Here is a 57671-nt window from a genome sequence, read left to right as displayed (position 1 = left end):
TTTTGATTGGTAATAGAGAAGTTAAAAATTACCGGAGCCATATCATCAGGCGTAATATATTTAACGCCTTGTGCTGTAGTGGCATACGTTGTGGCGCCCTGCTGCGTGCCTGGACCATTGAGCTGGAGCTGGGGAGTGGGATAAATATAGGTGATATCCAGTGGTGTGCCTGTATTTTGAGGCTGCTGATCGGAGCCGTATTGAATACTAATAGGCAGCTTGTAGTTAATAGGGGTATCCGCTTTCCAATTTACTGATACTGGAATAGCAACACCGGAAGTTGCGTCATACTGTGGCCAAGTAATAGTAAATGTCCAATTACCTTGGGCATTTTGTATGGGTGTAGAAATGGTGTGTGGTCCGCCCCATTGATCAGAGAAGTTTGGAATATTTGGAGCGCTTACTGAATCCGCTGGCATAGTAACGGTAATCGAGTAGTGTGTTGGGCTTTTTTGTCCCTCGGAATTGACCCGAATATAGTACTTAAAACCGCCTGACACGGACTGCTCATTGACCTGCTTATTAGCGTCTAATGACAGTCGAGCGCCGACGTGATAGTCAGGGTCATCGGTTACTGCGAATGCGGCGTGTGCACTAGTTAGTGACACCAACATTATCATGGCGAAGGATAAGATACACGCGATGCCAGCATGCCAACCCCATGATAGAGTATGTGCTTTGTTTGAATTGCTATCTCGCCTATGCCTGTACTTCATTTCCGCCAACCCTAGTACACCTTATTGGTGCCCCTAATATGCCCTGTATGCGTGCTGTTTACTTGCTTATTATATAGAACTTGCTGCGCTATATAGAACTTGCTGCGCTATATAGTGACCGCTGTTTATTGCTTTTCCTGTTACTACCCTCTACTCGCCCCCAACTCAGTAGAGTGTACTCATTGAGCTGACAGTATCCTGAAAAAGTGCCATAATTTCGCTGAAAGTTAAGTAGTAATTTCTTATAGAATGCTTGGCTTTTGTCATGACACTCATGCATAATAGATAAGTTGTGTCTGGAGGATTGTCCAGTGCCATGTAATGTGGCACTTATGCAGTCTGCTAGCACAGCACAGCATATACGTTGCGGGAGGATACTGCTTCTGAATCATACTGACAATTTGGCAGTATATGAGGTAGTGACCGTTTGAACCGCTTCACAAGAAAGAAGAACCATACAATGGCTCCTAAGAAAAAAGTCTCAGCACTGATTAAGCTGCAGATTGAAGCTGGTAAAGCAAATCCAGCTCCTCCACTGGGCCCAGCACTTGGCTCCCATGGCGTAAACATCATGGACTTCTGCAAGGCATATAATGCCAAGACGCAGGACAAGATGGGTCAGGTTATCCCAGTTGAAATTACTGTTTACGAAGATCGTTCCTTCGACTTTATCCTGAAGACCCCACCAGCCGCAGCACTCTTGAAGCAGGCTGCTGGCGTTGCTAAGGGTACTGAGAACCCACTGACTCACAAGGTAGGTTCTGTAACCAAGGCACAGGTCCGTGAAATTGCAGAAACCAAGATGGCTGATTTGTCTGCTCGTGATATCGAAGCCGGCATGAAGATCATCGAAGGTACCGCACGCTCAATGGGCATTACGGTAACGGACTGAGAGGGGATAACTCATGGTAAAGCGTTCTAAGAAGTATCGCGAAGCTGCTGAGCAGATCGATCGCGACAACCTGTACTCTGCCAGCGAGGCTATTGCCCTGATCAAGAGCATGCCTGCATACAAGTTCGATCAGACTGTTGAAGCTGTATACCGCCTCAATGTCGATCCACGCAAGGCTGATCAGCTCGTCCGTGGCACCGTAAACTTGCCAAACGGCACCGGTAAGACCGCTAAGGTTCTTGTGTTCGCACGTGGTCCAAAGGCTACTGAAGCACAAGAAGCTGGCGCAGATATCGTTGGCGATGACGAACTCATCGAAAAGGTAGCTGGTGGCTTCCTTGATTTCGATGCTGTTGTAGCAACCCCAGATATGATGGGTAAGGTCGGTCGTCTTGGTCGTGTACTCGGTCCTCGTGGCTTGATGCCAAATCCAAAGACTGGTACTGTGACTATGGATGTTACCAAGGCTGTTAGCGATATCAAGGGCGGTAAGATTGAGTTCCGCGTGGATAAGCACGGCAACTTGAGCTTCCTCATTGGTAAGTTGAGCTTCGATCAGGCAAAGTTGGAAGAGAACTTCCAGGCTGTTGCTGATGAAATCAAGCGTTTGAAGCCAGCAACAGTAAAGGGTCGTTATATTACGAAGGCAACTTTGACTTCCACAATGAACCCTGGCGTTCCTCTGGACACTACGTTGCTTGCTTAAGTAATACGTTTTCTAGTTCGAGGTTTTGCCTAGGCTAGTGTACTGAAGGGTCTGCGGTTGGATATAGTTCCAGTCGCAGACCCTTAACTGTATTTATGCTATATTTATGAGTGGTGAGGAGGTGCGGGATGCATGGGGGTCGTAATGTACAACATGATAGAGATCTAGCAAAGTTGATGATTGCTACCTGTGTTTTTACCCTTTTTATAGGGGTTATTGCATTAGTAATTTGGGCATTAGCCGATATGACACTTATGCTGAGAATTGCTATACCAGCGCTGTTGATTGGGATTATTGTGTTAATTGCTCAATATTTTGAGAAACGACATAATTCTTAACATTGTTTGGAAGTACAACGTTTGTAGTACTTAAAGTGTTGCACTTATTAATAATCTAGGCGCTAATCATATTCTAGAAGTGCATGGCTATTGTTAATAGTCAGGGGAATATCTGCGAGCAGTAGCTGGTCTCGTTCATACATTTTCAAGCAAGAAAACTGCTTCTCCCGACCAGTAACTAGTCTGCCTGATACATTCTGAGCTTTATTGTGCAATATAGGTACAGCAAAATTGATAGGTAAGCGTTGGGACAAAGAGCGATTGGTTCAGGGGGAACGGTTTGCTGTGGATTTCTTTCAGTTTCCATATGACTTGAAACATCTGATATTTCAAACTAGCCGGATTACGCAACTAAACCATACGCACACGAATAGGTACTATTCCAAACCAGCAACTATTAAAAGCATGACACCTCTATTGCGTACTGTTCGAAACATCTGATATTCCAAACCAGCGGGATTGAGTAGTACACGTTAGCCTCATTGCAACATTACACGCTAATAGTATGTTTGGAGTAGAGCTCTCTATAAACTGATACAGTATTACGCGCTAATAGCAGGCCAGAGCTGCTCCGTAATGCGTTGAGCCCATGCAGTCGGCATCGATAAGGTAACCATTGATTGTGCAGAAGACTGAGCAGAAGTTTGTGCAGTCTTCCGTGTACGACTTTGCATGCCGGGTTGCTTAAAAGCGTGTGAAGAAGCATGTTCAGAAGGCGGCACTATAGGTTCCTGAGCAACCTTTGTACTGGATTGAGTATCTTCATGAGCAATAGTCGGTGCATACTCTGGATTAAAAGGATCTGTGAGCATCGGCAGCACGGCATCCTCATCACAAGGCTCTTTACTTGTTAATTCGTAATCAAGTATTCCCTCAGCAAGCGCATGATGAGCTACCAGAGAACCAATAATCATTGTGGTAAGCATTTCGATATCAAGATCGGGTCTGAATACACCTTGCCTAATGCCTAAACGAAAATATTCGCTAATACGCTGCAATACCGGCAATACACCATGGTGCAAAACATTGCGGAAAAAATCATTCCTGCTGGAGATAACCATACCCACAGTGCGCACACCAATGCCATACACAAAAGCCTGCTCCATACGTGTAAATACTTCCATCATGCTCTGCTTTGACGGAGTAGGCAATGTGTTCAAGCTAGGGAGATTAAAGGCTTCAAGACGGCTTACTGAATCCAACATATCGTCAGTATTTGTATAGCGGCGATAAATCGTTGTTTTTGCAACACCGCTCGAACGCGCTACCTCTTCAATAGTGACAGCCCCAAGCCCCTGTGTGGTTGCAATATGGAGTACTGCACGAAGAATCTTAAAATCAGTTTCTTGACGTCTACGCGAACGCTGTATGGTACTCATTATGCAATCACCTTAGCCTTATCAATATTGGCTAAATACCAACGATTATAGATAGCAAGAGGCTTGCCAAAAATCAAAGCAAATGCCGCTAACGGAGGGATAAAGAGCAAGAGCCTGCCCATTTCAATCCAGAAGTCATTGGCATAGAACCCTGCAATAGCAGCACGCGCCATTTGTACTGAATGGGTAACTGGCAAGTATTGCGTAAGAGTGCTCATAAAGGCAGGTAGAATATCGAGCGGATACGCGCCGCCAGTTGCAGAAATCTGCACCACGAGGAAAATAACGCCGATAGCCTTACCAATATTGCCGAAGCAGTATACAAAGGTGTAAATCATAAAGGAATACACCAGTGCGCTTACCCAGCCAGTGAGCATAAAAGCCCAAGGATGCACGGTTTCTATGCGCATGAAAAGTAGGCTACCACCACAGGAGAAGGTAGCCTGTAGAAGAGCAAGAGTAGCGACTGTCAACCAACGGCCGATAAAGAGTTGCCAGCCATGCACATATTTACGTGGTTTAGCTCGGTTCTTGGATTGTGGTACAGGCTGCTGCTTAGCAGATCGCTGTGCAGATTGTTGCTGAATACGTTGTTCTGACTGCGGAACAACCATAGTTTCTACTATTGCAGTCTCAGCAGCTTTATCAGCCACTGCAGTCTTGCCAGGCGCAGTAGCCTTGCGTTTTTTCGCTTCTTTTCGAGCTTTACGGCGCATTGCATCACGCATAGCTGCCTCTTCCAACGCTCTACGAATAGTACGAGAAACAGAAGGCTTCAACGTAACCATCGCCAGTAAAGAACCCACCCAAAGCGGAATATAGGTGTAGAACGGCGTTAATGCCGCACCAAACGAGCTAACTGGAAATTCCACTGTGCGACGCAGAGTGACGGGAGCTGCAAGTTTATCAGCAAGCACATCTGGGTTTTTGTCGAGCAGTTTGCGCACAGTGCTCATATCGTCCGCTTGCAACGCCTCGTTAATGCGGTTTGCTAAATTACGCAGCTCTTGAGCGCCACTATCCACCTTGTCTTGCATGGTTTTCAATTGTGTTTGTAGCGTGTGCAAACTGGTTTGTGCTCCATCAGCAGTGTCCTCAAGCGTGCCCATTACATTATGCATTGCGGAGGAGCCTTGAGTAAACACCGTATTGAGTGAGGCTAAATCTGCAGAAATAGCGTCAAATTGAGGCTGCAAATCGTTGGAAAATGTGCCAGAAAGCCCTGAAATAGACGTCTTGGCATCATTGGCGAGTTTGCGAATATCAGCACGCTTAGCATTAACATCATCAGCAGTGCTCGTAATATGCTGAGCATCGCCTGCTAACGTATCATGCAACTGCTTCAACTGTGCTAGTACTGTGTCAAGTTGCTTAACAATAACATGGTTCTCGCCAATGAGCTGTACCAGCGTATCGCGAATCTTGGCATACGCATCATACTGTTGTTGGACAGTTGCTGCCTGATCGCGCAAAATCGTAGCAATATCAGCGCCGGTGTCTTGCGCATGATCAAATGTGGCATCAAGATTTGACACAATAGCATCCGTACTCTGTACGCTTGTTGATACTGCTTGGCTCAGCGCGTCAGTGGTAATATCGAGCGCGCTAGCAGCACTGGAAACACCTTGCTTAGCGCTATCTACTTGCTTTTTAGTATCTTGTGCCTGCTCATTTGCTGATTTAGTTACTTGTTGAGCGCTGGTAATAATACTTCCTGCAGCATTAGTGAGCTCTTGGTACGCCTGCAACATCTGCGAAGCATGATCAAGCGTACTGGCAAAGGTATCCATATTCTCAGTAAGCCTACTAATCAGCTGATTTGCCTGTGGAGAGTCCAAAGTCTTGGTGAGTGAACTTGCCAGTCGCAGAGCAGTCGATGTGATTGTGGAAGAAAACATTGTATTGATTTGCGCTGCCACAGTATCAGCACCTTGACCAGTGACTTTTGGTGCCATAGCATTCAGCTTTTCATTGGTATAGTAGTCCAGCTGAGCATGATGCATATCAGTATCAAAGAAGGTCATCATATTTTTGCTGAAATCTTTAGGAATAACGACCGCAGCATAATATGCGCCTGATTTCGTGCCATCAATGGCATCCTCTTCGCTGGTAAAGGTCCAATCGAGCTGCGAATTAGCGCGCAACTCGTTCACCACTTGATCACCAATACACATGCGCATAGGCAAGAGGTCGCCTTCATAGCAAGCGTCAGTATTGGCAACTGCAAATTTAAGCCGTGATGTGTTGGAAAATGGATCCCAGCTTGCTGCCACGTTAAACCAAGTAAAAAGCCCTGGTACAGCAACAAGTCCTATAACAATAACAATGGTAGCAATGGATCCAGCGAGGCGGCGAACGTCACCTGCGAATAAGCGTAGGATGGTGCGCATTAGTCTTCCTCCTTGGTATCCATGTGCTCAGGCTTGACTTGGCCGACCTCTTGAATTTGCTGCGTGATGGCAGTATCAGTTTGTAGCTCAGTTTGTAATTCAGCTGGTATCTCGGTTTGCGCCTCAGCATGTGATTGTTCAGCATGTGATTGCTGAGCATGTGATTGCTGAGCAGCGCTTGTATGCGCACCGTGTTCATGAATCAGATTGCCTAAATAATTGTTCATATGCGGCGACATCATAGCCAGCACAGCTTCATCAGAAAGATTGCCTACAGCAACTTGACGCTCAATAGAATCCTTCGTCATTTCTAACGCCATCAGTGCGCCGATAATAATAATGAACCACACCAGCCAGCTGACCAGCACGACTACCTTGGCTCCCGGAGTAAAGGACAAGGTGAGTGCAAGAATAAGTGGCACTACAATGCCAGTAATAAGTGCTGCCTGCTTGAGCTTCGGATACAGCAGTGCGAAACGCTCTGCGCGACGTTCAATTACTGTGCGGAATTCGTCATGGTTCGACAGTGCGCGAATAAGTTGCTGTAATCGCACTTCATGACCGCGCAGCATTACTGGTTCCATATTCACCATTTCACTGTGCTCAAGCTCCTTGGCAAACAGTCGATTAAGATTCACCAAATGTGGGCGTACTAGCAGTCCAAACACGATAAAGACAATGGCAAAGAGTGCTAAAATTGCCATTTCTTTGAACCAGTGACCGTCATAGAATCCGCCAATAGTTTCTCTAAAGGCATTTACTGCGTGAGTAAATGGGAAGAAGGGGAACATTACTCTAAAGAATCTTGGCATCATTTCAATAGGGTAGATTCCAGCAGAACCTGGAATTTGCAGCATAATCAATGCCACGCATAAGCCCTTGCCTACGTGCATAAAGCTGATACTCAGCGAGTAGATAATGGCCAAATACACTAGTGAAGTAAAGCCTGCTGTGGCAACAAGTGCAGGAGCATTGACAGTTTGCACGCCAATAATGAGTTCTCCTACAGCAGTAAGTATACCTTGCGCAAGGGCAAGCGGTGCGAGGAGCAGGTAGCGTGCCCAGTAGCTTTGTGAGGAGGATAAGTGCCCATGTAGCACACCGTCTAGATCTTCCTCATCAACTTCGAGCTTAAAAATCACTGCTAGTGCGAAAGCGCCAACCCACAGGGAAAGATTGATAAACAGCGGTGCCATACCAGAGCCATAGGTAGTAACTGGGAAGAGCGTATGTGTGTCAAGCACTGTTGGCGATTTCATAAAATCCGCAATTTTGGCGGTATCGAGCCTACCGCCGTTACCGACAATGTCACTTACTGCACGAGCTGTAGATACGGCGCTGATATCAGTAATTAAGGTGCTTAACTGGTTATTTAGGTCAGCAAGTGTGTTATCGGTTGCTTGCAGCGCTTTCGTCGCACTCGCCGCTGCATCATCAAGTTGGTCTAGCACACTATTGGCTTGGTTAATGACGCTATTGCGCGCTTGAACTGATCCTGCGAGGTTACCGCTAGCAGCAGCAAGTGTGGTAAAGCCGGTGTTTAATTGCTGCAATGCGCTGGTATTAAGAGTATTACGGGCTGTACCAAATGCGGAGAGGGTTTGCTGTGTGTTCGAATCAAGCGCATTGATGGTGTGAGTTGTGGAAGTAATAGTTTTGCCAGCGTCAGTATTGGTTGATGAAATATGTCCTATAGCAGTGCCAAGTTTTGCATTCGCCTGTGCCAGGTCTTTGACAACGGTGCTGGTAACAGGCAGTGGCAATGTTTGCAATTGCTCAAGAATTTGCTGTGTTTGTGCTTGTAATTGCTGTGCTTGAGTAAGGGTATTACCGAGGGTCTGGTTGGCGCCGGTTAACGCGCTATTCAGTGAACTGATTGCCTCATTGGTATTGCGTGAGGCTTGCGAAAGCATAGCAGAACTTGTGTCAAGTACAGAAGAAGAGGAGGTTGCGAAATTGTTCACTGCCTGCTGCGTGGTGGTCAGGCTTTGTGAAACACGCGCTAACGCATCCGAGCCGCTGGTATTAGCAAGACGCGCTCTGCCTAATGCAGTTCGGGCGTTTGCTGTTTGCGTGGGGACTTGTTCAAGCTGGTGTTCAGTTCGCGTAATAGTATCACGCAACTGTGCAATACTTTGCGCTGCTTCGTTGAGCTTAGTAGTGACGTTGTTTTTGGTTTGAGTAGTAGTGGTATCTACACTATCTGCTGCCGTGTTAATAGTTTTGGCAACAACATCGCCAGCTGTGGAAACGAACGTGTCGTTAATTTGACGATCAACAGTATCAGCACCGGTATCAGTGATTTTCGCGGCGATAGCATTGGCTTTTTGATTTACTATGTATTGTAGCGTGGGGCGCTCGCCTTCACCGGTTTCAATTAAATGCACAAGTGTTGCGCTGAAATCCTGGGGGATAATAATAGCCGCGGAAGTGTTACCTTTGCGCACTGCATCAAGTGCATTGGCATGTGAGGTGTTATACCATCCGAGTTGATCGTTGTTATTAAGCTCATCGACGATTTGTCGGCCGAGGTTGAGTTTGCCGAGTGAATTGCTGAATGCTCCAGAATCTTCATTAACAATCGCAACTTTAATGCCTTGCGTATTGCCGTATGGATTCCAGAATCCTACTGTGTTAAACCATGCATATAGTGCTGGAATGATGATGATGCCAACTGCAACAATAAGTGCTGAGGGGACACGAGCAATGCGCACAATATCGCGGCGCAGTACTGCTAACACATTATGCATGGGTACCTCGTATTCTCCCGATTCGCTACGCATTTCGTAGCGCTACGCAGTACGTAGCATAATGTGTATTCTTGACAAATACATACGGTGTTTCGTATAGCGAAAATAATACGATTCTGCCTGTGCGAGTTCTTCGCTAACCCTTCGTCAATCGCGCATTATTCTGCTTTTTGTGCTGCTTATTTTTGTTATATCTTCGTCAATCGCGCATTATTTTGCACTATACTGCATCAATCCTAATGACAGCGCAGTAGTCAGTACATAAGCATCGCGGGGGATAAGCGGATCCCAACCAGTTAATTCCGCCGAACGCTTAAGCCGATAGCGCACAGTATTGGGATGAACATGCAAGAGTTGCGCAGTTGCTTCAAGTGACGAACCCGCACGCAAAAATGTGGTAACAGTATTGGCCATCGGATCATCGCTGCCTTGCTCAACCAAAACTTCAAACACGGTATGAATAAGCTGCTGCTTGGCAAGATCGTCGCCAAGCAAAGCACGTTCTGGGAGCATCATATGAGCGTAGACAATATACCCTGGTTCCATCAACGCAGGCAATGTACGAGCTGTACTGCAGACTTCATGCAGCGAACGCACCAGAGCGATAGTATCTACGCCTGTAGAACCAACACAGACTGTATGAGTAGTGCAGTATGCCAGTGCATGATTCACCATATCAGCAAGCTGTTCAGCAGGACCACTTACCACTCCTATGAAATGCTGTGCTTGCTGATCATGAGAATCGGCTAATTGCGCCATTTGCAAATAATCAGGCAACGATGAAGTATCAAGTGCATCAAGTAATGCCAATATGCACCGACCGCCATCTTGTTCAATCGTAGCTTTTATAGTATTCAGCGTGACGTGCGCGTCAAGGGCTGCAATAATAGCAGTACTTGGCATAGTAGTATCCCAATATAGTTGCGCTAACGCATGTTGCACTGCTTGAGACTGGAGCGCATGAAGATCAAGCGACTGCTTGATAAGAGTTTGTAGAGCGCGTGTGTGTATTTCCTGCCAATTATCAGTTTGGTGGATGTGTTTAGTTTGTGCAGCGTTGGCATAAACTTGTGCCGCAGCAAAAGCAATTTCTTTAGCAAATATTGCCATAGCTTCACGCGCATACTGCTGCTGGCTTGGCAGGGTAAAGCCATCGAGATGTAGCTCTAAGAAATCAACAAAAAAGCGCGTAAGATCAAGTGTTTGTTGTAAGGAAATATGTTCAGTTAATTGCACAGAACCGAGTGTGAAAATAGTGCCAACCTGCACTTGAGGATGCTGATCCGGATGCTCGTTGTATTGCGTAAACCATGATGAAAACTGAGCAAGAGCACTATCGATCATGGCGTGTACCAGTGCTCGATCATCCTCTTGCAAATCACGATACCAAGCAAATTCAGCACGCAATGTCAGTCTGGCGCTCAGCGACAGTTTGCGGAGAGCTGGACTTAAAATAGTTGTTGTAGTCATAGCACTCCTTAAATATTGCGTGAAATATTGCGTGTGCAAACAGTGTATTGTGTGTGCATGCAATACCTACTGTGTTCTTGCATGCTTTTGCTTGTGTGCTGCGCGCGCAATAGGTGACAAGGTGCGTGAGGACGATAATGCTACCAACATCAACGGCGCAATAATGAACAATGGCAGCATATGACGATCAAAATTATTAGCCGGTGCCAAAATCATCACACCCATCAGCAATACCACTACTATTTGCCAAGAAAGAAGCTTCCATCTGCGCAGTATCACCATGCACGACCCTGCAATAAGGGCAAGCACAGTCCAAAAATTACCGTGTAATGGCCAGCCAAGTACTGGAATACGCGACCAGCCTTGTAAGAATGCTGCTATAGGATGACGAATACCGCCGAGCCAGTCTTGGAGTACAGGTACACGAGCAAATTGAGCATTATCGGCATAGTAGAATGCAGATACATACGGCACATCTGCAATATCAAAATATCCATAGGAGTTAGCTAGAAAAGCATCAATATACTCAATAGGTGCTCGCTTACCAAGCTCCAGCCAGGCAGTATTAAACTGCGCCATATCTTCTTTGCTAACAGTTGCCCAGCGGTATACTACGCGCTTATGAATCTCGCCTCCGGAAGATTTTACTCGGTCAGCGTCTTGAGGATAGTAGGCAAGCGCAGCCTGATTGATGTCAATAATAGGATCCAGTTTGCGCATAAGCTCAGGCGTAAATGCTGCACGATTGCGCTGCGCGGTGCGACTAATTTGCTGCAATTGCATGGACTTACCTTCAATAGGATCCCCATCGATAATCAGACCTGCATGAATAGCTCCGCCAAGGGCGCACTGAAAAACAATCAGTGGCAGCAGCATAGTGTACAGGGGAATACTACGGCTATGCGCAAAAGCAAGGAACATAGTAATACTTGCAATAGCAATAAGCGGGGCAGCATATTTAGCGCTGATAAGCATAAGACTCGTTGCTAATCCCCATTCAATGAGAAAACGCCAGCCAAGCGCGCGAGCCTTAAGCTGTAGCGAGTGCATGGTGTATGCGCGGTGAGTGCAGGTGAATTGATAGCAGCAACCAAACCACCAAATAAGGGCTGCTGCAAAGAGAGGAGACTTAGTTAATCCCAAACTGCTTACTGCAAAAGCTGGGTTGAGTATGGCAATCAGTACTAAAGCTCGAGCTGCTGGTGTTGCGCAAGGCAGTGCGCTGGTCGTTATAGAAGGCGATGTGCTGGCTATTGTGCTGGCAGTTGTGCTGCTTAATGTTTGGGCAAGAGGCTGGGGGCGTAGCTGATGAGGTAGGCGCGGTGTAATAAACCAGCTTGGCTCTACAAAACGCACTACTGTTCTAGCAACAATCCAAGCGCAGAGCACATATTGCGCTGCGGCAAGCAGTATCAAACCAAGTGCAACACTGCCAGTGTAGTGCTGTGAAGCATATGCTATGGCTCCGTAAAACAGGGTCAGCACAATATTGTGGTGATTGGTAAGAAAGGTTGGCTGGTCGGGCCAAAGATAATGCGCAGTAGGGTAGATATCCATGATGGTGGCAAATTGCAATATTCCTTGGTTATCTGCCTGATAACTCAAACTCGACTTACTGTAAGGTAGCGGTTGCCCATGAGCGTGATGCCAGAATGCAGTAAATTCGTTAATTTGTGAAAAAACATCGGCACCCAGTACTACAGCAAAACAAATCCATGCCCACAGCCAGCCAAGCAGGATTACGCACCATAGTATTCGAGGATTACCGGTTACTCGTGTGGCAAAGCGAAGGAAACGCTGAAGCCATGGCAATGCGTGGCAGTATTGGCGAAGTCGTTGCCAGCATTTAAGCCCGCGTTGCCCATGCTTATGTGCAGTACTTGATGTGTTAGCGGGATCTTGTAGTGCAGTGCCGATAGTGCTTGGCTGCTGGACTGTGTTTATAGCGCTAGCAGTGCTCGTAGTACGGGTAGTGCCGATAGTGCTCGTAGTACGGGTAGTGCGTATACTGCGAGTAATGCCAATAACAAGCCCTAGTACTAGCGCAGTCATTCCTACAAATATCACGGTTTGTACCCAAGACCACTGTGTAATAGAACCATCCGCGCGGTATATGGGACCTACTGCTGTGCATAACCCAATCCACGCCGCGGCAAGAGTAACTAATGTCCATCGCGCAATAGAACCCAGTCTTTGCGCACCTGTTGGCATTGGCATTGCAGCGCGCGTTGCCATGCCAGCTGCCGTGTCAGAGGTAGTGTCTGCTTGAGTGCTGGTTGGCGTTGTGTGCGATAAGGAAGATGCGTTATGGGTCATAAGTCACTTTCACCGTACAGGTATGTGTATTGCCAAGCTGCATAATTGCAAAGCTCTGGAAGTATCAGTTCAGTATGCTTATACTACTGTAGCGTCTGTAAGAAGACTGAGTGTGTTCTAGTTCACAACTCAGTCGTGTTGAGCGCGTAGACTGGTCAACTATGACATACAAATTAGTATTGCTCAGGCATGGCCAGAGCGCATGGAATAAAACAAACCAGTTCACCGGCTGGGTTGATGTCCCATTAACCGAGCAGGGTGTTGAAGAAGCTAAGCGTGGCGGACAGCTTTTGAAGGAAAAGAATGTCCTTCCTGACATCGTATTTACTTCATTGCTGCGCCGTGCTATTAACACTGCAAATATCGCTCTTGATGAGGCAGATCGCCTCTGGATTCCAGTAGAGCGTAGCTGGCACCTGAACGAACGTCATTATGGCGCTCTTCAGGGCAAGAATAAGACCGAAATTCGCCAAGAGTATGGTGATGAAAAGTTCATGATCTGGCGTCGTTCTTATGCAACCCCACCTCCAGCCATTGATCCAAATGATGAGTACGCTCAGAACAACGATCCACGCTATGCAGGTGAGCCAGTTCCAGAAACTGAGGCGCTCGCTAATGTTGTTGAGCGTGTAACCCCTTACTGGGAGTCTGCAATTATTCCTGAGCTTAAGGCTGGTAAGACAGTACTGATCGCAGCTCATGGTAATTCCTTGCGCGCAATTGTGAAGATGCTTGATAATTTGAGCGAAGAAGAGATTGCTAAGGTCAATATTCCAACAGCAATCCCACTGTTGTATGAACTTGATGAAAACTTCAAGCCAATCAAGCCACGCGGTGAGTATCTCGATCCAGAAGCTGCTGCTGCTGGTGCTGCCGCTGTTGCTGCTCAGGGACAGAAGTAAGTAATGTCGATGTAATGCGCGTGCTATAACAGATAGCGTACGTATATATAAAGAGTCCAGTTTTCATGATGAAGCTGGACTCTTTTATGACATTTAGAGCGCATGTAGATTTAAGTGATGTATAGACGCTATGTTGTGCTAAGCAGAGTAAGGTAATGATTAGCCTAAAACTGTGTCCTCATGAGCGCTGTGCATATTTTGTGGCTCTTTTGTCGGATCAAAGCCGGAGACAATATAGCCTACGCGGCGAGCAGCAGATACGGCGTGGTCGCCGAATCGCTCATAGAAACGACCGAGCAATACTGTGTCAATGGTTTGCTGTTTACTGCCAGTCCATGCATCACTATTGATAATGGTGAAAATCTGGCGATGAATATCATCTAATTGATCGTCTCCTGTGATAATGCGTTCGATAAGTGCCTCGTCTTTGCTGGAAAGCATAGTAATAAGCTGCTCAGAGACATTGCTGACAAAGGCTTGCATGCGCACAAATATGTTGGTAATTTCAGCTGGCAGCGCAGGCTGAGGGTAGGTGCGGCGTGCAATTTCAGCCACATGACGTGCTAAATCTCCCATACGCTCAAAGGTAGAAGCAAGACGCAGTGTAGAAACTACCACACGCAAATCTGTTGCTACCGGACCCTGCTTGGCAAGTAGCTGTACGCATTGATTGATAATGCTGGTTTCAAGGGCATCAATTTCTAAATCACCGTCGATTACTTGTTGTGCAGCATCAATATCTTGGTGAAGTAATGCCTGCCCGGCGCCTTCGATGGCAGTGTGTACGCGATGAGCCATATGATCTAAATCGTCAGCGACTTGATTAAGTTCTTCATTAAAGATAACGCGCATATGCTTCACTATCCTCTACTCGAGTGCGGTGTTGACTTCCGCTTCTATTGTACGGGAGGAGTTGGCGCAGACGCTAAGAGAACAGCATTATTTGTATAAAGTTTGCCTAAAGTTCACTTTGCATGCTTGTTGTCTAATACGGTATGTGTGACACAATAATGGTATGGGCAGTGAACATATAACACCGATAACCATAATTATTTTGCTCGTTTTTGCAGTTATGGCGGTGATTGCGCTTGGTGCTGTACTGCTTGGGTTGGTGCATATGTTTGCGAGCGCGATTCCGGCATCGTTCATATCTCAGGTTGAACAGTGGCGTGAAGATATGCGAATGTGGTGGCATGGTTTGCTGGCAAAACTTCCTTGGGTTGATGAACGTGAAGATAGCGAGTCAGACGAGGATGATTTGAATGCTCAGGCCACTCGGCTGTTGGCGATGTTGCCTATGGTGGCTGTGCTTACTGATGACTCGGGTAGGGTATTGCGCGCGAATCCGAAGGCCTACCAGTTTGGTGTTGTAGATGATGATGTGATTATTGATGAGCGTATTGCGCAGGCAGTAGCTCAGGTTCGGCATACTGGCGGTAGTACGGTGCTACAGGTGGTGACACAGACGCCAAAACGCTATGAGCAACGCCTCGATGATGAGGATGAGCATGGGGCGTCAGAGCATGGTGTGTCGGCGTCGCTTTCTGATGAGACAGCGTTGCGTATTGAGGTGTCGAGGCGTAATTGGCTTGATGTTACTGTTGGTTCATTAGGTTCAGGACTTGTTGCTGTGCTCATACGAGATACTAGTGCGGCGCGGCGCTTTGCTCGGGTGCAGGAGGATTTTGTGACGAATGTTTCGCAGCGGTTGCTTGAGCCAATGCGAGCGTTGAAAAGTCTCGGTGATGATTTAAGTCAAGATGATGCTGAGATTGATCAGGTGATGGCGAGTGCGGGCAAAGTGCACGATTATGCTTCGGTAACCGCGCATATTTTAGATGATTTACTGCTGTTGATTCAGGCTCAGACGCCTATTGATGACACTCATGGCGAAGTCGTGGATATTAATGATGTGGTGCGTGGTGCGGTAGATGATATGGGTCAGATGGTACAGTATGCGCGGGTTGAAGTGCGTGTGCGGTATAGTCAGACGATCCATGTTGAGATAGATGCGCACCAAGTACGTGCTGCTGTGGCATGTTTACTGGCTAATGGGATTATCTATTCGCCTTCGGGTTCGAGTGTTGATGTGGTTATTGATACGGTTGATGCCGTGCAGTCAGCGTCAGGCAATGGTCGTGTCGCAAGAGTGCGTGTTATTGATCGTGGTGTGGGTATTGCTACACAGGATTTGCCACATGTATTTAAGCGTTTTTATCGTGGGAGCAATCAGCCTCATTGGCCAGGGCGTGATGATATTGAGCATGGTGGTGCTTCCGGCGGTGTTGGTTTAGGGCTGGCTATTGTTAAGCATGTGGCGCTTACTCATGGCGGTAGTGCTTTGGCGTGGAGTAGGCCGGGGTCGGGTAGTACTTTTACGCTGACCGTGCCTGCTTTGCCATAAGGTACTGTAGGTTATTCACTGTCGGTTATTGAAACTACCGTAGCGTTAATATATGTTTGTTTGAGCTGGTGTGAGCAAATAATTGCTATCAGTGCTATTTTGCAGGGCGGTTACGGTCTGAGGCTTTTGCGATTTCTTGAGCAGTATGTGTGTATGCAGCGGTTACTCGTTGGTCGGGTTCTTTCTTAGAAGTCCGTTTTGCAGTTACTCCATTGCCCAGCCTGCGATAATACCAGCGATTGAAATGCTCCCAAATCAGCATAAGTACGCCAATAATCATGCCTGCAGTGCAAATAATTAATGGTGCAGCCCACGCTTCGCCGCTGATAAAGAGTAGTATAAGGCAGGTTAGTGCGGCTATGCACCAGATGAAAGTGCCAATAAAAAATACGCGATGCAAATCAACTTGGGCAGGCTTTGGGCCTGGCTTTCGTTTACTCGGATCTAGAATTGGCGCCAACCTCATGCCATTACCATACAAGACACTCACGCCAATAATCAAATTGGTTGGCGTACTTTGCGCAGAGTGCGTGAGTGTATGAGCGTGTGAATGTATGAGCGGGAGCCTACAAGTAGTGTGTAGCTTTATGCAGGCTCTCACTCTGCGATATTTGTGTGTAGTTGCGCTTCGTATGAGGGTTTAGTGCTGGATGAGATAGTCAATTACCACATTAACGCATTGGATAAGGCGTTGCACATCCTCAGGTTCCACTGATGGGAATACAGCAATACGTAGCTGATTGCGCCCTAGAGCACGGTATCCGGCAATATCAACAATGCCATACTTACGCAAGCAAGCAATAATATCGTCTGCGTCAAGCGATGGGTCAACATCAATGGTAACTACCACGTTTGAGCGCCATGCATTGTGCTCAACGAATGGTGTGAGATATTGGTGTTGTTCAGCCCATGTGTAGAGCAGCTGCGCATTGTGAGCGCATCGCTCAGTTGCCCAAGTGAGACCGCCTTGTGCGAGTATCCATTGAATCTGCTCATGCATGAGTAGCAGCGTGCTAATCGATGGAGTATTTAAGGTTTGGTTTTTGCGACTATTAGTAATTGCCTTGGTTAAGGACAAAAATGGCGGCACCCAGCGTCCAGATTCCGGCTGAGCTGCCAGCTTTTCCACATAGTGCGCACGCTCAATAGCTTGTGGAGAGCATATGGCTACCCAAAGCCCGCCCTCTGAACCAAACGCTTTTTGTGGAGAGAAGTAATACACATCCGCCTGCGTGATATCGACTGGCAGTCCTCCCGCAGCACTGGTGGCGTCAATAATCGTGAGTGGATTATAGATGTGCTGGTCTTGAGGATTTGGAGCTTGAGCAATGTGATCTGCCTGTACTTGCGCGCGCACTACGGGAGCCATCACACCCGTGGAAGTTTCGTTGTGTGCCCAAGCGTATACATCGGCGCCAGGTGTGGATTGAGGTAGTGCCATGCTACCGTATGGCGCCTCGTATACTACGGGATTATCAAGGAAGGGTGCCGCAGCGATACTAGCCGCGAGCTTGCCGCTGAATGAACCATAGCTTCCTACTGCTGCTCGTTGGATAATCAGGCTGGCGCATATGATATCCCAAAATGCGCTAGCACCACCGTTACCGAGTACTACTTCGTAGTCCTCGGGAAGATTGAACAGTTCACGAATTCCAGATTGAATAGACGCTACGAGGTCACGCACTGGCTTCTGTCGATGGCTGGTACCGAGTAGGGTGGTACCAGCGCTGGCGAGAGCATCTATCTGTGCAGTGCGAATTTTGCTTGGACCGCTGCCGAAGCGTCCATCGGATGGTAATAGTTCTTGTGGAATCTGCAACTCATTCATGGTTTAAGCATACGTGGTGTGGTTCGTATTCATGGGCAACTGTTCAAATGTTGGCGTAGCAGTGTGCCTTATTTGTTCGATTCATGCATAACTGTTCAAATGTTGGCGGATTGTGGCTTGGCTGCCTTATTTACACATCTCACTTTTCCACATTTTTCAATGGTTCTTGCACAGTTCAAAGGGTTGGTCTAAACTTAAGGAGGTTTGACGAGATTTAAGGAGAACTCATGACTCGAGGCGCCCATTCTGCTAAGCGCGTGAAGCAGCATAAAGCACATGCTGCTGCGCCATCAGTAATGCCCGCCATCACAGCTACAGTTGCTCGTGCTACACATCGTGCACAAGAGGCATGGAATGCTGATCTTGTTCCTCAAGTTATTGAAGAATTAAATGCTGCTGCACCTGTTACACGTCGTCAGATTCGTGAAGCTGCACGTCAGCAAAATCGTAAAAAGCAGTTTATGGCTGCTGGTGCTTTTACATTATTGGCAGCAACAACTGGCTCTATTTTCGCTACAACAAGCGCAGCAAGTCCTTTTGCTCGTTCTTCTGCAGAAGATACTGGTATTATCGCAGCATATCCTGGTTCTGGAATGCAGTCTTCGTCTACTACTTCATCAGCATCGCGTTCTTCTGAGCGCACGGCACTGAGTGAAACCACAACTCAGTCATCACAAGGAAATTGGTCACTTTCTGCTGATGAAAGCAGTCTGGATTCTGGTCAAATGTCCAAATCTACAGTGTCTAATCCTGTAGTGGCTGCTCGTATTGATCAGGCAAAAGAGCAAGGTTTGAAGCTTCCTGATGGTTTTAATCCTAATCATGCTACTGGTGACTCTGGTTTAGCATATGAGTTTTCACAGTGCACATGGTGGGCTTATACTCGCAGACATCAGCTCGGACTTCCAGTTGGCTCTTATCTTGGCAATGGCGGTCAGTGGGCTACTTCGGCTCGTGCTTTGGGGTACTGGGTTGATAATACTCCTCAGGTTGGCGATATTATGGTGTTTGCGCCGGGGCAAGACGGTACGGATCCGCTCTATGGACATGTTGCCATTGTTGAGGCTATTGAAGATGGCAAAGTTATCACCTCTGAGTGTGGTGCTGTAATGAATGGTAAAACTTATTCAAAGACCTATACAGACGTAGGTAATTATCAGTACATTCATTTCTAAAGTACTGCGTGCTGTGTTACTGCACAAACACGTGCAAGAGTGATTTGCGACAGTGATTGCAATACGAGTTGGTCATACAATAAGGGAAGACCATATAACAAGACGTATTGCTTTTGTTAGAGGCATGTTTTATAGTTGTTGGTGATGAAGATCAAAAAGCCAAAAACAATTGTAGTAACTATGCTTGCAGCACTGACGCTTACAGCAGGGATTGTGCCTGCGGCGACAGCGGTTCAAGATGCTCCTGTTGTGAGTGCTTCGCGTTCTTTTAAGGGTGTTCAGTCACGCGACGCTAAGCTTCTTGATGAGGCAGTATCGGTGAAAGTTGATGCCAATTATGGTGGTATTGAATCCTTAAGTGTGCCACAAACTAAGTCTCAGGCTGAAAAAGATGCTGAGGCACAGGCACAGCGTGCGCTCGAAGCTGCGCAGGCAGCTCAAGCTGCACAACAGGCAGCCCAAGCCGCAAGTCGATCTGCAGCACGTCAAGCTGCTAGTGCCGCTGTAGAACTTCCAGCAAGTGCAAGTGGTAGTGCAGTCGTTTCCACAGCTATGCAGTATCTGGGTGCGCCATATGTATTTGGTGGTACCACGCCAGCTGGCTGGGATTGCTCTGGATTCACTTCGTATGTATTCCGTCAGTTCGGACTTGAAATTGGACGAACCGATGCTGCACAACGTGCCTATGGGCAATCTCATGGTGTGCGTGTTTCTAATCCGCAGCCTGGAGATCTCATGTGGATGCCGGGACATGTTGGTATTTACATTGGCGGCGGCAAAATGATTCATGCTGCAACCCCAAGTAGTGGCACACTGATTGAATCAACATCTTGGGCTAGTTTTGAGTACTATCGCTTAATTCAGTAGTTGTACTGCTAGTTTAAGTTTCAAGCCACACACTTAATCTACTAGTGTGTGGCTTTTTCATGCCGTTCTATAAGCCGTGTTGCAAACCGTTCTATAAGCCCAGTATTTCCTATGCCGATCACAATAAATCTGTGAATTCTATGAAATCTCGTGGCGTTAACGCATGTTTCGGTTTATGTCGAGTATGCTAATAGAGCAGGTAGCTATTAGAACTACATTCCGTATTGACATATGGTTTTGTAGCGCTATGGTTACTGTGTGATACCAATACATGCTGGTACACAGTATGTTTTCGCAACATTCAAGGAGGTCGTCATGACTGTGAATGAGAAAGCAATTCTAGTTGGCGTTGATGGCTCAGATGCAAGCTACAAAGCAACATGGTGGGCTGCAAACTACGCTAAGCATGCAGGACTGACCTTACAAATTGTATGCGCGTACTCACTGCCGAGTTACGCTGCTGTCTCTTTTGATGCCACCTATACTGCAATGGGTGATGACAATGTAGCGCATACTGACGCGCAAGAAATCCTTTCTAAGGCAAAGGCAATTGCCGACGAACAGGGTGTGCAAGCAACTACGTTGATTGTGACTGGAGATCCAAGTTCAGTATTCGTTGAACTTTCGCGTAATTATAATTTGATTGTTATTGGCAACCGCGGTAAAGGTGGTCTTGCTGAGCGTCTGCTGGGCACAACAAGTTCCAGCCTGCCAGCGTATGCGTACTGCCCAATTGTGGTTGTTCCATACACTGATGATGAGGGACACTTAATGCATTTGAGCAACACCATTACTAGCGTGGTTGTTGGCTCTGATGAATCTAAGTGGGGGTTAAAGGCGCTTGATATTGCTGCTGAATTTGCCCATCAGTGGGATGCAAAACTTACTGTGCTTTCTGCGGTTCCTAGCTTTGGCGGCATGGGTATGTTTGCTTCTAGCGGCGGTGCTGGCGGCACTGAGGCAGAATCTATTATGGAATCCTATTTGGAAGATTTGAATGTGCGTATTGCCCCAATTCAGGAGCGTTACCCAGATTTGAAGATTGCCAAGTCTGTGGTTCCAGGTTCTGCAGTTACCGCTTTAACTGACGCTAGCCACAATAGTGATGTTGTGGTTGTCGGTTCTCGCGGTCGCGGTGGCTTTACTGGTCTTATTTTAGGATCTACTAGCCAAGGGCTGCTGCAGCATGCGGTAAGCCCAGTATATGTGGTGCCACGCAAGTATGTGGAGGCTGCAGAAAGCCGCATGGATACGGTTCCTGCTTCTCCTGCTGATGTGAAGCCAAAGAATTTGGGTGATATTACCGGCGTGCATGAAGTTTCTGTGCCAACAGCTGAGCGTCAAGTTGCTCAAGATATTGATGCGGCAATTGATCCTGAATTCAAAGCTCGCTAATGCCGTAGAGTAACACGCAGTAGTACAGTAAATCACGTATAAGCTACTTTTATACGATGTTGCATAAATTAAACCCCGCTCTTTCAGGTGTAGATTCACACGAATTTACATAGCCGGATAGGGCGGGGTTTATATATTCAAGGTGTTTATGCGCTGAGTAGTGTGGCACCCTCATAGTGGTGTACGCTACATTGCTACAGTAACGCCACTTAACTGCGTACTGTAATATCCATACGACAAGGAGCACCTTGCTCATACGTGTGCTTGACTGTGCACGCCTTGTCAATATGTCGGCGGATACGTTCTTTGAGCTTAGCAACATCTTCAGGAGAAAGTCCTGCCTCAAGAGCATCGACAATAATCTGCTCAGAGAAATCTAAATATGAGTCAGTATTCGGGTCATAGCGACCTTCAATAGTCACTTTTGCACCATTGCCCTCACCAGTAGCAGATTCCACAGCAAACTGGCTTGTTAAGGCAGCACATGCTGCAAGAGCAATCATGCTGAGTTCACCCGGGCTAAAGAGCCCTTTACCTTTACCAAATTTGAGATGAGCACCATCTTCGCTGCGCGCGTCCCACGAGCCATCCTTGTTACGCTCTACCCAGAGTTTTTTCGCCATATTGTGCTCCTTATGCTAGTTGGTAATCAGCGGATACCAATAAGTAATACGGTAATACTGTAACTCTAGCGCACCTGAGACATTTGTGCATGCTGCGTATTACATATGGTGCGTATTACCAATACTATGCAGCTATTTCTATGCGATATAGACTGCAAATGCCATACTGCAGGCTGATAGCCGAGCAGCATGACGCTCGCTAAGAGAAGAAAGCTGAGAAAACACGCGCTTCTTGATACACTAGTGCGCATGAGTTTGACCCAAGAACAATTACAAGCAATTCGTGAGCGCATGCCTGAACGTCCGAAAACTGATATTCCAATGCCATATGAGGATTTAGTGCGCAAAATTGTTATGGAGGGCACGCTCAAAACAGACCGCACTGGCACGGGTACCGTGTCGCTGTTTGGACAACAAATTCGTTTTGATATTTCACAAAGTTTCCCATTACTGACCACAAAGCGTGTCTTTTTTAAGGGCATCGCCTACGAGCTGCTATGGTTTTTGAAAGGTTCATCAAATGTGCGTTGGTTGCAAGAGCACAATGTACATATTTGGGATGAATGGGCAGATGAACATGGCGATTTAGGACCAGTGTATGGTGTGCAGTGGCGAAGCTGGCCCGCACCCACGCCAGATGATCCCAATCGCACTATTGATCAAATTGCCAATGTGCTTGACTTATTGCGTCATCACCCTGATTCGCGTCGCATGATTGTTTCTGCGTGGAATCCTGCGGAAGTAGAGCAGATGGCATTACCGCCATGCCATACGCTATTCCAATTCTATGTGGCAGACGGTAAGCTCAGCTGCCAACTGTATCAGCGCTCTTGTGATATGTTCTTAGGTGTGCCATTTAATATTGCTTCGTACGCTCTGCTTACCATGATGATGGCACAGCAAGCGGGTCTTGAACCAGGTGAGTTTGTGTGGACTGGCGGTGATTGCCATGTATATAGCAATCATATGGAACAAGTATTAGAACAACTCGGTAGAACACCATACCCATACCCACAGTTACAGCTTCATAAGGCACCTTCAATTAGCGAATATACCTATGAAGATTTTGAAATTGTAAACTATCAATATCATCCAACTATTACAGCGCCTGTCGCGGTCTGAGCAAACCGTTACCATAGTGGGGCAACTGTTTTAAGGAGAGTAGCGAAGATGGAGCATGATAGTAGCCGCAGCGGCTATCACGAACCCAAGCCCGAGCAAGTCGGGCGTGAAGAAAACGATTGGGAAAACGAGGATTTACATGATGATGATCTTCGCCCAATTGTGGTTAATTTAATATGGGCACAAGCACGGTCTACCGATGGTCGCGAAGGCGCGATTGGCGTTGGCGGGGGCATGCCGTGGTATCTGCCTGAAGACTTAAAGCATTTCAAGAGTTTAACCATTTCACATCCAGTGATTATGGGCAGAAAAACTTGGGAATCATTGTCAGAAAAACGCAGGCCTTTGCCAAACCGCGATAACATTGTGATTTCTTCAAATCCGCAGTATCGCGCTAGTGGAGCTACGGTTGTTGATTCCATGGAGGCGGCTCTCGATTTAGCGCGGCAGGAATCAATACCTGATGATGGTATTGAACGCAATGAGCTGTGGGTTATCGGTGGCGGTCAAGTATTTGCTGACGCACTACCGTATGCACATCGGGTATTTGTGACTGATATTGATGCCGAAGTAGCAGCTGATGTATTCGCTCCTGATATTGAGCAACTTGTCCGTGATGGGCAATGGCGCAGAGTAAGTGAAACCGGGTGGATGCAGCCTAAGCAAGTGTCACCAAAAATTAAAGCCATTGCAAAACTTGGTACTGTGCATGCAAATCAGGCGCAACATACTGCCGGAGGGACTACTAGCGAGACGCAGGATCCTCAACCAGTGGCGATTCGCGGCTATCGTTTCGTTGACTATGAGCGCACCGATCCACAGAGTGTACGCCAAGCAATGATTTAATAGCCAATGATTTCATGACTAATAATCTAATGAAATAGTAGTGATAGCAGTTTGACAGCAGCACTACCAGTATTTAAGGAGGACCATGCAAGATATTCAGCCATTTACCATTATGACCGTATGTACTGGCAATATTTGCCGTTCTCCTATGGCACAAATTGTGTTGCAAGACTTTGTTGAGCAGCGTGGACTCACCGATCAAGTGCGCGTGCTTTCGAGCGGTGTTAGCAGTGAAGAGCATGGCAATCCTATCGATCCACGCGCTCGCAAAGTATTGGTAGAGCATGGTTTTAGTCTGCCTGGCTATCATTTTGCGCATAAAATTACTCGCGATGAAATTGCTCAGACAGATCTCTTCCTACCTATGACTGCTTCTCATATGCAGGCGCTTTTGCGACAGTTACCAGCTCAGAAACGCGATGCTGTACATATGTATCGCTCGTTTATGCCACAATTTGCACACTATCAGGGTCGTCAGTCTGATATGGATTTGGCGGATCCTTGGTATGGCGGTCCTCATGAATTTGAAGTTGCTATTACACAAATTGAGCAGGCAGCTCCGTATATTATGGATTGGGTTAGTCAGCAGCTGCAGTAAACAGCGTGCCATACCACTGGCATTGTGAACTAATCTTGTAACTGGTATCGAGTGCCAGCATTGGTACAGCAAAACGTGTACTGAGTGTGGTAGCCGATGTAGTAAACAGTGCTGTTGCCAGTGCATCAGCAATCATCGTAGGGTACTTTGTACACAGATGGTATGCAAGGCGCTGGTCATCGGTAGTTTCAGCGGGTAGTTGTTGAAGCATATCGAGTGGTATTGCAGCCCAACTGGCAAGTGTATCTTGTACTGGTTGTCCTGTTCTCGCATCGAGAAGATGATGCACTGTGTGCATGGCTGCAAAGCGCTGTTGCTCCCAGTGGCGTCTACTTGGTGAAGAAGCGCATAATGCACCTTGCTGGATAGGCATCACGCCGATAGCAAGGTCCGGATTGTGAGGATCTTCTAATCCAATGCGGTATGGGGGATTGGTGTGCAATAAGACGCGCACATCGCCTCCAGCGTTAATAACGTACTCTAATAATGGGTACTCTAATGATGGGCTGGGGTGGTGTGCGTTAAGCGACTTATTGTGCTGCCACGCTGGGTAGGTCTCTAAGAGCTGTGCAATGCGATCAACTGCAAAACCTTTGCCAAAAGCACCAAAATCAAGAGCAACAGGAGCTGTTGTGTGCAAGATTGTTGGTTGGTCTTGCTCTCTGGTAATTGCTGTTGCCCATGTGGTTGCAATATTCGTGTTGGTAGTGTTGCTGGTATTGAGCTGTAGTGCTGGACCGTATCCAAGTAGCCCAAGTTCCTCACCAACGCACGGGTCGAGGGCATGTTGGGTAAGGTGGAACATCTTATCTGCACAGTCAAATACCGCTTGACACCACATAGGGAAGGTAAAACTGCCTCCGTGTGGTGCCTGCCTCATAGCGCTGACCAGAGAGTCTTCTCGAAATCGCGATAGGGTACGATCAATAGTTTCAATGCAGTCGGTAAGGCGTGAATATAAGTCCTGTGGTATTGGCTGACTGGTACTTATAATAATGCCGGTGCCAAAGGCGTGAGGGAATGTAGTATTATACGGAAGCCTGCGGGTTTCGTTGGTACTGTGGGTTTCGTGAGTTGTGCCGTGGGTTTCGTCGGTGCTGTGAGTTTGGTTGTGTGGTGTTTGGATTTTGGTAGGTGTGCCAGCCATATCTTGTACTCTATTGCTTCTGCTTGACGCTTTTACATCTTCTTAACTCTCTCAATCTGAGATGAGTTCATATTTTGGACGGCGTGTTGGCGAATATGTAGGCAATCGGTTGATAACATACTAAACTAATAGGCAGTTTTCCCTTATTTTTCAATAGTTTGATAAGTTGTGTAGAAAAAAGAGATTATATATCATAATCACGCAAAAAAGTCAAGACTATACTTTGTAGCGAAATTCAGTTACGTTACGCAAGAGTTATGGTATCTGCTGCATACTAGTACAGCGTGTGCAAACTACCATACCTGATGGTCGCTTGGGATAGGAGCAATATGGGGCAGTGTCAACGCAAACTGACACAACACTTGTATGCACTCGGTGCACTGCTTGCATTACTGGTACTGATAGTTGGCATACTGCCGATGGGTGCCTACGCGCAGGAGCAGTCAGCAACAACAAGTGCGGCAAGTGTGTCTAAAGACGGCCTCGCATCTGCTCAACAATCCAATCAATCCAAGCAAACCGCCCAATCCAAAAAATCCGACCAATCCATTAGCGCTACTGCGTCAGACTATGATTCATGGAGTGCACTAGTTGATCAAATCGTGGCGCAGCTCCAAGCAGCGCTTAAGCAATATCAAGCTAAAGATTTTGCAGGAGCAGCTTCAGATATTCGCTCCACACGAAATGTGCTGTATGTGGCAAGTAATTTAGGACAGGTTGTCCAAACACGCATATCAGCAGAGCAAAACCAAAGTATCCAGCAACTCTTTACCAGTGCTCAAACACAAGCACGCACAGCGAATCAAGATGAGGTATTGCAAACTACAGTAACCAACTTATGCAATACCTTGCGCACCGTAGCTGCCACACTTGATGCACAGTCAGATCTTGCCAATCCGCGTGACTATGCTAAAGCTCGTGCCGAACAGACTGCACAAGAACGCAAAGCCTTAGATGCAGCAAAAGTCAATCATAATGCAGGCAAAGGCGAACAAACATGGAGCCAAATTGCCGAACAAATGAATACTATTTTGGGCAAAGCATTGAAAGATGCTCAGGCAGGCAATGGCAAAGCTGGCGCTCAAGGCGTGAATAACGCCTACTACCAGTATTATGAGAAACTCGGCTTTGAAAAGAATGTCATGAACGCTATTAGTGGTTCGCGAGTTTCCCTTGTGGAAAGCACCTTCAAAGAGGCGCGCAAAGCTATGAATGCTGGGGATACTAAGGCTGCTCAACAGCACATCGCCAGCCTCAAAACAATGCTAGTGCAAGATGCGCAGGAGCTAGACCAAGGCGCAGGAGAACATGGCAATACGGTTATGCGCTGGATTACCAGCACCTTTGGTCAGGCGTTCTTAATTCTGATTCGTGAAGGATTAGAAGCGCTACTGGTAGTAACGGCAATTGTGGCATATTTAGTCAAAACCAATAATCGCAAACTTATTCGCTGGATCTACCTTGGCGTACTTGCTGGTCTTGCAGGCGCAGGATTAGTTGCTGTGGTATTTATGCAACTCTTTGGCGGTAGCGGTCCGCAGCAAGAAATTCTCGAAGGCGTTTGTGCGTTGGTAGCTATGGTGATGTTGCTGTATACATCCAATTGGATGCTCGGTAAAGCTAGTGTAGCCTCATGGAATCGCTATATTCGAGAAAAAACTCAATCAGCAGTTGCTCAAGCCAAGACCCAAGTTGAGCAAGGGGCGCTTTCGTTTTCTGCAATAGCCTCATTAGCGCTGCTCAGTTTTCTCGCAGTATTTAGAGAAGGTGCAGAAACTGTTATTTTCTACGAATCTGTGTATGGCATGACACGTGATAGTGCTGGCATGTGGGCAGGAGCTATTGCTGCTTCCATAGTATTGCTGGTGATTTTCGTGCTGCTGCGCTTTACTTCGGTACAAATTCCAATTGGCCCCTTCTTCACTATTACCTCAGTCTTGCTGTCGGTTTTAGTTGTTGTTTTTGCAGGAGGCGGTGTGCACGCGCTTATTGAAGGCGATGTGTTGCCGGGAATCTACCTTGCAGGCGTGCCAACAAGCGACTGGTTAGGCGTATATCCATATGCAGAAACGCTTATTGCACAGGCAATAGCAGTTGCTGTTGTTATAGGGTTGTTTATTTATGAATTCTATAAACAACGCGCTATTCGCGCTCAAGAATATACCAACTAATACGCGCTCATTGACCTTACTTGAAAATCTAAAACACACTACAACACAATAAACACATAGGAGGGAACATCATGTCCCTGAATTTTACCAACCAACCATGGGTACGCCGTATTGCGGCGCTTTCATTGGCTGCGACAGTAAGTATGTCACTTGCAGCATGTGGTAGCGGCAATACTGCCTCCTCCAATAGTGCTGCGTCATCAAGCCAATCTGATCAGGCACGTAGCGAGCAAAGCAAAAGTGCTGGATTTGAAGAAATTCCAATCTATGATGCCAATGGCAATACTGATATTGAAGTAGGACCGTTGAATGTTGCTGCAGTATACTTCCAGCCTATTGATATGGAACCAGCAGGTATGGGATTAAGCGCTGCTGACTCTAATTTGCATTTGGAAGCCGATATTCACGCGCTTAAAGACAATAATCTCGGGTACGGTGCTGGAGAATTTGTGCCGGGACTGACCGTTGATTATACGATTACTGATAAAAACGATCCATCAAATACACAAGAAGGCACCTTTATGGAAATGGTAGCCTCTGATGGACCACATTATGGCGGCAATATCAAGCTTGATAAGGACGGAGAATACACGCTCACGTTGAAAATTCACTCCCCAGCAGAAAACGGGTGGATGCTGCACGTAGATCCAGAAACCGGCGTGAAAGGTCATTACTGGACTGAGCCGCTAGAAGCAGTATTTGATTGGGATTACACTGTGCACCAGTGGTAGTTAGTGCCCCCAGTGGTAGTTAGTGCACCAGTGGAAAACCATGAGCCAGTGGTAAACCGTATCGCAAGTACTACTGACAAGAACAAGTACTACTGACAACAGTATGCAATAAAGCACGCCATAATAGGAGAATAGTATGTTAGAGCAATACGTGCATGCGCTTGCTGGCACGTTAGCACCAAGTCTTCTGGTAGTAGGATGCTCAGTCCTGCTTACAGTGGGAGAGGGCAAGAATCGACCGCGTTCCAAATATTGGAGACTATACGGACTTGGTATTGGTGTGCTTGCAGCCATCGTTTTTGCTCTACTACGCACCACAGCGGTACTTGACCGCCGTTCTACGCTTAATCTACCGCTGTTGGTGCTCTGCATACTTACCGATGTGCTGATGCTTGTCGTTGTTGCTAGGGCTTGGCGCACAACTACCGATTGGCAACAGCATCCTGTACAGCTTCATATAGCGAATGCCATTGCAGCGCTTAATATTGCTGCGGCCACCCTGTATGCACTACCAGATGTTATTTTGCAATTAACTCGCGTAGTAGAGCCAGGGGATTCTCCATTTACCTCTGAAATGCTGATTCGCTCCCTGGGCTTTGTATTAGGTATTGCTACGGCAGTGCTTGCAGCAGTTACCGTCTATACCTTGCGCACTGTGCAGATTCGTCGCTGGTTCACCATTGCAGCATGGTGTGTGGTAGCCATTAATGTGGTATTGCACTTCACTGAGCTGATTGTTCTGCTGATGAATATGCTTATTTTGCGTTTGCATGGAGCGCCATTTAGAGCACTGATCAGTGTGCATAATGCCACAATTCCTTTGACCCTGGCTCAGCTGGCTGTATTCGTACTGCCAATTCTCGCTTCATTGGTGCTGGGCTTTAAAGCCAAAGCACCAAGCCAAGCCAATCAAGCACAAGTAAGACAAACCTCCGCGCTGCGCCGCCATGCGATAAGCTCTGCACTCTGGGTGTGTGTGGCATTGATTGCAGTAAGTATTGCGCTCACGGTTGGTGTATCTCAAACCCGCAAAGTGCCAACCCTTTCTGAGCCAGAAGAGTACTCATTACAAGCCGATACCGCGACTATTACTTTTGAGCAAGTTGCTGACGGGCATTTGCATAGATTTGCCTACAAAGCAAAAGATGGCACAGCCATGCGCTTTATTGTGATTAAGAAAAATGGTGGTGCTTACGGAGTAGCACTTGATGCATGCGAAACATGCGGCGATGCCGGCTACTATGAGAAGGGCGGCAAAATTATTTGCAAACGTTGCGATGTAGCTATTAACCTTGCCACTATCGGCTTTAAGGGAGGCTGCAATCCTATTCCGGTGCCATACACTGCAAGCGGTGGTCATATTACGATACATACTGCTGATTTGGACGCTTTATCATCACATTTTAAGTAAGGAGGGCAGCAATGTTTGGATTACGCATGGTGCTGCGCTCACTGAGTAAACAATTCGCCAAGCGCTCGCTTATCGCCCTTACAGTAGCTTTGTGTGCAACAATTTGCGTGGCTATGCTCGGTATTGTTTTCGATGTAGGTGACAAGCTGAATGCTGAATTAACAACCTACGGTTCCAATATTACGGTGCAGCCTCGCGCAGATTCTGTAATTGATGAGCTGTATGGCACTGCAAGTGGGGCAGATGCTATGTCAGGCAGCGCTTCTAGTACGTCTGATGCAACGCATAGTCAGCACAGTGCAGATAATGCTGCGGATAGTAGTATGCAGCGCAAGTCAGAAACTGGCGGACTTACCAGCATAGGTGATAGCGAGCCAACAGCCGCAGATAGCGCAGCAGATGGTAGCAACTTGCTTAAAGAATCAGATGCTGCGAAAATAAAGACTATTTTCTGGGCATACAATATTACAAACTTCGCTCCAGAACTCAATATTCACGCGCAAGTTGCCCTTGGTAAGCGCGACTGCATGGCTAAAGGTTCAGGTTGTGTATCTGTGCCGGTTATGGGCACATGGTTTGCGAAAAAACTATCGTTGCCAACTGGCGAAACCACAGTTGCTGGTATTCAGGGGATGCGCTCGTGGTGGAGTATTGAAGGCGCTTGGCCTAAAGATCAAGCTCAAGAGGCGCTGGTCGGTAAGGATATTGCACAGGCGTTAGGTTTGCATGTTGGCTCGCGTATGACAATGCATAAAATGGCCGCTGGTGACCATCATAGTGAGTTGGTTGTTACCGTAGCCGGTATTTATGATTCGCATGATGGTGCTGCACAGCAAGTTATTATTCCAACAGGCATTGCTCAAGAACTGGCTAATTTGCCAGATAGCGTGGATCGCATTGAAGTCAAAGCATTAACGACACCAGAAAATGATTTAGCGCGTCGTGCTGCAAAAAATCCAGCTGCTCTCAGTCGCGAAGATTGGGAAACATGGTATTGCACAGCATATCCAAGCTCGATTGCCTATCAGATAGAAGAAGTAATTTCTGTAGCAGTTGCCAAGCAGGTTCGCCAGGTTTCTGCATTACAAGGTGAAGTATTACAAAAAACGCGCACGGTAATGATTGTTATGACGGTGCTTTCTCTGATAGCGGCAGCTATTGCTATTGCTAATTTAATGGCATCTTCGCTTGCTCAGCGCGCCCGAGAATTGGCTCTGCTTAAAGCTATTGGTGCAACTGATGGAGCAGTTATTCGGCTGATGCTTGCTGAAACAGGCATTATCGCTGCTGTGGGTGCGGTTATTGGAGCGCTTGTAGGGTCAGGAGCAGCTCAGCTGGTTGGACACGTGGTATTTGGTAGTGGCATTACCATGCGCCCGATGGTATTTGTGCTCGTGGCAGTGTTACTAACACTTACTGTGCTCATTGCTTCTATTTCTTCAATTCGTGCGATTGTGCGCGTGCAGCCGGCGCAAGTGCTGCATGGACGGTAAAGACGATACATGGGACTACAGCTGAGAAGGTACAAAATGGTGAATATTCATACTGCACATGATGTCTCTAATAGACGCATGTTTGCCACCATGATCCGTGGTGCTGTGTTTCGTAGACGATCTCGCGCACTCATGGCCATTGTAGCGACATTAGTGGGTGCTGCTACATTATTTTGCCTTGCTGCAGTGTGTATCGTGGTGCCACAGCAAATGCGCGATGATATGCGATCCTTTGGCGCAAATCTTATCGTTCGTGCCTCTGATGGTGGGGCAAGCACACAGGATGTTCGCACTATTACCCAAGATGTGACAGCGGTAGGGGATGCACAAAGTGCAACCTATCGATATGAAAATGTTCGCATCCATGCAGCACCATACATGCTTGCCGGCATTGATAGTAACGATGTGCAAGCAATCAATCATCATTGGTCGGTGGATGGTCATTGGCCAAGTAATGGTCATATTATGGTTGGTCGCGATGTGGCGACCGCGTTGGATTTGAAGGTTGGCTCTACGTTGGAAATAGCGTATCGTGCTGACGATAACGCGCAATTTGGCAGCCAAACGCAGTCTACTAACCAAGCGCAATCTACTAACCAAGCGAATCAGGGGCAAGAGTCTACCCAGTCGCATAGCCGAGATGGTCGTGTATCAACGGATATTTTGCAAGGCGGTGGCACCAAATTCCAAGTAGGTGGCATTGTTGACACCGGAGGTAATGAAGACGATATTATTTACGCCACTAATCATGATGTGAACCAATTAGCCGGTGAGCGTGGCGTTGATGTAATTGAGTTTGCTGTAGATGCTGACGCTGATACGCTGTTTAGTATGTCGCAAGCCATTGCAGCACAAGATGGGTTAAGCGTGCCAGTCAGTGCTCGGCAAGTATCTCGTATGACCTCATCAAACGAACGCATTATCACCATGCTACAAACACTATTTTGGATGGTTTCTCTGGTAGTGCTTGCCTTGACTTTAGTAGGTGTTTCCACCACTATGGCATCGATGGTAGGGCAGCGACGTAATGAAATCGGTTTGCGCAAAGCACTCGGTGCATCATCATGGTCGATTGGTATGGAATTTTGTATTGAATCAGTGCTGTATGGCGTAATCGGTGCATTGCTTGGTATTGGTATCGGGCAAATAGTTGCAAGTGTGCTATGCCAAACCGTTTTTGATCGCAGTTTGCCATTTAACCCACTTTTAGCGTTAATTACTGTAGGAGCAGCCATCATTATTGATATCGTGGCATGCATTCCTCCAGTGCGTCGCGCTGCAAGCATTGATCCAGCCGTAGTGTTGCGAGAGGAGTAACATGCTACTTGAACTAGAACATATTAGTAAGATTTACGGCGACCTACATGCTGTTGATGATTTGAATTTAACGGTACCAGAAGGTCAGTGGCTGTCTATTGTTGGCTCAAGTGGATCAGGCAAAACCACGTTAATGAATATTATCGGCTGTATGGATACGCCTTCCAAGGGGACGGTTACCCTTGATGGGCGCGTATTAAATGATTTGAATGCAAAACAGCTAGCCGATGTGCGCAAAAATGAAATTGGTTTGGTATTTCAAAAATTCCATTTAGTGCCACATTTGACTGCTCTAGAAAATGTGATGATGGCGCAGTATTACCATTCTGTTGTTAATGCTGATGAAGCGCGAGAGGCGCTCGCTCAAGTAGGACTTGCCGATCGTGCGAAGCATCTGCCAGGAGAGCTTTCTGGTGGTGAGCAGCAGCGAGTATGTATTGCGCGTGCGCTGATTAACTGTCCACGTCTTATTTTGGCTGATGAGCCGACTGGCAATCTTGATGAGCATAATGAGCAGTTAGTTCTTGATATTTTGCGCAAGCAGCATAGCCAAGGTACTACTATTATTGTGGTAACGCATGATACTGCAGTAGCGCAATGTTCAGAACGTGAGATTATGCTGAACCATGGTGTGCTGGTGGGTGAGCGTTGGAATGATGAGCAAGCACGTCAGCGCTATGAAGCACAAGGTGGATTGCCGGCAAGTACTGGTGCTCATCTTGAGGGTGTATTAGCAGACGATCAAACAATACAGCGCATTACCAAACAGTAGGGAAGGCTTATACGTAGGGAAATGGCACAGTCACATACAATACGAACTACTGCAGCAACATTGGCATTACTCAGTGCCACGGGAGCATTATTAGCAGGATGCGGTGAGCCTCAAGCCGTTCCTATGAATGATGAATTTACCAGCAACACCGGTGGTAGCGAAAGCAGTAATGGTTCCACTGCCACTCAAGGCAATAGCAATAACAGTGCCAAAGGAAATACTGGCGATACTAATGCTGCACAAGATACTGGGGTGTATAAAGACGGCACCTATGATGTAGCAGGGCAGTACGGGCCTGTTGGAGAAGATACGATTGATGTGCATGTTACGGTGCAGTCAGGCAATATCAGCGATGTCAGTATTGTAGGACACCCATTTACGTCTATTTCCAAAGAACATCAAGATAATTTTGCGAGCAATATTGGTGCAGTAGTCATTGGCAAGCCGCTTAAAGGTCTGCATGTGGATACGGTAGCTGGTGCTAGCTGGACTACAGAAGCATTTAATACAGCACTTGATACTGTGCGACAACAGGCAAGTGAGCCAGCTGAGCAGGCGCAGTAAAAATTGTAGTTGAGGCGATGGCGGGTAGTTGCCATGCTATCGAGGAGTTGCAATGATAGCGTGTAGTTGCAGCTCTTATTTGTAGATGTAGCGATATGTGTAGAATGGCACATAGAAAGTGCTAGAAAGTGCTATGAAGTGCCATATAGATACGTGGTACATGCGTGTAACGAGTGGTAAGGATGAGCTATGAGTGAACCAAACAACCAGCAACAGGGCAACAATGTGCCTCCTTATCCACCAGTACAGGAAGGCAGTGTGCCGCCGGCATATCCTTCAATGCCGGTTCAAGACATGTCGGCACCAAATATGCCAAATCAGGGTATGCCTGACCAGAGGATACCGGGGTCGAGCATACCGAATCAAAGTATGCCGTATCAAGGTGCGTTGAATCAGGGTATGCCGTATCAAGGTATGCCTGCATACACTCCAATAATGCTGCCGTATGATGTGTTACCACCGGAGCCATTGCCTCAGCGCAATATGCAGGAAAGCGGATACTATCTCCCCTCAGGCAGACGCACCCCAGGTCCTGGTCCCTATATTTTGCCTATGCGCGTTGGGGCTACACGACGTAGAAGAACGTTCATCATTGTGCTGTGTTTTGTCCTTGCTGCAATTTTGATGCTATCGGGTTTGGCGCTTGCCGTGACATCTGGTAGCTCTTCAGACACTGCAAATACTGGCGAACTTGATCGTAGTAGCGCAACGGTTTTGCAATTTGACCCCCCAACATATTAGAGTAGAGGTTGGCTCACAGACGGGAGGCCTATGATGACTAGTGAGAACCGTAATGGAGAAGCCTGGAATAATAACGTGGAACGCATACCGGTTTCGGGGCCCCGCGATCCTGAAGTTACTCATTCCGACGAATCCAACGTGGTTCAGCCATCTCAGCCCGAACTGAACGTGCGCCAAACCCGTTCGGCCCGGTCGTCTCACTCGCTGAGTTCGGCCGGCTCCGGCGGTACAACGAGAGTATCATCTACAAAACGTTCTGCATCAGGTATTTGGGGCATAATGTGCGCCATTGCTGGCTCTATCGCAGTAGCTACTGGCGTACTCAGTGTGATGCGCGCTTGGAATACGCGAGCTGTGCCACAACTTCCAGCCTCTAGTGCACATGACATTATTCCTGTCACTTGTGTATTAGCGGCTCTTACACTGGTGTTGGTGATTATTGCACGTCTGAGAGCTGCGCGTAATCGACGTAAAACTCGTTCAACAATCTGGGGTATTTTAGCTATTGTGCTTGCACTGATGCTGTCTGCAGGAGCATACGCACTACAAACTATTGCTCCAGAAGGCGTAGCGAAGCCTCCAGTACGCGATGAAGCGCCAATATCCGACACTCAAGCTATGCAATCAGGTGTTGAAGCAGTATATGGCTCATGTGCTGATGGCTGGCAGCATATTGATGCTTCACAGTTCCCCGGAGTTTCTTCTATCCAATATTGCCTTGATACGCGCACAGCGTATGCCACATTTGATAATGACACTGCTTACGCGGCCCGTGCTCCAATGATTCAATCTAAGGCTGCTGAATTGCTCTCTGAACATTCTGGTGAAGCACAGGGCACACAGTGGGCAACTATTGCAGGCAAACGCTGGGTAGTAGTTGGGGAGAAAACCAAGGCTAAGCAGTTAGAAAAAGCTTGGGGTGGCACTATTACGGATATTAGTTTTCACCGTTAATGAGTGCTACTAGCAACTGCGCTACGATACAGCTTTGCCTACCCGTGAACCTTATTTGAAAACCTCCTAGCTTGCCAAGATCTTCCTAACTTGCCGAAGCTTCTCTTATAAACCGTATTGTTCGTGGGCAAATTTGCGCAATACCGGGATAGTGCGTTCTACTAATTCAGTTGTAGTGCAATATGCCATACGGAAATAGCCAGGGCAGCCAAAACTATCAGACGGCACCAAAATAAGGTCATAATCCTTAGCTTTCATACAAAATGCATTAGCGTCTGCTTCCAGTGCCTTCGGGAAAATATAGAATGTGCCGCCCGGTCGCTCTACTGAAAAACCGATATCAGTCAGTGCATCATAGAGCAAATTCATATTGGTTTCATACACACGCAAATCACTTGTTTTGTCTAAAACGCGAGCCACACCAAGTTGAATACTCGATGGAGGACAATTATGGCCAGTACCGCGACTGATTTGTCCACAGATTGGTGCAATCAGTAGCGCGTCTGTGCATTGAGGATGAGCCGCTACATAGCCGATACGCTCTCCCGGCAGCGACAGTGATTTAGAAAACGAATAGCATGACAATGTATTCGCATAATACTTACTCGGATAAGGCTGGTTTTGCCCGTCAAAGACAATTTCACGGTACGGTTCATCGCTAATCAAGAAAATATCATGCCCATACTCTGTTTGCTTTGCAGACAATATTGCTGCCAATTTGGTGAGAGTAGCATCTGAGTAGACCACACCAGAAGGGTTGTTTGGTGTGTTAATGAGCACAGCAGTGACGTTCGGATTGAGTGTGCGCTCTAAGGCATCAAAATTGATTTGGAAATGCTCTCCAGGCTCTACAACACGTAAGATCGCTCCAGTACCTTCTACATACGGGTGATATTCAGGGAAGTATGGTGCAAAAGTAACTACTTCATCACCCGGCTTGGTAACAGCACGCAGTGCATGGGAGAGTGCTCCTGCCGCACCTGAAGTCATGAAAATATGCTCATAGGTGTAGTTCATACCGAAACGCTGATTAAGGCTTGCTGCTACAGCTTCACGCACTTGAGTAATTCCAAGAGACGGACTGTAGCCATGGAGTGCTACTGGATCATCATGCGCATATAAATCAAGCATTGCTTCGGTAAATTCTGGTGCTGTGGGCACGCTTGGATTGCCAAGCGAAAAATCATACACATGATCTGCGCCAACCTGTGCTTTACGCGCGGTAGCGTATTCACTCAGTTGTCGAATTACTGACTTACCACCAAGCATGGCTTTATACGAAGTATTGATCATAATGTGCACTCCTTAAGTTGCTGTGTATATAATACCTGCAAGACGTGAAGGAGTATGCAAAATGTCTGATGCAATTGTTCTGATCGATGTTGAAGCTGGAAGTGCTACCAAAGTAGCCCGTCAAATTGCCGATCTTGCAGGCGTGCGCGAAGTGTATTCTGTTGCTGGCGAAGTAGATTTAGTAGCAGTGGTTCATGCAAATCAAGGAGAAAGCATTGCCCAGATTATCCCTGATGGTATTGCTGCAATTCCTGGAGTACTGCGCACACAGACCTTGATAGCATTCAAAACATATTCCAAGCACCAGATGGACGCTGCCTACGATTTGGGATTAGATTAAACCGAATGCACAAAGTCTTTTGGTGCGCGTATTGTTAGAGAGTTGCCTAAAGCTGATTTGACTTTAGGCACGCGCTAACACACTCCTGCTGTGGAACGTCCACAGCCGATAGACCGAAGGAGGTGGGTGATGTCTGCGCATAAATATGAACTGATGCTCATTGCCGATCCTGAATTGGATGAGCGTGGCTTGAAGAAGCTGGTTGACCAGTTCCTCACTGTAGTCACCGATGGTAAGGGTAGCGTTGAAGACACCGATATCTGGGGTCGTCGCAAGCTCGCTTACGAAATTGATGGCAATCTTGAAGGCAACTATGCAGTAGTAAACTACACTGCAGAGCCAGCAGTAAGCGATGAGCTTGATCGTCAGCTGAACCTGAACGAACAGATTATTCGTACCAAGATCCTGCGTAAGGACGCTAAGTAAAGCGTTAATGGCAAGGCGCTAGTCGCCATGTCCCACAATACATTACAACCATGCAAAGAAGGTTATTATGGCAGGGGAAACAGTAATTACAGTAGTTGGTAATCTTACTCGCGATCCAGAATTGCGAACGACTGCTAGCGGAGCAAGTGTAGTAAATTTCACTATTGCTTCAACTTCTCGTACCTATAATCGCCAGACGCAGCAGTGGGAAGAAAGCGAACCACTGTTTTTGAACTGCTCTGCATGGGATTCCTCCTACAATCCAATGGCTCATAATATTCAAGCTTCATTGGCAAAAGGTATGCGCGTTATTGCGCAAGGACGACTTTCCCAGCGTTCCTATACTGCTAATGATGGCACTAACCGCACGGTTATCGAATTGCGTGTGGATGAAATTGGGCCAGCACTGTCACGTAATACTGCGCAAGTAGTGCGTAATACGAATAACAATCATGGCGGTGCTCAAGGCGGGTTTAGCCAGCCAGCTCAAGGGGGATATCAAGGCGGTTACCAAGGTGGAAGTTCAGCCCAACCAGCTGCTGCCGCGCAGGGTGCTCCTGCAGTGGATCCTTGGTCAACTAGCGCTAGTAGTGGTAGCTCGTTTGGCTCTTTTGGTGCGTCAGATGATTTTGGCGGATCATCAGATGAGCCAGAGTTCTAACTCCCAGTACACAACATAAGAACGTAGCAAACCAAACTCAGTATTGATACACACGTAATGTATTGCAAGTACAGCAGATACCTGTAAATATCCTTAAGGAGTTCATATGTCACGCAAGAGGCCACAGCCACCGGTGAAGCCTTTCAAGAAGAAGCCAAACCCATTGAAGGCTGCTAAGATTACCGAAATCGATTACAAAGACGTCGCTTTGTTGCGCAAGTTCATTTCTGATCGCGGTAAGATTCGTTCCCGCCGTATCACCGGCGTAACCGTTCAGGAACAGCGCAAGATTGCAAAAGCTATTAAGAATGCACGCGAAATGGCTTTGTTGCCATACGCTGCAACTGGTCGCTGATAGGAGGCATTGAGTCATGGCCAAGGAAACAAAAGTCATTCTTACTGCCACTGTAGGCGAATTGGGTCAGTCCGGCGATGTTGTCACTGTTAAGCCAGGATATGCACGTAACTACCTGATTCCTCAGGGCTTGGCATTCGCATGGTCCAAGAATGCTGCTGCTCAGATTGAGCAGATGCAGCGTGCACGTCGTGCTGCAGCACTCGCAAGCCGTGAAGATGCTGTTGCTGCAAAGGCACAGATCGAAGGCAGCACTGTTGAAATTGCTGCTAAGGTTTCTGAATCTGGCAAGCTGTTCGGTGGTATTTCCGCTGTTGACGTTGCTAAGGCTTTGCAAGAGGCTGGCAATGCTGTTGATGCAAAGGCCATTACTGTGCCAAGCATTAAGACCACTGGCGACTTTGCTGCTACAGTAAAGCTCCACCCAGAAATTTCTGCTAACTTCACTGTTAAGGTTGTTGCTGCCTAAGGCAGTACAACACTGTGCTTAAGCCAAATCCCCGAGCATTGCTCGGGGATTTTTGTTTGGAATCGCGGATTTTATTTAGAAGTTGGAGCCGTTCCAGCCCCAATCTGTGGTAGCCGTATACCGAATATAGATACGGTCAGCGCGAATAGCCAGCTGCTTATCTAGGGCTTCGCAAATTGCTGCGGTCAATTGTTCCCAAGCTGCACGTGGTACGGAAGAGCCGAATACATTTACTTCCACATATGCAGCAGGCTCCTCGCCATCGCCGGCAAAATATATAGGCATATTGTCTTCAAATGGGCACATCAGCCAGCCCTCAGACTTGCCAGGAACTGCACTAATAGCTTTGCCATAGGCTTTTTTCAGGGCTTCACGCTGTGCTGCTGTGGTTTTTACACTGACATGAGTATGAATTACAGGCATAATACTCCTTTACCCGCCTATCGTGTTCATGGTGCAATAAGGACTTGCGCCTTGCTACATCTATGTAAATTACACTTATTGTAGACCACACCTATTGTAGACCACAATGCTGGGTTTGTACGGTTAATCACTTCACAACTCATGTCATAAATACGATTACATCTATGCATATCTTTAAACAGTTGCAAAATATAGCTTTCTCTCATTCAGCCAGTGAGCATGCGTGGGGATATGTTGAGTTGTGAAGTATTCGTCAGAAAATACCCCTTGCTACAAGATGTGAGGCTGTTTTGACTTGAGCATTCGGTATAACAGTCAATTATGAGAAAATTATTTGCGCAACTCATGAAGTTCGGTGTTGTTGGCGTCATAGCCTTTGTTATTGACTTCGGTATCTTGAATCTTTTGGTTGGACACCTGCACATGAACAATGTGGTTGCTGCAACCATCTCATTTACTATTGCATTGTGCTTTAACTATTTGGCGAGCATGCGTTTCGTATTCAAGCATCGTGAGGATATGGCTCGTTGGATGGAAATGCTGATTTTTGTTGTTTCCTCGGTTATTGGTTTGCTTATCAATGACGCTATTATCGGCCTTTCTACAGCAACGTTGCCTGCGGATGCGATTCACACAGACCATGCACGATATGTATTATTGACGAATATCGGCAAAATTGTGGCAACAGTCGTTGTAGCGGTTTGGAATTTCGTTATTCGTAAATGGCTACTCGACGATACACATACTAACGCGATGAATCGTTTGCGTACTGGCGATAACAAATTGAGCGCTCAAGAACTTGAGGAAAAGCGCAATCGTAGTTTTGCACATAAACTCGGCATGTGGTCTATAGACCACGCTCCGTTTGGTTGGAAATAGGCGTTAGACACTATAGACATTAGACGCTAGACAATAGGCGTCAGGTTTACACCTGTACTTCATTGAGTACAGGTGTTTCCGTACTTGTTTTAATTTGCTTAAATCCCACAAATGCCACAAGTAGGGAAATCAGTGCCAATGTTGTTACTGCTACAAATCCACCATGGGAACCATAGCGATCAATAAACTGACCTGCAATAGCTGATCCAAATGATGAGCCGATAGCATTCATAGCGCCCATCCAAGCCACGCCTTCAGTAAATCGTGATGGAGGTACGAGATGCAGCATGATCTGGTTACCGTTAATCCATGTTGGTGCCTGACATACGCCAATAAGCAGGTAAATAATCATAATTACCCACAAATGCTTGGCAAAAACAAATGAGCCGATACCTATATTGACAACGGCAAGGCAGAAGTAGAAACGTTTCCACAGTGGAATCATCCAGTTTTTCGCGCCATAGATGAGTGCGCCCATAAGCGAGCTGAACGAGAAGCAGGCAAACACAAAGCCTGTGTATTGCGCCATATTTTGCTCTTTAGCAAAAGCAATAATAGAGATACCAGTAGCACTCTGGAATGCGCCAACACTGAACCAAGTGGCGCAGATAGCAATCATGCCAGTACCCCATAGGCTTGCTGAGCGGGCGGCGCGTTTGGCGCTGCTGGTATCGCTTTGTAATTGTGCCGATCGCTGTGCTTCTTTGGCGCGGTACTGTGCTCTCGTTAAGCCAGACGCTTTGGCAAGTTCTGTTTGTGAAGGCGGGGTATAGGAGGTAACGCTTAAAAACATGGCAGCGCCTATAAGCACGCATATCCCAGTGAAGGAAAAGGCGAGAATACCTGAAATAACCGCCAAAATTGATGCAAGCGGATTGCCGACAACCCACATACATTCGTCAAAGACGCTCGATAAAGAGAGTGCTTGGTTGATTTTCGCCGGTTTACCTTTGAGTAAATACGTCCAGCGTGCGCGGCTCATTGCGCCCCATGGTGGCACAAACGCTAAAAATGGCACAATACAGTACAGTAACCATGGCGGCGCTTGAAGATTGATGGCAGTTACCATAGCGATAGCAGCAAGCGTCCAAACGATAATAATAGGTATGGAGACTTGCTTTTGACCGAATTTGTCAATCAGTTTGCCAAATTGTGGGCCGAGTACGGCTAAGGCGATAGCTTGTACAGCAGTAAGTGCGCCTGCCAGTCCGTAGCTACCATAATGATTTTGCACTGAGATGGTGATAGTCATGCCAATCATAGGAAATGGTATTGAGGCGATTACCGCTCCGATAGCGAATCGTGGCGTTTGTGGGATACGCAAAAGTTCGGCATAGCCGGCGAACAGGCGATGATTGATATCACGTATGGCGTGCAGTGCTGACATAAGGCGGGATCCTAGAGTATGAACGTGGTCTAACGAAAGTTTCGCTTTACTTTTGTTGGTAAAGTAATTGTACTAAGTGTATGCTAATGCCTTATTGGAGACGACACGCGCCCCCGAGCAAAATAGAGGGTATAACGGGGGTAAATTATGCGATACGAGAACATGATACTGTGTACCATCCGTATTCTATGATTTACCGTGCGTTTTACGTTTGACGAATAGAGCATTGGGTAAGACTGAATCTTCAGATTAGGTATATGCTCATATGCTATAGATCGTGATTGTGGAACGCGGCGTATTCGTACAATTATGTAGATTGCGTATACATGTAGATATATGGATGCATAGCTATATAGCTGCGTAGTGTTGCACCATGTACATTGAGGTCAGGAGTAGACATGAGTGTTACTACAGTGCATTTAGTCCGCCATGGTGAAGTAGAAAACCCTGATCATATTTTGTACGAGCGCCTTGAAGGTTTCCCACTTTCTGAACGCGGAGAGCGTATGGCAGCTGCAACTGGAGAATTTATGGCTTCATTTGCGCCTTTTCAAAATGTTGCTCATGTAGTGAGCTCGCCATTGGAGCGCACACGTCAAACTGCGCAGATTATTACCGACCGCATTAATACCTTTAGACAGACTCATCATCTACCAGCATTAGTGTGTCACACCGATGAGCGGCTGATTGAAGCCTCCAACGAATTTCGAGGCACGCGCATCGGCTATGGGCAAGGGGCATTGTGGAGACCGAAAAACTGGAAGCTAATTGCCAATTTGCACAAACCTTCTTGGGGAGAATCCTATGAGCATATTGCGCAGCGTATGCATGAGGTAGTACTCGATTTAGTTGATGCACATCCTGGGCAGCAAGTGCTAGCAGTAAGCCATGAGTCTCCGATTTGGTCATTGCGCATGTTGTTAGAACAGGGTTCGCCAGAGCATTGGATGTTTGCGCGACGCACAGCCTTGGCGTCGATTACGAGTTTGAGTTTTGATTGTGATAGTCATGAGCTGCTCAGTATTAGTTATGCAAATCCCGCTGCAGATGTGGCATAGCTTGGTATATCGTGGTAGAGCATTTGACATTCCTGTGATGGCTTGTGATGCTGGGTGCTGATACCGCACATACCTTATGTTGCATGCGCATGAATTGTGGCGCACTTCAATGTTGCAATGCAAATCAGTGCCATTGAAGTGAATTTGGTCACGATTTGGTAAGTTCTTGGCGTGCCTCGGCACATTGACTTGTAAAGAGCGTCATACTACATATATGAGCGAATTCACATGGATGTCTACTGTAGCGCAGTTTAAGAGCGCTGCCGCCATGGTTGATGCAGCAGCAGTGGGTAATCGTTTAGTGGCATTGTGGCCATTACATGATCATGTTCGCATCGACAATGACGTCAAATATGCAGAAGATTTGCAAGTACGTATTACACGCCAGATTGCGCAAATATTAAGCGGCGAGCGGGTTACTATGCCAGACGCTGAGTATGTGTATGAGGGCGCAGATGAGATCCCGGGACGACCCCAGTCTATTGTAGAAGCCTTGTTAGCAGCTAATGATGCCTATGATGCTGCTGCGGCATTCAGTGAGGATGCTGACGCTTCACATCTTGCTGAAAGTGCTCAAATTATTGAGGCTTGCCAAGGTCAGAAGCAGGATACACTGGTCGATGTTTTACATGAAGTTACACAGCAGGTCGAGCATGTGAGCACGCTACCTTTTGATGAGCGTGCAGCATGGGTTGGTGCAGTAGTAGCACAATTATGTGCGCTGTTGACGGCAAGCAATGATATTGGCACAGATGCTGATCGCAATATTGCCGTAGTGATGCTTGCTGCTATTGAGTGTGCCGAACTTGCTGGTGTGCCAGCGGTTTTTGCTAAATTAGATCAGTGGAAAGCATTAAGCGCGCAGGCTGTACGCGGTGATGTTGATGCGGTGGCTACACAGTTTGCGCAGATAGCGCAAGCTGAATGGCAGAAGCACTATGATGATGTGCTTTGGGATCCAGAGGAGGCTAAGAAGCAGGCCAAAGAAGAAGATGAGCGTAAATCTCGTGAGGCTTTGGCTGCTAAATTTGCGCATATTCAGGACGACCCAAATAAAGAAGCAGTGGAATTATAAGCAACTTTAGATGATGAGTACCTGATATAATACCTGATACGACGATGGCTCCTGAATTCAGGAGCCATCATGCATTTGCACTGATATTCCAAAACAGCCACTTTTTGCAAAAACAGGCATATAGGCAGAAAACGCTCACACCAAATATCCTCAAATCTCAAGAAACAGTATGTCCCGCGTTCTAGCTATTGGCTGCGCTAATACATTGCGATGGATTTAGAGCGTTGGCTTATCGAACCGTGCCCCCTCTGGCTTTGAAGGAAGCAGAGTAAACACAATGCTCATAATGCCGCCGACCAGTGCCATGAATACGCCAATCATAGCAGCACCTAAACCAGCCGTGGCACCAGTAGTATCAGAAGCAATGCTCAACACCGCACCCATGCCGCCAACAAACATAAGAATAGTGCCAGTTACGGCAAGAATGTAAGGCACAATAATCCACCAGCCGGAAAGATTCGCATCATGTAAGCGGCGCACGGAAAGTGCTAGCTGTGGAACTAAAATAGCCAATGACCATAGACCTTGGAGTAGACTCACCGCAGAACTGCCATTGGTTGCAGATTCAAGAATAGCGAATACGATCTGTACGAGCGCCAAAAATAGTACAACCCACCAGTATTCGCTACGGGAAGCTCTGCCATTGAACGTGGCGTACTTCTTGAAGAAGCGCGTAATAGATCCCGGGAACGAAATGCCATACCATGGATGCCAAATTGGAGGTTCGATTGAAGTATCTCCAGAACCCGGTTGAGTAGCATACTGAGGCATTGGCGCACCCGGCGCTGTAGGGAATCCTTGATTCATTGGCTGACCATACGCGCCATACATTGGAGCGCCAGCAGGTGCTCCGTACTGTGGCGGAGTTACAGGATCGCCGTAAGGATTAGGTTGTGGCTGAGCTGGATTAGCTTGCCCTGATGGAGCCGTCTGTCCAGTCGGTACTGTTGGCATAGGCTGTTGAGGAGCGTATGCGCCAAATTGTGGCTGAGGAGCACTTGGCTGTTGCGGCGTACCAAATTGTGGTGTGCCATACTGTGGTACGCTTGGCTGCGCTGCGCCTGTCTGAGGTATGTCTGTCTGTGGTACGGGAGATGCATATTGTGGTTGCTCTGGTGGTACAGATTGTGCAGATGGATTTGTCTGCGATGGCGGCATTGCTTGTGCAGGCATAGACTGTGATGACTGTGCAGACTGTGGTGGTTGTGTAGGCTGCGTTGCTTGCGTTGGTGTTGTCTCTGACTCAGTATTCAAATTAGGTACATGAATACTTGGCATGGCAGCCATCGTTGGCACATTAGGCACAATAGGTTGTGCATCTGATGAAATATTTGATGACGTCGGTTCTGAATTATTTGGTGATTGCGGAATTGGTGTTTGTGAGTCAGCCATAATGCCCCCTTGCTTAATCTTTTCTAGTATTATCGCATATTTATAGAGCAATTATGCTGATTTCGCTAAAAATACTTACTGCCCCGAGCCATCCCAACGTTCATCTGGACCAAGGAGTATCCGCTCAATAGCATGAATAATAAGCAGCAATATACCAGTTAATGCAATAATGACAACAGTAGCAGAAAAAATAAGTGGTGTTCTAAAAGAGTTATATGCTGCTTGTAGCCAAATACCAAGCCCACCACGTGCTCCTAAATATTCTGCAGTTGCCGCAGTAGCAAACACATACGCGGCGCTAATACGAATGCCTCCAAAAATCTGTCGAGCAGCAACGCGCAATTGAACATGCCATAGTGTCCATGTGCGCGTCGCACCACAAGTAAGCGCAACATCAACAAAAAACTGAGGAACAGCTTGTAGACCGCGAATAGTCTGTACGGCAATAGGGAAGAGCGCAAAAAGAGTAACAATCACAATTTTGCCCATTGGTTCAAAACCAAACCAGAGCAAAAACAGAGGGGCTATAGAAATTAACGGCATCGTTTGTGCAGCAGAAAGCAAAGGGAATACGGCGTCATTCAGCGCTCGCCAACTATAGCAAGCAACACCTAATATAATGCCGCAGAAGCATGCACAGATGAATCCAATAACACCTTCGTATGTAGTAATAAGGAGAGCAGGTTTTAGCGTTGGCCAAGCTTCAATAGTGGCATGAATAATTTCAGTGGGTGAAGAAAAGACTGAGCTGGGAATATGTGCCACGCTTACCCATACTTGCCACACAATAATCAATGCAATTACTGTAAGTGTGCATGGCAGTATGCGGGCAATAGCAGTACGCCTGCGTCGAGTGCGCTGAGATATTCCTGTTGCTTGCTTCACGGAGTACCATCATACGAGTATGGGTATATGAGAGGCTCTTTATTTGATACGGCACTTGAATACAGCACTCGCTTGGTAGTGGCTGGTGCGTATGTGTGTATACGTGCGCAAGTATGGTTCCATACATGTTTCCATGCGTAATACGTTTGCAAGCATGAAACCGTGTGTAGGTGTGTGTAAGTCGGTGTTAAGGGGCACAATGGTGCTCATGACTGCACAATTAGGTGAAACGCAAACAACTGTTGCACACAGTAATACTACTGCTCAGGATGATGGTAAACCTGCATTGCCTGAGCATGTTCGTGTCCGTTTTTGTCCATCCCCAACTGGGACGCCACACGTAGGCATGGTGCGTACTGCTTTATTTAACTGGGCAGAAGCACGTCATACTGGCGGTACTTTCGTGTTTAGAATCGAAGATACTGACGCTGCGCGTGATAGTGAGGAAAGCTACAATCAGATTCTTGACGCTTTGCATTGGCTTGGTATTGACTGGGATGAGGGTGTGGAAGTCGGCGGTCCTGACGGACCATATCGCCAGTCTGAGCGCGGTGATATTTACCGCGATGTAGCGCAAAAGCTACTTGAGGCAGGCTATGCGTACGAGTCGTATTCGACTTCTGAAGAGATTGAGGCTCGTAATGTGGCTGCAGGTCGTCCAGCGGCATTTGGCTATGATGGTTATGATCGCAATTTGACAGAAGAGCAGAAGGCAGCGTATCGTGCTGAGGGTCGTAAGCCTGCTATCCGCTTGCGTATGCCAGACGAAGATATTGCTTTTGATGATTTAATTCGTGGTCGCATCGAATTTAAGGCAGGGTCAGTTCCTGATTATGTGATTGTGCGCCCGAATGGTGATCCTCTTTACACGCTGACCAATCCAGTTGATGACGCTATGATGCGAATCAATGTGGTGTTGCGTGGTGAAGATTTGCTGAGTTCTACGCCGCGCCAGATTGTGCTGTATCGTTGCTTGATGGAGCTTGGTATTGCTAAGGAAATGCCGTTATTTGGGCATATGCCATATGTGATGGGTAAGGGCAAAAAGAAGCTGTCAAAGCGCGATCCAGAGTCGAATTTGTTCTTGCATCGTGACCATGGCTTTATTCGTGAGGGTCTGCTCAATTACCTAGCATTGCTTGGCTGGTCTATTGCTGCTGACCGTGATGTCTTTAGCATGGATGAAATGATCGAAGCCTTTGATGTGCGCAATGTGAAGGCCAATCCTGCTCATTTTGACATCGATAAGGCTATTGCGATTAACGCTGAGCATATTCGTGTGCTTGAGCCTCAAGATTTCTTGAACCGCTCGGTGCCATATTTAGCTGCCGAGGGGTTGGTATCTGCGGACTCTTGGGATGCATTGAGTGACCGCGAGCGTGAGATTTTGACTGCGGCAGCCCCTTTGGTTCAGCCTCGTGTGCGCTTGCTTGGTGAAGTTGGCGGCATGGTTGGCTCTCTGCTCAGCACTTCTGGGGAGATTGAGCCTGATGAGGATGCGCAAAAGCAGCTTAAGGATTCTGCAGCTGATGTGCTGGATGCGGCAATTGCGGCATTGGAAGGTGTAGATGCTGCACAGTGGAATCATGAGTACTTGCATGAATTGCTGTCGAAGGCTTTGGTGGAGGAGGCTGGTTTTAAGCCTCGCTTGGCTTTCGGTCCGGTTCGTGTGGCTATGAGCGGGCGCAGGGTTTCTCCTCCATTGTTTGAGTCGATGGAGATTGTTGGCAAGGATATTAGTGTGGCGCGTTTGAAGTTTTTGCGTAGCACGCTGTAGTTGCGGCTCTGTTTGCTCGTTTTGAGTATCTGTGTGTATTAAAGCTCTGCATACATAGTGTTATCTAGTGTGCAGGGCTTTATGCATTGGCTTTATGTATATACGGCTAGAGGAACTGTAAGGGAGTTTGTAGTGCAGACAGCATAACGAACACCTTAACGAATTGTGCGACACGCCGGTGTTGCGTGCTGGTGGCGGTTTGTGTATAGTAATCATTCGTTGCTTACAGCGACGATGCCTCCATCGTCTAGCGGTCTAGGACTACGCCCTCTCACGGCGCCAACACCGGTTCAAATCCGGTTGGAGGTACGACTGACGGAACGTTTGACGTTGCGCCTGCCAATTGGGGTATGGTGTAATTGGCAACACAGGTGATTCTGGTTCATCCATTCTTGGTTCGAGTCCAGGTACCCCAGCGAATGCCTCGCATAGCGAGGCTTTTTTCGTATCTGGCGTTTGCATTGCGAGGTTGAGTGCATGAACGAAACTCAGGTCGAGAGTTGGCGTAAACAGTCTCTTTCTGTATCTGCACGTCTAGGAGCGTTGTCATTTCATCGTTCTGGCAAGTTCAGAGTATTGCATATTAGTGATATTCAAGATGGAGCAAAGCCTTCAAAAAGCACAGCAACGCTGATTGCTACAGCTGTTGATGCTGCGCGTCCAGATATTGTTATTTTTACAGGCAACATTATTGCAGGATACAGTCCGGAGTTTAGCGCTACCTTCCGTAGACGCCCATGGTTGGAAGCAAGCTCTACAAATGAGGACGACCTTGAACATACACGTGAGCTTGTTACCGCTGCTTATAGCAGCGTGCTGATGCCTTTAGTTGAGCGCGGTATTCCATTTGCTATGACTTTTGGCAACCATGATGTGCAATGCGGTTTGGATGCTGATGAATTAGAACGTCTTGCCATGCAATTTACGGGTTGCTTAAATGGTCAAGTTTCTGTAGTACTGCCTGAGCAACCTTGGCTTGAGCGCTTTGCGTGTGGGGCGGGGACGTTAGCACTGCCTATTCGCGATACTGCTGGTCATTTGGTCTTTAACTTGGCTTTGGCACATGTTGGTGATTATGCGGCACAAGGCGGGTATATTGGCCCAAGTGATGAGGTATTGCAATGGCTGCGCGAATTACCTCAGGTGCTACCAAATCATGTACAGACTATGCTATTCCAGCATTTGCCATTAGCTACCTTCTATCAGGCATTACAAGAGGTGGATGCTTCGACTGCCTATGCGGTTGAAGGATATCGCACCTTTGAAGGTCGGTATTTTGTGCTTGATGATGCGCGTACTGAGCCAAGTAGTTATTTGGGCGAGGGCATTAGTTGCGCTGACGATATGCGCGAAGATATGGTGCTCGCGCAAGGTGGATATGCTGGTGTATTCGCAGGACATGATCACCGCAATGGCTTTGTAGCGCAGGCGTGTGTTAGTGCTAGGGCTCTGACCGCTGGTGCTGACTCGATTGTCGGTGACGGTAATAGCGATGAGGAAAGCCTGAGCGAGCAGCGAGAGTTGTTGTGTGCTATTACACCTACTTGTGGCTTTGATACGTATGGTCCGACATTAGCTAAGCGGGCAGTGCGGTTAATTGAATTTGATATTCGGCATCCTTTTAACCCGCGCACGCAATTACTAGAATTTGGAGATATTGGGCAGCGTGCGAAATCATCGCAGGCCTACACGTTTGGTATTGAACGGGTGGATACCACTCCTGGGCGTGGGTGGAATTTAGTGTATAAGTCTGGGCTTTTTAGGAAAAAGCACTGATATTGCTTTGCTTTGCGGGTGTGAGGCCATTAGTTTATGGCGGCGCTATGAGGCTTTGGTCGTGGCCTGTGCATGTTCCGTTTTTGCATGCTTTGAACTAGTAACTGGTTTCGCTAATGCATATTTAGGCCACAATACCGCTAGTTGAGACCAGTAACTGGTTTAACAAAACATGTATGCGTCAAACCGTACTTTTAACAGAGCATGTAACTGCTAACTGCCATAACATTCTAAGAATCTAGTGTGGAAAGATGTAGGTATGGTAATGCCCCAGCTGTTTTCTGCAGCTAGGGCAAAAAGAATATTTCGGTGACTAAATGTAATTACTGTAATCCTGCAGAGGCGTGGGCGCGGATAAGTGCGTCGGATAAGTATTTGCCTGCTGCCATTACTAGCGGCGCGAAATGATGCCCTGGGGTAGAGCCCATACGGTTGGTAGGACCGGATACAGAAATGGCTGCAATTACCTGACCAGAGGCATTACGAATTGGTGCCGAAACAGAGGCGACGCCTGGCTCGCGCTCGTTGACAGACTCAGCCCACCCGCGTTTACGCACTGTGGCAAGTTTAGCCACTGTGAATTTAGCGCGTCGCAATCCTTGATGCATGCGTTCAGGATCTTCCCAAGCGAGCAAAATTTGGGCTGCTGAGCCGGCTTCCATAGATAGAATAGCGCCTACTGGAATAGAATCGCGCAGGCCGCTGGATCGTTCTACGGCGGCGATGCATACACGCTGGTCGCCTTGGCGGCGGTAAATCTGTGCGGATTCACCAGTGCGGTCTAACAAGGTTTGCAAAATTGGTCCGCTCATGGTGAGTAATCGGTCTTCGCCGGCTGCTGCAGCAAGTTCCGCGAAGCGCGAGCCGAGCACGAAGCGACCGTGCTGATCTCGGACAATAAAGCGGTGCTTTTCAAGAGCGATAGCCAGACGGTGAGCGGTTGGTCGAGCTAGTCCTGTTTCATTGACAAGCTGTGCTAGTGTTGCTGGTCCGCCCTCTAACGTGTCAAGAATTTTTGCGGTTTTGTCCAACACGCCCACGCCAGAGTGAATATCGTTATCGCGCGGATAGCGTTTGGTGCTGTTTGATGTTGCGCTTGCCGCACTAGGTGCTGAGCTAGTAGCGCTCGGGTTTGACGGGTTTGATACCGCATGTTGAGACGGCACATTCGTTGTGCCGTGGGATGCAGGAATTGGACTTTGGGGCACCTGCATCGATTGATTTTCATTGTGTTGTGTTGCCATACTTTGAATTATGCCATCTCATATGGATTAACTAATCTCATATTGTGAAATCCGAGTGTTCATTATGTAGAAAACAAGTCATACTCGAAGTACTAGTTGTATTGCCATAACTAGTGACGCACGGAGTAAATACAGCTAAGCGTGTGTATTGAAAATATGCTTATAGCGAACAGAAAAAAATGAAATCCTTTTCATCTAGCTGTTGCAAGCGTGTTGCGCTATGAAGCTACTGCTAATACGCACGTGAGCCAATGTTTCCACTTAAGGAGTTGTTATGGGAACCACGCTCGCAGAAAAAGTGTGGGCTGACCATCTGGTCCGTCAGGGGCAGAACGGTGAGCCAGACTTAATCTATATTGACTTACAGTTAATGCACGAAGTCACAAGCCCTCAAGCATTTGAAGGCTTGCGCTTAGCTGGTCGTCAGTTGCGTCACACTGAGTTGACCATCGCTACCGAAGATCACAATACGCCAACAATCAATATCGATCGCCCAAATCCAGACGAAACCAGTGCTACCCAGTTAAGTACGCTGGAGCGCAACTGTAAAGAATTTGGTGTGCGACTGCACCCACTAGGTGATGCAGATCAGGGTATTGTACATGCGTTCGCACCAATTTTAGGACTTACCCAGCCTGGGATGACCATTGTATGCGGCGATTCGCATACTTCCACGCATGGTGCTTTTGGAGCCCTTGCTTTTGGCATTGGTACTTCAGAAGTAGAACATGTTATGGCTACACAAACTCTGAGCCTTAAGCCATTTAAGACTATGGCTATCAATATTGAAGGTGAACTGGCGCCGGGCACTACGGCAAAAGATATTATTCTTGCTATTATCGCCAAAATTGGCACAGGCGGCGGTCAGGGTTATGTGCTGGAGTATCGCGGCGAAGCAATCCGTAAACTTTCAATGGATGCTCGTATGACTATTTGCAATATGTCTATTGAAGCAGGTGCTCGAGCTGGCATGATTGCTCCAGATGAAACTACTTTTGAATATATTAAAGGTCGTCCTCATGCGCCAACAGGCGAGCTGTGGGATCAAGCAGTTGCTTATTGGAAGACGCTACGTACTGATGATGACGCAGTATTTGATGCAGAAGTCACTCTACATGCAGACGAACTTCAGCCGTACGTTACATGGGGTACCAACCCGGGGCAAGGACTTCCTATTACGGCAAGTGTTCCTGAACCAGAAAGCTTTAGTGATGCCACAGCACGTACAGCTGCTCAGAATGCACTTACGTATATGGGCTTAGAGCCTGGAACTAAAATTAAAGATATTGCGGTTGATACTGTATTTATCGGCTCATGCACCAATGGGCGTATCGAAGATCTGCGTGCTGCTGCTGAAATTATGCGCGGTCATCATAAGGCAGATTCGATTCACCGTGTGCTTGTTGTTCCTGCATCTTCCAGAGTGCGTTTACAGGCAGAGGCTGAAGGCCTGGATCAGGTATTTAAGGACTTTGGTGCAGAATGGCGCAATGCCGGCTGCTCAATGTGCTTGGGTATGAATCCCGACAAGCTCGTGCCGGGTGAACGTTGCATCTCCACCTCAAATCGTAATTTTGAAGGTCGCCAAGGCAAGGGTGGTCGCACTCATTTAGCTTCTCCGCTAGTAGCTGCGGCAACGGCAATTCGTGGAACTATCAGCTCTCCAGCAGACTTATAAAACGTTATTAATCGTAAATCGAACCTCAAGCAATGCATACCAGCGCAAAGAAATAAGCGCATACAGGTGTATACATGTGCATACAAATAGGGTGGTGCATGATGGAAAAACTTACAACAATTACAGGTGTTGGCGTACCTCTGAGGCGCTCAAATGTAGATACTGACCAGATTATTCCGGCAGTATTTTTGAAGCGCGTAACTAAAACAGGTTTTGATGATGCTCTGTTTTATGCGTGGAGACGCGATCCAAATTTCGTGCTTAACCAAGACCCGTATAAAGCAGGACGCATACTAGTAACCGGACCTGATTTTGGTATTGGTTCATCTCGAGAGCACGCGGTTTGGGCACTGCATGATTATGGTTTCCGCGTAGTCATTGCGCCGCGCTTTGCTGATATCTTCTATGGCAATACTGCAAAGAATGGTGTGCTAGCTGCAATTATGCCTATGGAATCTATCGAGCTGCTCTGGAAGCTGTTAGAAGAAGAACCGGGTAGAACTCTTACCGTCGATTTGGGGGAACGTATCGTCACTTGTGCAGATGTCGTCCTGCCGTTTGAAGTTAATGACTATACGCGCTGGCGCCTGATGAATGGGTATGATGATATCGACCTGACATTGCAGCATGAAGATGATATTGCGGCGTATGAGGCCAAGCGTGCTGAGCGTTTCCCATTTAAGCCAAAAACTATTCCTGCAAAGCATTGGCAATCTCAGACTGTATCTTCTGCACGCGAAGTAGATGACAGTGATTGGGCAGGACCATTAGCTACACGCTAGGCCTGAGACGCTGCATCAAGTAAGTGTGTAGCGCTATGGTCTGCGCTCAAGTTGATTGTAGCGTTGCGTGTATAATGCGATTGGTATTAGTCAGACTGCTGGCTGAACCATATACCACATGGAGGATGTATGGTGGAACTTGAGCCAATCTATGATGTTACGCGTACTTATGAGGATAACTATGCACAGGGTCCTTTTGGTGCGTTTGCGCAGGCATTACATACTACTTTTGATGCCGTTGATACTGCTACTACTGCTGATACGGGCGTTTCCAGTGCTGTAGAACATGCAGATATCACTCATGGTCAGGATGCTGAAGCTGAATCCTTGGCACACGAATCTTTGCCACACGAATCCTTGCCTTACACTGTGCTCGGGCATCAAGTTCGCCTGCCATTTGGTATTCCAGCAGGACCATTGCTCAATAGTAAGTTCACTACTGCGGCACTGCGTATGGACTATGACATGGTGGTGTATAAAACTGTACGTTCTAGAGCGTGGGCTTGCAATCCTTTCCCCAATGTGCTTGCTGTGCATCCAAGCGCCCATGATGGTGTATTGCGTCCTGAAAGCCGTGAATGTGATGAAGGAATTTTGGCAGATACCCATTACCAGCTGCCAGTTTCTATTTCTAATTCCTTTGGCGTACCATCACAGGATCCTGAGATTTGGCAGCCTGATTTAGCGCAGGCATTGTCCGCAGCGCAGTCTGGTCAGGTTGTTATCCCAAGTTTTCAAGGCTCTCGAACTGCCGGTATGAGCACTGAGGATTACATTGCCGATCATGTGCTTACTGCTCGGCTAGTGCAGGAAACTGGTGCAACTATGATGGAAATGAACACCAGTTGTCCTAATGAAGGACACAATCGATTGCTGTGTCATGATCCTGAGTTGGTGGGTCGTATTTGTGAAGCGGTAAAAGAGCAGATTGGTGATATTCCGCTTGTTGTTAAATTGGCATATATTCCTGATAATGATGCTTTAGAAGCTATGATTGCGCATACTGTTTCACGTGGAACAGTGCAAGGTTTTGCAACGATTAACACGATTTCTGCGAAGCTGGTCGATGCTCAAGGGCGTCAGGCGCTTCCTGGTGAAGGCAGAGAGCGCAGTGGTGTATGTGGTGCGGCTATTCGTCAGGCAGGGCTTAATATGGTGACGCGCCTTGCTGATATTCGAGAGCGCATGGGCTTAGATATGACCATTATTGGCGTGGGCGGTGTAACTAACGCACAGGATTATCATGCATATCGTGTAGCTGGAGCTGACGCTGTGATGAGTGCTACTGGTGCTATGTTCAACCCATACTTAGCTCAAGAAATACTAGAGCAAGAAGGAATCAAGCACTAGCTGGGTATTATTGGATATGTAGGTGCTCAAATAATACGAGCACCTACACACGACTTACTTATCTACCTACCTACACTCTTACTTACGCGCATACCTGTGTGTACACGTTCGTTGGGTTACAGCAGTATAACGAGCGCAGACTGTGCTTCAATATGTAGGCTTAGTGGTGCTTGTGGTGTTTGCTGCTGTATATTGCCTGAGCCAACGATTGCGTCTACGATTGCAGTAGCTGGGTCATATGATAGCGTGTTCGTTCCGTTGAGTTCGCAAGTTTCGTCATGTCTTCCAGGATTAACTGCTATTAAGGCTTGCTTACCTGAGACACTGTCAGTGCGTAGTAGAATTAACGTGCGCTGATTGTCGTCAGCAAATACTACTTGTGTATCGGCATCTGCTTGTAAGCATCGGTTAGCATGTCGTACAGCAATAATATGACGCACGCAGTGCAAGATAGAAGTTGTATCAGCTTCCTGTGCGGCGACCGTTGGAGCATCGTTTCCATGGTCAATTGGCAGGTATAATTGTTCAGCGCTTGCAGCAGAAAATCCTAAGTTTGGTTTCGCATTCCATTGCATAGGAGTTCTTGCGCCAGTGCGTTGATATCCTCCTTCAACGCTGACCAACTCCTGCATACGCATACCAATTTCATCGCCATAGTATAAAAATGGCACACCTGGCATGAGTAGTAATAAAGCAAAGGCTATTCGACGTTCTGTGTCAGTAAGACGTGGCGCCATGCGCGGTGAATCATGATTGCTGGTAATGAATGAGAAATAACCCAGTGCCTTAGTGTTTTGATATTGTGGTTGCCAATCGGCTAAAAATGCCAGCGGTGATTGTGCTGAATCGGCATTGAAATAGCTTGCATCATGGTCGTGGCTAAGCTGGTGTTCGGTTCTCCTAGTTAATAGGTTGTAGCCATTTGGCACCCATCCCCAGTCAAGATAAAAGTCCATATCAAAACCGGCACGTAATGATTGCCAGGGTCTTGACCATTCAGATACAAAGGCTGCCTCGGGGAATTGTGCCTTAATAGGGGCAAGCATTCTTCTCCATGATTCGATGGTTTGCGATTTTTCGGTATCGTCATTTTTGACCAAGGAATCAGCCATATCGACGCGGAACCCGTCAGCTCCGGCGTTAAGCCAAAATCGCATCACTTCTCGCATAGCTTCACGAGTAGCAGTTGGGGCAGAGGCATTGATATCTACTTGCCAAGACTTGGCAGGATCTGGATTGCGGAATCCATAATTTAATGCTGGTTGGAATGCAAAAAAGTTGACAATATATGAACCATCGCGTGGAGTCGTGCCTGAAATTGCAGGCATGCCAGCACTTGATTCAAATGCAGTATTTGTCCAAAGGTAACGATCGCTATATGCTCCACGATCCTCAATATGCGGCTGTTGCGATGCGATGAACCATGGATGTTGGATAGAAGTATGTCCTGGGACAAGATCAAGCAGGACTTTGATACTGCGCTGATGCGCTTGATGAAATAGCTCAATGAGGTCATCGTTCGTGCCGTATCGTTCGGCAACATTAAGATAATCAGCTACATCATATCCGGCATCTTGAAATGGTGATGTGAAACAGGGGTTTAACCATAATGCTGTCACCCCAAGGGAGTCAATATAATCGAGGTGTTGAATAATGCCTTGAATATCACCGATGCCGTCTGCGTTAGCATCTGCAAACGATTGTGGATAAATTTCGTAAAACACTGCGTCCCGTAACCAACTTGGATGATGGAATAGGGCTGCTTGTTGATCGACTTTGACGAAATCGGATGGGCGATGCAGTGCATGCTGGTTATGTTGTGTTGTCATGATATTCCTTTTGGCGTCGTTGCAATATCTACGACTGTTATACACGGAGTATGAGGTTATGGCAAACGTTGCGTATGGCTGGTCAGCTTGTAGATAAGGCGATAGGCGAGGCAATAGGTTGTGCAAAAGAGAGTATGTGTATTGAACGAGTTTCTCTATCAATTATTGAAATCGTTTTCGATAATGATAGTATCAAGTGAAGTACGTGTGTATATATTCGATGCACTGCCGGCCGTGTAGGCAAGATACAAGTAATTGCAGTGATTCTAGGGCGTATTATCTCTATTCGTATTTAATTTAATAATTAAACTAACGAAGCTGTAGTCTGGAGAGACACGCAGGTAATTTTAAAAATGCTGCAATTTACTGAACAGAAACCCCCTATTTTGCAAACTTTTGCATTCGTAAAGGCATTAAACTAATTAAATATTACAGAAATAATGATATTACACAATGAAAACGATTGTACTTTTTTGCAAAAAACTGCTATATTACCCATAGTCTCTTCATCTGGCATGCAATGTTGCACAACATACAGTTGGAGATATAAGAAGAGACAATACCTACGAATCCC

At 47.0% G+C, this 57671-nt stretch carries 49 protein-coding genes, 2 tRNA genes and 2 pseudogenes (1 of these 53 cut by a window edge); 35 read left to right on the top strand and 18 right to left on the bottom strand.

Annotation, left to right across the window (positions count from 1 at the left end; genetic code table 11):
• Positions 1 to 608, bottom strand: the 5' end (the start) of a protein-coding gene (locus IEU85_RS05400) for a hypothetical protein (RefSeq protein ID WP_188355215.1). The gene continues 2779 nt to the left of window position 1, outside the view; 608 of the gene's 3387 nt are visible here — the first part of the coding sequence; its start codon is at positions 606 to 608; its stop codon lies beyond the left edge, outside the window.
• 568 nt (positions 609 to 1176) lie between these two features.
• Here IEU85_RS05400 and rplK point away from each other — a divergent pair.
• Both rplK and rplA read left to right on the top strand, forming a co-directional pair.
• Positions 1177 to 1608 (top strand): 50S ribosomal protein L11, encoded by a 432-nt coding sequence (rplK, locus tag IEU85_RS05395; protein WP_188355214.1) that lies wholly within the window; start codon positions 1177 to 1179, stop codon positions 1606 to 1608.
• Positions 1609 to 1621: 13 nt separating this feature from the next.
• Positions 1622 to 2314, top strand: coding sequence for a 50S ribosomal protein L1 (gene rplA, locus IEU85_RS05390; RefSeq protein WP_188355213.1), 693 nt, complete (start codon positions 1622 to 1624; stop codon positions 2312 to 2314).
• An 880-nt stretch (positions 2315 to 3194) separates the two neighbouring features.
• Here rplA and IEU85_RS05385 read toward each other — a convergent pair.
• From IEU85_RS05385 to IEU85_RS05365, 5 genes are all read right to left on the bottom strand, one after another.
• Positions 3195 to 4031, bottom strand: a complete 837-nt coding sequence (locus tag IEU85_RS05385; protein ID WP_188355212.1) for a TetR/AcrR family transcriptional regulator — start codon at positions 4029 to 4031, stop codon at positions 3195 to 3197.
• The gene (locus IEU85_RS05380) at positions 4031 to 6421 is read right to left on the bottom strand and encodes a YhgE/Pip domain-containing protein (protein WP_188355211.1); all 2391 of its coding nucleotides are present in this window, start codon (positions 6419 to 6421) and stop codon (positions 4031 to 4033) included. The genes IEU85_RS05385 and IEU85_RS05380 overlap by 1 nt, the downstream gene beginning before the upstream one ends.
• Positions 6421 to 9204 carry a YhgE/Pip domain-containing protein gene (locus IEU85_RS05375; protein ID WP_188355210.1) on the bottom strand — a complete coding sequence of 928 codons (2784 nt, stop codon included), beginning with the start codon at positions 9202 to 9204 and terminating at the stop codon, positions 6421 to 6423. Before IEU85_RS05375 ends, IEU85_RS05380 begins: the two co-directional genes overlap by 1 nt.
• 177 nt (positions 9205 to 9381) lie before the next feature.
• Entirely contained in the window at positions 9382 to 10641 is a 1260-nt protein-coding gene (locus IEU85_RS05370; protein WP_188355209.1) for a PucR family transcriptional regulator, read from the bottom strand.
• A 66-nt stretch (positions 10642 to 10707) separates the two neighbouring features.
• A complete protein-coding gene (locus IEU85_RS05365; RefSeq protein ID WP_188355208.1) occupies positions 10708 to 12957 on the bottom strand; it encodes a DUF6020 family protein in 2250 nt (749 codons plus the stop codon).
• Positions 12958 to 13118: 161 nt separating this feature from the next.
• Between IEU85_RS05365 and IEU85_RS05360 the strand changes: the two genes are divergently transcribed.
• Entirely contained in the window at positions 13119 to 13859 is a 741-nt protein-coding gene (locus tag IEU85_RS05360; protein WP_188355207.1) for a phosphoglyceromutase, read from the top strand.
• A gap of 159 nt (positions 13860 to 14018) precedes the next feature.
• Here the strand turns inward: IEU85_RS05360 and phoU are convergent, their stop codons facing one another.
• A complete protein-coding gene (gene phoU, locus IEU85_RS05355) occupies positions 14019 to 14711 on the bottom strand; it encodes a phosphate signaling complex protein PhoU (RefSeq protein WP_188355206.1) in 693 nt (230 codons plus the stop codon).
• A gap of 163 nt (positions 14712 to 14874) precedes the next feature.
• Between phoU and IEU85_RS05350 the strand changes: the two genes are divergently transcribed.
• On the top strand, positions 14875 to 16263 hold the full coding sequence (locus IEU85_RS05350) for a sensor histidine kinase (protein ID WP_188355205.1): 1389 nt from the start codon (positions 14875 to 14877) through the stop codon (positions 16261 to 16263).
• A gap of 214 nt (positions 16264 to 16477) precedes the next feature.
• Here IEU85_RS05350 and IEU85_RS05345 read toward each other — a convergent pair.
• Positions 16478 to 16729, bottom strand: a pseudogene (locus IEU85_RS05345) (DUF2530 domain-containing protein); the annotation flags it as partial.
• A gap of 174 nt (positions 16730 to 16903) precedes the next feature.
• On the bottom strand, positions 16904 to 18091 hold the full coding sequence (serC, locus tag IEU85_RS05340; RefSeq protein WP_188355204.1) for a phosphoserine transaminase: 1188 nt from the start codon (positions 18089 to 18091) through the stop codon (positions 16904 to 16906).
• Positions 18092 to 18318: 227 nt separating this feature from the next.
• Between serC and IEU85_RS05335 the strand changes: the two genes are divergently transcribed.
• From IEU85_RS05335 to IEU85_RS05325, 3 genes are all read left to right on the top strand, one after another.
• Positions 18319 to 19266 carry a CHAP domain-containing protein gene (locus tag IEU85_RS05335; RefSeq protein ID WP_188355203.1) on the top strand — a complete coding sequence of 316 codons (948 nt, stop codon included), beginning with the start codon at positions 18319 to 18321 and terminating at the stop codon, positions 19264 to 19266.
• A 144-nt stretch (positions 19267 to 19410) separates the two neighbouring features.
• The gene (locus IEU85_RS05330; protein ID WP_229714775.1) at positions 19411 to 20133 is read left to right on the top strand and encodes a C40 family peptidase; all 723 of its coding nucleotides are present in this window, start codon (positions 19411 to 19413) and stop codon (positions 20131 to 20133) included.
• 315 nt (positions 20134 to 20448) lie between these two features.
• Entirely contained in the window at positions 20449 to 21528 is a 1080-nt protein-coding gene (locus IEU85_RS05325) for a universal stress protein (RefSeq protein WP_188355202.1), read from the top strand.
• 209 nt (positions 21529 to 21737) lie between these two features.
• Here the strand turns inward: IEU85_RS05325 and IEU85_RS05320 are convergent, their stop codons facing one another.
• Positions 21738 to 22151, bottom strand: coding sequence for an OsmC family protein (locus IEU85_RS05320; protein ID WP_188355201.1), 414 nt, complete (start codon positions 22149 to 22151; stop codon positions 21738 to 21740).
• 249 nt (positions 22152 to 22400) lie between these two features.
• Between IEU85_RS05320 and IEU85_RS05315 the strand changes: the two genes are divergently transcribed.
• From IEU85_RS05315 to IEU85_RS05305, 3 genes and pseudogenes are all read left to right on the top strand, one after another.
• Positions 22401 to 23273, top strand: a complete 873-nt coding sequence (locus tag IEU85_RS05315; RefSeq protein WP_188355200.1) for a thymidylate synthase — start codon at positions 22401 to 22403, stop codon at positions 23271 to 23273.
• 48 nt (positions 23274 to 23321) lie between these two features.
• Positions 23322 to 23954 (top strand): annotated as a pseudogene (locus tag IEU85_RS05310) (dihydrofolate reductase); the annotation flags it as partial.
• 250 nt (positions 23955 to 24204) lie between these two features.
• Entirely contained in the window at positions 24205 to 24717 is a 513-nt protein-coding gene (locus tag IEU85_RS05305) for a low molecular weight protein-tyrosine-phosphatase (RefSeq protein ID WP_188355198.1), read from the top strand.
• On the opposite strand, the gene IEU85_RS05300 is transcribed toward IEU85_RS05305, so the two are convergent.
• Positions 24698 to 25864: an FAD:protein FMN transferase gene (locus IEU85_RS05300; RefSeq protein ID WP_188355197.1), complete on the bottom strand. Its 1167-nt coding sequence runs from the start codon at positions 25862 to 25864 to the stop codon at positions 24698 to 24700. The two genes, IEU85_RS05305 and IEU85_RS05300, sit on opposite strands and share 20 nt — an antisense overlap.
• A gap of 329 nt (positions 25865 to 26193) precedes the next feature.
• On the opposite strand from IEU85_RS05300, the gene IEU85_RS05295 reads away from it, so the two are divergent.
• From IEU85_RS05295 to IEU85_RS05255, 9 genes are all read left to right on the top strand, one after another.
• The gene (locus tag IEU85_RS05295) at positions 26194 to 28035 is read left to right on the top strand and encodes an FTR1 family iron permease (protein ID WP_229714774.1); all 1842 of its coding nucleotides are present in this window, start codon (positions 26194 to 26196) and stop codon (positions 28033 to 28035) included.
• Positions 28036 to 28106: 71 nt separating this feature from the next.
• On the top strand, positions 28107 to 28766 hold the full coding sequence (locus IEU85_RS05290) for an iron transporter (RefSeq protein WP_188355196.1): 660 nt from the start codon (positions 28107 to 28109) through the stop codon (positions 28764 to 28766).
• A gap of 136 nt (positions 28767 to 28902) precedes the next feature.
• Positions 28903 to 30177: a DUF2318 domain-containing protein gene (locus tag IEU85_RS05285; RefSeq protein ID WP_188355195.1), complete on the top strand. Its 1275-nt coding sequence runs from the start codon at positions 28903 to 28905 to the stop codon at positions 30175 to 30177.
• Between the two features lie 11 nt (positions 30178 to 30188).
• The gene (locus tag IEU85_RS05280) at positions 30189 to 31670 is read left to right on the top strand and encodes an ABC transporter permease (RefSeq protein WP_188355194.1); all 1482 of its coding nucleotides are present in this window, start codon (positions 30189 to 30191) and stop codon (positions 31668 to 31670) included.
• 36 nt (positions 31671 to 31706) lie between these two features.
• A complete protein-coding gene (locus IEU85_RS05275) occupies positions 31707 to 32987 on the top strand; it encodes an ABC transporter permease (RefSeq protein ID WP_371866642.1) in 1281 nt (426 codons plus the stop codon).
• Between the two features lies 1 nt (position 32988).
• The gene (locus tag IEU85_RS05270) at positions 32989 to 33759 is read left to right on the top strand and encodes an ABC transporter ATP-binding protein (protein WP_188355193.1); all 771 of its coding nucleotides are present in this window, start codon (positions 32989 to 32991) and stop codon (positions 33757 to 33759) included.
• Between the two features lie 21 nt (positions 33760 to 33780).
• Positions 33781 to 34323: an FMN-binding protein gene (locus IEU85_RS05265; RefSeq protein ID WP_188355192.1), complete on the top strand. Its 543-nt coding sequence runs from the start codon at positions 33781 to 33783 to the stop codon at positions 34321 to 34323.
• A gap of 189 nt (positions 34324 to 34512) precedes the next feature.
• Positions 34513 to 35064: a hypothetical protein gene (locus IEU85_RS05260; protein WP_188355191.1), complete on the top strand. Its 552-nt coding sequence runs from the start codon at positions 34513 to 34515 to the stop codon at positions 35062 to 35064.
• Between the two features lie 30 nt (positions 35065 to 35094).
• On the top strand, positions 35095 to 36018 hold the full coding sequence (locus tag IEU85_RS05255) for a hypothetical protein (RefSeq protein WP_188355190.1): 924 nt from the start codon (positions 35095 to 35097) through the stop codon (positions 36016 to 36018).
• 105 nt (positions 36019 to 36123) lie between these two features.
• Here IEU85_RS05255 and IEU85_RS05250 read toward each other — a convergent pair whose 3' ends face one another.
• Complete coding sequence (locus tag IEU85_RS05250) at positions 36124 to 37311, bottom strand: pyridoxal phosphate-dependent aminotransferase (RefSeq protein ID WP_188355189.1); 1188 nt, start codon at positions 37309 to 37311, stop codon at positions 36124 to 36126.
• Between the two features lie 61 nt (positions 37312 to 37372).
• On the opposite strand from IEU85_RS05250, the gene IEU85_RS05245 reads away from it, so the two are divergent.
• From IEU85_RS05245 to rplI, 5 genes are all read left to right on the top strand, one after another.
• A complete protein-coding gene (locus IEU85_RS05245; RefSeq protein WP_188355188.1) occupies positions 37373 to 37651 on the top strand; it encodes an Lrp/AsnC family transcriptional regulator in 279 nt (92 codons plus the stop codon).
• 129 nt (positions 37652 to 37780) lie between these two features.
• Positions 37781 to 38077 carry a 30S ribosomal protein S6 gene (rpsF, locus tag IEU85_RS05240; protein WP_188355187.1) on the top strand — a complete coding sequence of 99 codons (297 nt, stop codon included), beginning with the start codon at positions 37781 to 37783 and terminating at the stop codon, positions 38075 to 38077.
• 67 nt (positions 38078 to 38144) lie between these two features.
• Positions 38145 to 38738 (top strand): single-stranded DNA-binding protein, encoded by a 594-nt coding sequence (locus IEU85_RS05235; protein WP_188355186.1) that lies wholly within the window; start codon positions 38145 to 38147, stop codon positions 38736 to 38738.
• Positions 38739 to 38844: 106 nt separating this feature from the next.
• Positions 38845 to 39093 carry a 30S ribosomal protein S18 gene (rpsR, locus tag IEU85_RS05230; protein WP_188355185.1) on the top strand — a complete coding sequence of 83 codons (249 nt, stop codon included), beginning with the start codon at positions 38845 to 38847 and terminating at the stop codon, positions 39091 to 39093.
• A 16-nt stretch (positions 39094 to 39109) separates the two neighbouring features.
• Entirely contained in the window at positions 39110 to 39562 is a 453-nt protein-coding gene (gene rplI / locus IEU85_RS05225; RefSeq protein WP_188355184.1) for a 50S ribosomal protein L9, read from the top strand.
• Between the two features lie 75 nt (positions 39563 to 39637).
• Here rplI and IEU85_RS05220 read toward each other — a convergent pair whose 3' ends face one another.
• Positions 39638 to 39985: a phenylpyruvate tautomerase MIF-related protein gene (locus IEU85_RS05220; RefSeq protein ID WP_188355183.1), complete on the bottom strand. Its 348-nt coding sequence runs from the start codon at positions 39983 to 39985 to the stop codon at positions 39638 to 39640.
• A gap of 321 nt (positions 39986 to 40306) precedes the next feature.
• Here IEU85_RS05220 and IEU85_RS05215 point away from each other — a divergent pair, with 321 nt between their 5' ends.
• A complete protein-coding gene (locus IEU85_RS05215) occupies positions 40307 to 40864 on the top strand; it encodes a GtrA family protein (protein WP_188355182.1) in 558 nt (185 codons plus the stop codon).
• Positions 40865 to 40910: 46 nt separating this feature from the next.
• Here the strand turns inward: IEU85_RS05215 and IEU85_RS05210 are convergent, their stop codons facing one another.
• Positions 40911 to 42251, bottom strand: coding sequence for an MFS transporter (locus IEU85_RS05210; protein ID WP_188355181.1), 1341 nt, complete (start codon positions 42249 to 42251; stop codon positions 40911 to 40913).
• Between the two features lie 398 nt (positions 42252 to 42649).
• Between IEU85_RS05210 and IEU85_RS05205 the strand changes: the two genes are divergently transcribed.
• Positions 42650 to 43309 carry a histidine phosphatase family protein gene (locus IEU85_RS05205; protein ID WP_188355180.1) on the top strand — a complete coding sequence of 220 codons (660 nt, stop codon included), beginning with the start codon at positions 42650 to 42652 and terminating at the stop codon, positions 43307 to 43309.
• A 214-nt stretch (positions 43310 to 43523) separates the two neighbouring features.
• A complete protein-coding gene (locus IEU85_RS05200) occupies positions 43524 to 44384 on the top strand; it encodes a hypothetical protein (protein WP_188355179.1) in 861 nt (286 codons plus the stop codon).
• Between the two features lie 216 nt (positions 44385 to 44600).
• Here IEU85_RS05200 and IEU85_RS05195 read toward each other — a convergent pair whose 3' ends face one another.
• Both IEU85_RS05195 and IEU85_RS05190 read right to left on the bottom strand, forming a co-directional pair.
• Positions 44601 to 45776: a DUF805 domain-containing protein gene (locus IEU85_RS05195; RefSeq protein ID WP_188355178.1), complete on the bottom strand. Its 1176-nt coding sequence runs from the start codon at positions 45774 to 45776 to the stop codon at positions 44601 to 44603.
• A gap of 75 nt (positions 45777 to 45851) precedes the next feature.
• Positions 45852 to 46661, bottom strand: coding sequence for an ABC transporter permease (locus IEU85_RS05190; protein WP_371866641.1), 810 nt, complete (start codon positions 46659 to 46661; stop codon positions 45852 to 45854).
• 199 nt (positions 46662 to 46860) lie between these two features.
• Between IEU85_RS05190 and gltX the strand changes: the two genes are divergently transcribed.
• The 4 genes from gltX (at position 46861) to IEU85_RS05170 (ending at position 50214) form a co-directional block, all read left to right on the top strand.
• A complete protein-coding gene (gltX, locus tag IEU85_RS05185) occupies positions 46861 to 48438 on the top strand; it encodes a glutamate--tRNA ligase (protein ID WP_188355177.1) in 1578 nt (525 codons plus the stop codon).
• A gap of 236 nt (positions 48439 to 48674) precedes the next feature.
• Positions 48675 to 48747 (top strand) — tRNA-Glu (locus IEU85_RS05180).
• 35 nt (positions 48748 to 48782) lie between these two features.
• Positions 48783 to 48854: transfer RNA gene (locus IEU85_RS05175), tRNA-Gln, on the top strand.
• A 61-nt stretch (positions 48855 to 48915) separates the two neighbouring features.
• Positions 48916 to 50214: a metallophosphoesterase gene (locus IEU85_RS05170; RefSeq protein ID WP_188355176.1), complete on the top strand. Its 1299-nt coding sequence runs from the start codon at positions 48916 to 48918 to the stop codon at positions 50212 to 50214.
• Positions 50215 to 50537: 323 nt separating this feature from the next.
• Here IEU85_RS05170 and IEU85_RS05165 read toward each other — a convergent pair whose 3' ends face one another.
• Positions 50538 to 51458, bottom strand: a complete 921-nt coding sequence (locus IEU85_RS05165) for an IclR family transcriptional regulator (protein ID WP_229714772.1) — start codon at positions 51456 to 51458, stop codon at positions 50538 to 50540.
• A gap of 274 nt (positions 51459 to 51732) precedes the next feature.
• Between IEU85_RS05165 and leuC the strand changes: the two genes are divergently transcribed.
• The 3 genes from leuC (at position 51733) to IEU85_RS05150 (ending at position 55268) form a co-directional block, all read left to right on the top strand.
• Positions 51733 to 53136, top strand: a complete 1404-nt coding sequence (gene leuC, locus IEU85_RS05160) for a 3-isopropylmalate dehydratase large subunit (protein WP_188355175.1) — start codon at positions 51733 to 51735, stop codon at positions 53134 to 53136.
• Between the two features lie 101 nt (positions 53137 to 53237).
• On the top strand, positions 53238 to 53918 hold the full coding sequence (gene leuD, locus IEU85_RS05155; RefSeq protein WP_188355347.1) for a 3-isopropylmalate dehydratase small subunit: 681 nt from the start codon (positions 53238 to 53240) through the stop codon (positions 53916 to 53918).
• 129 nt (positions 53919 to 54047) lie between these two features.
• The gene (locus IEU85_RS05150) at positions 54048 to 55268 is read left to right on the top strand and encodes a tRNA-dihydrouridine synthase (RefSeq protein ID WP_188355174.1); all 1221 of its coding nucleotides are present in this window, start codon (positions 54048 to 54050) and stop codon (positions 55266 to 55268) included.
• Between the two features lie 116 nt (positions 55269 to 55384).
• Here IEU85_RS05150 and IEU85_RS05145 read toward each other — a convergent pair whose 3' ends face one another.
• Entirely contained in the window at positions 55385 to 57097 is a 1713-nt protein-coding gene (locus IEU85_RS05145; protein WP_188355173.1) for an alpha-amylase family glycosyl hydrolase, read from the bottom strand.
• Between the two features lie 50 nt (positions 57098 to 57147).
• Here IEU85_RS05145 and IEU85_RS05140 point away from each other — a divergent pair, with 50 nt between their 5' ends.
• Positions 57148 to 57297, top strand: coding sequence for a hypothetical protein (locus IEU85_RS05140; protein ID WP_188355172.1), 150 nt, complete (start codon positions 57148 to 57150; stop codon positions 57295 to 57297).
• The last annotated feature ends 374 nt before the right edge of the window (positions 57298 to 57671 follow it).

This window comes from Galliscardovia ingluviei (assembly GCF_014635685.1).
Classification (GTDB): domain Bacteria; phylum Actinomycetota; class Actinomycetes; order Actinomycetales; family Bifidobacteriaceae; genus Galliscardovia; species Galliscardovia ingluviei.
Note: the sequence above shows the minus strand (reverse complement) of the source record. Positions and strands in the feature narration are given on the sequence as shown.

Bases quoted from the DNA above. Each gene is read 5' to 3' on its own strand.
- rplK (WP_188355214.1), top strand. From the start codon at position 1,177: ATGGCTCCTAAGAAAAAAGTCTCAGCACTGATTAAGCTGCAGATTGAA.
- rplA (WP_188355213.1), top strand. From the start codon at position 1,622: ATGGTAAAGCGTTCTAAGAAGTATCGCGAAGCTGCTGAGCAGATCGAT.
- IEU85_RS05385 (WP_188355212.1), bottom strand. From the start codon at position 4,031: ATGAGTACCATACAGCGTTCGCGTAGACGTCAAGAAACTGATTTTAAG.
- IEU85_RS05380 (WP_188355211.1), bottom strand. From the start codon at position 6,421: ATGCGCACCATCCTACGCTTATTCGCAGGTGACGTTCGCCGCCTCGCT.
- IEU85_RS05375 (WP_188355210.1), bottom strand. From the start codon at position 9,204: ATGCGTAGCGAATCGGGAGAATACGAGGTACCCATGCATAATGTGTTA.
- IEU85_RS05370 (WP_188355209.1), bottom strand. From the start codon at position 10,641: ATGACTACAACAACTATTTTAAGTCCAGCTCTCCGCAAACTGTCGCTG.
- IEU85_RS05365 (WP_188355208.1), bottom strand. From the start codon at position 12,957: ATGACCCATAACGCATCTTCCTTATCGCACACAACGCCAACCAGCACT.
- IEU85_RS05360 (WP_188355207.1), top strand. From the start codon at position 13,119: ATGACATACAAATTAGTATTGCTCAGGCATGGCCAGAGCGCATGGAAT.
- phoU (WP_188355206.1), bottom strand. From the start codon at position 14,711: ATGCGCGTTATCTTTAATGAAGAACTTAATCAAGTCGCTGACGATTTA.
- IEU85_RS05350 (WP_188355205.1), top strand. From the start codon at position 14,875: ATGGGCAGTGAACATATAACACCGATAACCATAATTATTTTGCTCGTT.
- serC (WP_188355204.1), bottom strand. From the start codon at position 18,091: ATGAATGAGTTGCAGATTCCACAAGAACTATTACCATCCGATGGACGC.
- IEU85_RS05335 (WP_188355203.1), top strand. From the start codon at position 18,319: ATGACTCGAGGCGCCCATTCTGCTAAGCGCGTGAAGCAGCATAAAGCA.
- IEU85_RS05330 (WP_229714775.1), top strand. From the start codon at position 19,411: ATGAAGATCAAAAAGCCAAAAACAATTGTAGTAACTATGCTTGCAGCA.
- IEU85_RS05325 (WP_188355202.1), top strand. From the start codon at position 20,449: ATGACTGTGAATGAGAAAGCAATTCTAGTTGGCGTTGATGGCTCAGAT.
- IEU85_RS05320 (WP_188355201.1), bottom strand. From the start codon at position 22,151: ATGGCGAAAAAACTCTGGGTAGAGCGTAACAAGGATGGCTCGTGGGAC.
- IEU85_RS05315 (WP_188355200.1), top strand. From the start codon at position 22,401: ATGAGTTTGACCCAAGAACAATTACAAGCAATTCGTGAGCGCATGCCT.
- IEU85_RS05305 (WP_188355198.1), top strand. From the start codon at position 24,205: ATGCAAGATATTCAGCCATTTACCATTATGACCGTATGTACTGGCAAT.
- IEU85_RS05300 (WP_188355197.1), bottom strand. From the start codon at position 25,864: ATGGCTGGCACACCTACCAAAATCCAAACACCACACAACCAAACTCAC.
- IEU85_RS05295 (WP_229714774.1), top strand. From the start codon at position 26,194: ATGGGGCAGTGTCAACGCAAACTGACACAACACTTGTATGCACTCGGT.
- IEU85_RS05290 (WP_188355196.1), top strand. From the start codon at position 28,107: ATGTCCCTGAATTTTACCAACCAACCATGGGTACGCCGTATTGCGGCG.
- IEU85_RS05285 (WP_188355195.1), top strand. From the start codon at position 28,903: ATGTTAGAGCAATACGTGCATGCGCTTGCTGGCACGTTAGCACCAAGT.
- IEU85_RS05280 (WP_188355194.1), top strand. From the start codon at position 30,189: ATGTTTGGATTACGCATGGTGCTGCGCTCACTGAGTAAACAATTCGCC.
- IEU85_RS05275 (WP_371866642.1), top strand. From the start codon at position 31,707: ATGGTGAATATTCATACTGCACATGATGTCTCTAATAGACGCATGTTT.
- IEU85_RS05270 (WP_188355193.1), top strand. From the start codon at position 32,989: ATGCTACTTGAACTAGAACATATTAGTAAGATTTACGGCGACCTACAT.
- IEU85_RS05265 (WP_188355192.1), top strand. From the start codon at position 33,781: ATGGCACAGTCACATACAATACGAACTACTGCAGCAACATTGGCATTA.
- IEU85_RS05260 (WP_188355191.1), top strand. From the start codon at position 34,513: ATGAGTGAACCAAACAACCAGCAACAGGGCAACAATGTGCCTCCTTAT.
- IEU85_RS05255 (WP_188355190.1), top strand. From the start codon at position 35,095: ATGATGACTAGTGAGAACCGTAATGGAGAAGCCTGGAATAATAACGTG.
- IEU85_RS05250 (WP_188355189.1), bottom strand. From the start codon at position 37,311: ATGATCAATACTTCGTATAAAGCCATGCTTGGTGGTAAGTCAGTAATT.
- IEU85_RS05245 (WP_188355188.1), top strand. From the start codon at position 37,373: ATGTCTGATGCAATTGTTCTGATCGATGTTGAAGCTGGAAGTGCTACC.
- rpsF (WP_188355187.1), top strand. From the start codon at position 37,781: ATGTCTGCGCATAAATATGAACTGATGCTCATTGCCGATCCTGAATTG.
- IEU85_RS05235 (WP_188355186.1), top strand. From the start codon at position 38,145: ATGGCAGGGGAAACAGTAATTACAGTAGTTGGTAATCTTACTCGCGAT.
- rpsR (WP_188355185.1), top strand. From the start codon at position 38,845: ATGTCACGCAAGAGGCCACAGCCACCGGTGAAGCCTTTCAAGAAGAAG.
- rplI (WP_188355184.1), top strand. From the start codon at position 39,110: ATGGCCAAGGAAACAAAAGTCATTCTTACTGCCACTGTAGGCGAATTG.
- IEU85_RS05220 (WP_188355183.1), bottom strand. From the start codon at position 39,985: ATGCCTGTAATTCATACTCATGTCAGTGTAAAAACCACAGCAGCACAG.
- IEU85_RS05215 (WP_188355182.1), top strand. From the start codon at position 40,307: ATGAGAAAATTATTTGCGCAACTCATGAAGTTCGGTGTTGTTGGCGTC.
- IEU85_RS05210 (WP_188355181.1), bottom strand. From the start codon at position 42,251: ATGTCAGCACTGCACGCCATACGTGATATCAATCATCGCCTGTTCGCC.
- IEU85_RS05205 (WP_188355180.1), top strand. From the start codon at position 42,650: ATGAGTGTTACTACAGTGCATTTAGTCCGCCATGGTGAAGTAGAAAAC.
- IEU85_RS05200 (WP_188355179.1), top strand. From the start codon at position 43,524: ATGAGCGAATTCACATGGATGTCTACTGTAGCGCAGTTTAAGAGCGCT.
- IEU85_RS05195 (WP_188355178.1), bottom strand. From the start codon at position 45,776: ATGGCTGACTCACAAACACCAATTCCGCAATCACCAAATAATTCAGAA.
- gltX (WP_188355177.1), top strand. From the start codon at position 46,861: ATGGTGCTCATGACTGCACAATTAGGTGAAACGCAAACAACTGTTGCA.
- IEU85_RS05170 (WP_188355176.1), top strand. From the start codon at position 48,916: ATGAACGAAACTCAGGTCGAGAGTTGGCGTAAACAGTCTCTTTCTGTA.
- IEU85_RS05165 (WP_229714772.1), bottom strand. From the start codon at position 51,458: ATGGCAACACAACACAATGAAAATCAATCGATGCAGGTGCCCCAAAGT.
- leuC (WP_188355175.1), top strand. From the start codon at position 51,733: ATGGGAACCACGCTCGCAGAAAAAGTGTGGGCTGACCATCTGGTCCGT.
- leuD (WP_188355347.1), top strand. From the start codon at position 53,238: ATGGAAAAACTTACAACAATTACAGGTGTTGGCGTACCTCTGAGGCGC.
- IEU85_RS05150 (WP_188355174.1), top strand. From the start codon at position 54,048: ATGGTGGAACTTGAGCCAATCTATGATGTTACGCGTACTTATGAGGAT.
- IEU85_RS05145 (WP_188355173.1), bottom strand. From the start codon at position 57,097: ATGACAACACAACATAACCAGCATGCACTGCATCGCCCATCCGATTTC.
- IEU85_RS05140 (WP_188355172.1), top strand. From the start codon at position 57,148: ATGAGGTTATGGCAAACGTTGCGTATGGCTGGTCAGCTTGTAGATAAG.